This window comes from Micromonospora sp. NPDC048839 (assembly GCF_040649915.1).
Classification (GTDB): domain Bacteria; phylum Actinomycetota; class Actinomycetes; order Mycobacteriales; family Micromonosporaceae; genus Micromonospora.
The window spans coordinates 78,565-135,904 of sequence record NZ_JBEZGL010000020.1 but is presented as its reverse complement, the minus strand read 5'-3'; the positions used below and the strand labels follow the sequence as shown (position 1 = coordinate 135,904).

48 protein-coding genes and 1 tRNA gene (1 of these 49 cut by a window edge) are annotated in these 57,340 nt (G+C 70.3%); 23 read left to right on the top strand and 26 right to left on the bottom strand.

Annotation, left to right across the window (positions count from 1 at the left end; all coding sequences use genetic code 11):
- A protein-coding gene (locus AB0C25_RS29620; protein ID WP_357377369.1) for an N-acetylmuramoyl-L-alanine amidase crosses the window boundary here: on the top strand, nt 1–1,233 show its 3' portion. Its footprint begins 744 nt before the window's first position; only the last 1,233 of its 1,977 coding nucleotides appear in the window; the start codon falls outside the window, past its left edge; its stop codon occupies nt 1,231–1,233.
- A 55-nt stretch (nt 1,234–1,288) separates the two neighbouring features.
- Here AB0C25_RS29620 and AB0C25_RS29615 read toward each other — a convergent pair whose 3' ends face one another.
- The 5 genes from AB0C25_RS29615 to AB0C25_RS29595 form a co-directional block, all read right to left on the bottom strand.
- Nucleotides 1,289–2,302, bottom strand: a complete 1,014-nt coding sequence (locus AB0C25_RS29615; RefSeq protein ID WP_357377367.1) for an NlpC/P60 family protein — start codon at nt 2,300–2,302, stop codon at nt 1,289–1,291.
- Nucleotides 2,303–2,469: 167 nt separating this feature from the next.
- Nucleotides 2,470–3,471, bottom strand: a complete 1,002-nt coding sequence (locus AB0C25_RS29610; protein ID WP_357377365.1) for a hemolysin family protein — start codon at nt 3,469–3,471, stop codon at nt 2,470–2,472.
- Nucleotides 3,464–4,786 (bottom strand): hemolysin family protein, encoded by a 1,323-nt coding sequence (locus AB0C25_RS29605; protein WP_357377363.1) that lies wholly within the window; start codon nt 4,784–4,786, stop codon nt 3,464–3,466. The genes AB0C25_RS29610 and AB0C25_RS29605 overlap by 8 nt, the downstream gene beginning before the upstream one ends.
- Before the next feature lie 106 nt (nt 4,787–4,892).
- The gene (locus AB0C25_RS29600; RefSeq protein WP_357377391.1) at nt 4,893–7,091 is read right to left on the bottom strand and encodes a (Fe-S)-binding protein; all 2,199 of its coding nucleotides are present in this window, start codon (nt 7,089–7,091) and stop codon (nt 4,893–4,895) included.
- A gap of 208 nt (nt 7,092–7,299) precedes the next feature.
- Nucleotides 7,300–7,563, bottom strand: coding sequence for a cell division protein CrgA (locus AB0C25_RS29595; protein ID WP_357377361.1), 264 nt, complete (start codon nt 7,561–7,563; stop codon nt 7,300–7,302).
- 221 nt (nt 7,564–7,784) lie between these two features.
- Between AB0C25_RS29595 and AB0C25_RS29590 the strand changes: the two genes are divergently transcribed.
- The 4 genes from AB0C25_RS29590 to AB0C25_RS29575 are packed head-to-tail and all read left to right on the top strand — an operon-like array spanning nt 7,785 to nt 11,092.
- Entirely contained in the window at nt 7,785–8,585 is an 801-nt protein-coding gene (locus tag AB0C25_RS29590; RefSeq protein ID WP_357377360.1) for a DUF881 domain-containing protein, read from the top strand.
- On the top strand, nt 8,582–10,162 hold the full coding sequence (locus tag AB0C25_RS29585) for a class E sortase (RefSeq protein WP_357377359.1): 1,581 nt from the start codon (nt 8,582–8,584) through the stop codon (nt 10,160–10,162). The genes AB0C25_RS29590 and AB0C25_RS29585 overlap by 4 nt, the downstream gene beginning before the upstream one ends.
- 4 nt (nt 10,163–10,166) lie before the next feature.
- A complete protein-coding gene (locus tag AB0C25_RS29580) occupies nt 10,167–10,439 on the top strand; it encodes a hypothetical protein (RefSeq protein ID WP_357243216.1) in 273 nt (90 codons plus the stop codon).
- Between the two features lie 2 nt (nt 10,440–10,441).
- On the top strand, nt 10,442–11,092 hold the full coding sequence (locus AB0C25_RS29575; protein WP_357377358.1) for an aminodeoxychorismate/anthranilate synthase component II: 651 nt from the start codon (nt 10,442–10,444) through the stop codon (nt 11,090–11,092).
- 47 nt (nt 11,093–11,139) lie between these two features.
- On the opposite strand, the gene AB0C25_RS29570 is transcribed toward AB0C25_RS29575, so the two are convergent.
- From AB0C25_RS29570 to AB0C25_RS29535, 8 genes are all read right to left on the bottom strand, one after another.
- On the bottom strand, nt 11,140–11,838 hold the full coding sequence (locus AB0C25_RS29570) for an ElyC/SanA/YdcF family protein (RefSeq protein WP_357377357.1): 699 nt from the start codon (nt 11,836–11,838) through the stop codon (nt 11,140–11,142).
- Nucleotides 11,839–11,904: 66 nt separating this feature from the next.
- The gene (gene pknB / locus AB0C25_RS29565) at nt 11,905–13,722 is read right to left on the bottom strand and encodes a Stk1 family PASTA domain-containing Ser/Thr kinase (protein ID WP_357377356.1); all 1,818 of its coding nucleotides are present in this window, start codon (nt 13,720–13,722) and stop codon (nt 11,905–11,907) included.
- The gene (locus AB0C25_RS29560) at nt 13,719–15,125 is read right to left on the bottom strand and encodes a protein kinase (protein ID WP_357377355.1); all 1,407 of its coding nucleotides are present in this window, start codon (nt 15,123–15,125) and stop codon (nt 13,719–13,721) included. The genes pknB and AB0C25_RS29560 overlap by 4 nt, the downstream gene beginning before the upstream one ends.
- A 1-nt stretch (nt 15,126) precedes the next feature.
- Nucleotides 15,127–16,632, bottom strand: coding sequence for a penicillin-binding protein 2 (locus tag AB0C25_RS29555; RefSeq protein ID WP_357377354.1), 1,506 nt, complete (start codon nt 16,630–16,632; stop codon nt 15,127–15,129).
- The gene (locus AB0C25_RS29550) at nt 16,629–18,119 is read right to left on the bottom strand and encodes an FtsW/RodA/SpoVE family cell cycle protein (RefSeq protein WP_357377353.1); all 1,491 of its coding nucleotides are present in this window, start codon (nt 18,117–18,119) and stop codon (nt 16,629–16,631) included. The genes AB0C25_RS29555 and AB0C25_RS29550 overlap by 4 nt, the downstream gene beginning before the upstream one ends.
- A 30-nt stretch (nt 18,120–18,149) precedes the next feature.
- A complete protein-coding gene (locus AB0C25_RS29545) occupies nt 18,150–19,613 on the bottom strand; it encodes a PP2C family serine/threonine-protein phosphatase (RefSeq protein ID WP_357377352.1) in 1,464 nt (487 codons plus the stop codon).
- A complete protein-coding gene (locus AB0C25_RS29540) occupies nt 19,610–20,095 on the bottom strand; it encodes an FHA domain-containing protein (RefSeq protein ID WP_357377351.1) in 486 nt (161 codons plus the stop codon). Before AB0C25_RS29540 ends, AB0C25_RS29545 begins: the two co-directional genes overlap by 4 nt.
- A 6-nt stretch (nt 20,096–20,101) precedes the next feature.
- Complete coding sequence (locus AB0C25_RS29535) at nt 20,102–20,890, bottom strand: DUF3662 and FHA domain-containing protein (RefSeq protein WP_007454122.1); 789 nt, start codon at nt 20,888–20,890, stop codon at nt 20,102–20,104.
- 206 nt (nt 20,891–21,096) lie between these two features.
- Between AB0C25_RS29535 and AB0C25_RS29530 the strand changes: the two genes are divergently transcribed.
- From AB0C25_RS29530 to AB0C25_RS29520, 3 genes are all read left to right on the top strand, one after another.
- Nucleotides 21,097–21,182 (top strand) — tRNA-Leu (locus tag AB0C25_RS29530).
- A 64-nt stretch (nt 21,183–21,246) separates the two neighbouring features.
- Entirely contained in the window at nt 21,247–22,362 is a 1,116-nt protein-coding gene (locus AB0C25_RS29525; protein WP_357377350.1) for an NAD-dependent epimerase/dehydratase family protein, read from the top strand.
- A complete protein-coding gene (locus tag AB0C25_RS29520; RefSeq protein ID WP_357243186.1) occupies nt 22,359–23,165 on the top strand; it encodes a WecB/TagA/CpsF family glycosyltransferase in 807 nt (268 codons plus the stop codon). Before AB0C25_RS29525 ends, AB0C25_RS29520 begins: the two co-directional genes overlap by 4 nt.
- Before the next feature lie 66 nt (nt 23,166–23,231).
- On the opposite strand, the gene AB0C25_RS29515 is transcribed toward AB0C25_RS29520, so the two are convergent.
- Complete coding sequence (locus AB0C25_RS29515; protein WP_357377349.1) at nt 23,232–24,788, bottom strand: S8 family serine peptidase; 1,557 nt, start codon at nt 24,786–24,788, stop codon at nt 23,232–23,234.
- A gap of 215 nt (nt 24,789–25,003) precedes the next feature.
- Between AB0C25_RS29515 and AB0C25_RS29510 the strand changes: the two genes are divergently transcribed.
- A complete protein-coding gene (locus AB0C25_RS29510) occupies nt 25,004–25,603 on the top strand; it encodes a hypothetical protein (protein WP_357377348.1) in 600 nt (199 codons plus the stop codon).
- Here AB0C25_RS29510 and AB0C25_RS29505 read toward each other — a convergent pair.
- The 3 genes from AB0C25_RS29505 to AB0C25_RS29495 all read right to left on the bottom strand — a co-directional run bounded on the left by AB0C25_RS29505 (nt 25,571) and on the right by AB0C25_RS29495 (nt 27,253).
- Nucleotides 25,571–25,972, bottom strand: a complete 402-nt coding sequence (locus AB0C25_RS29505) for a hypothetical protein (RefSeq protein ID WP_357377347.1) — start codon at nt 25,970–25,972, stop codon at nt 25,571–25,573. The genes AB0C25_RS29510 and AB0C25_RS29505 overlap by 33 nt on opposite strands.
- 208 nt (nt 25,973–26,180) lie before the next feature.
- The gene (locus AB0C25_RS29500; RefSeq protein ID WP_357377346.1) at nt 26,181–26,402 is read right to left on the bottom strand and encodes a DUF397 domain-containing protein; all 222 of its coding nucleotides are present in this window, start codon (nt 26,400–26,402) and stop codon (nt 26,181–26,183) included.
- Nucleotides 26,372–27,253: a helix-turn-helix transcriptional regulator gene (locus tag AB0C25_RS29495; protein ID WP_357243174.1), complete on the bottom strand. Its 882-nt coding sequence runs from the start codon at nt 27,251–27,253 to the stop codon at nt 26,372–26,374. Before AB0C25_RS29495 ends, AB0C25_RS29500 begins: the two co-directional genes overlap by 31 nt.
- 627 nt (nt 27,254–27,880) lie before the next feature.
- Here AB0C25_RS29495 and AB0C25_RS29490 point away from each other — a divergent pair.
- On the top strand, nt 27,881–28,165 hold the full coding sequence (locus tag AB0C25_RS29490; protein ID WP_357377345.1) for a hypothetical protein: 285 nt from the start codon (nt 27,881–27,883) through the stop codon (nt 28,163–28,165).
- A 104-nt stretch (nt 28,166–28,269) separates the two neighbouring features.
- Nucleotides 28,270–28,725 carry a hypothetical protein gene (locus tag AB0C25_RS29485; protein ID WP_357377344.1) on the top strand — a complete coding sequence of 152 codons (456 nt, stop codon included), beginning with the start codon at nt 28,270–28,272 and terminating at the stop codon, nt 28,723–28,725.
- A 7-nt stretch (nt 28,726–28,732) separates the two neighbouring features.
- On the opposite strand, the gene AB0C25_RS29480 is transcribed toward AB0C25_RS29485, so the two are convergent.
- Both AB0C25_RS29480 and AB0C25_RS29475 read right to left on the bottom strand, forming a co-directional pair.
- Nucleotides 28,733–29,668, bottom strand: coding sequence for a PASTA domain-containing protein (locus AB0C25_RS29480; RefSeq protein ID WP_357377343.1), 936 nt, complete (start codon nt 29,666–29,668; stop codon nt 28,733–28,735).
- Between the two features lie 157 nt (nt 29,669–29,825).
- On the bottom strand, nt 29,826–30,512 hold the full coding sequence (locus AB0C25_RS29475; protein ID WP_357377342.1) for a PASTA domain-containing protein: 687 nt from the start codon (nt 30,510–30,512) through the stop codon (nt 29,826–29,828).
- Nucleotides 30,513–30,638: 126 nt separating this feature from the next.
- Here AB0C25_RS29475 and AB0C25_RS29470 point away from each other — a divergent pair, with 126 nt between their 5' ends.
- Complete coding sequence (locus tag AB0C25_RS29470; RefSeq protein ID WP_357377341.1) at nt 30,639–32,054, top strand: hypothetical protein; 1,416 nt, start codon at nt 30,639–30,641, stop codon at nt 32,052–32,054.
- Between the two features lie 145 nt (nt 32,055–32,199).
- On the opposite strand, the gene AB0C25_RS29465 is transcribed toward AB0C25_RS29470, so the two are convergent.
- Nucleotides 32,200–33,678 (bottom strand): glutamate--cysteine ligase, encoded by a 1,479-nt coding sequence (locus AB0C25_RS29465; RefSeq protein WP_357377340.1) that lies wholly within the window; start codon nt 33,676–33,678, stop codon nt 32,200–32,202.
- A gap of 296 nt (nt 33,679–33,974) precedes the next feature.
- The gene (locus AB0C25_RS29460) at nt 33,975–34,556 is read right to left on the bottom strand and encodes a YceI family protein (protein ID WP_357377339.1); all 582 of its coding nucleotides are present in this window, start codon (nt 34,554–34,556) and stop codon (nt 33,975–33,977) included.
- 99 nt (nt 34,557–34,655) lie between these two features.
- On the opposite strand from AB0C25_RS29460, the gene AB0C25_RS29455 reads away from it, so the two are divergent.
- The gene (locus AB0C25_RS29455; protein WP_357243149.1) at nt 34,656–35,162 is read left to right on the top strand and encodes a MarR family transcriptional regulator; all 507 of its coding nucleotides are present in this window, start codon (nt 34,656–34,658) and stop codon (nt 35,160–35,162) included.
- Between the two features lie 207 nt (nt 35,163–35,369).
- Here the strand turns inward: AB0C25_RS29455 and AB0C25_RS29450 are convergent, their stop codons facing one another.
- The 4 genes from AB0C25_RS29450 to AB0C25_RS29435 all read right to left on the bottom strand — a co-directional run bounded on the left by AB0C25_RS29450 (nt 35,370) and on the right by AB0C25_RS29435 (nt 41,882).
- Complete coding sequence (locus AB0C25_RS29450) at nt 35,370–38,012, bottom strand: helix-turn-helix domain-containing protein (protein ID WP_357377338.1); 2,643 nt, start codon at nt 38,010–38,012, stop codon at nt 35,370–35,372.
- Between the two features lie 132 nt (nt 38,013–38,144).
- Entirely contained in the window at nt 38,145–39,293 is a 1,149-nt protein-coding gene (locus AB0C25_RS29445) for an acyl-CoA dehydrogenase family protein (RefSeq protein ID WP_357377337.1), read from the bottom strand.
- A 69-nt stretch (nt 39,294–39,362) separates the two neighbouring features.
- Complete coding sequence (locus AB0C25_RS29440; protein WP_357377336.1) at nt 39,363–40,895, bottom strand: acyl-CoA carboxylase subunit beta; 1,533 nt, start codon at nt 40,893–40,895, stop codon at nt 39,363–39,365.
- A 168-nt stretch (nt 40,896–41,063) separates the two neighbouring features.
- Complete coding sequence (locus tag AB0C25_RS29435; RefSeq protein WP_357377335.1) at nt 41,064–41,882, bottom strand: basic amino acid ABC transporter substrate-binding protein; 819 nt, start codon at nt 41,880–41,882, stop codon at nt 41,064–41,066.
- Nucleotides 41,883–42,344: 462 nt separating this feature from the next.
- Between AB0C25_RS29435 and AB0C25_RS29430 the strand changes: the two genes are divergently transcribed.
- The 10 genes from AB0C25_RS29430 (at nt 42,345) to AB0C25_RS29385 (ending at nt 56,354) form a co-directional block, all read left to right on the top strand.
- Nucleotides 42,345–45,404, top strand: a complete 3,060-nt coding sequence (locus AB0C25_RS29430) for an amino acid adenylation domain-containing protein (RefSeq protein ID WP_357377334.1) — start codon at nt 42,345–42,347, stop codon at nt 45,402–45,404.
- A gap of 28 nt (nt 45,405–45,432) precedes the next feature.
- Nucleotides 45,433–46,986, top strand: coding sequence for a cobalamin-dependent protein (locus tag AB0C25_RS29425; RefSeq protein ID WP_357377333.1), 1,554 nt, complete (start codon nt 45,433–45,435; stop codon nt 46,984–46,986).
- Nucleotides 46,987–47,002: 16 nt separating this feature from the next.
- Entirely contained in the window at nt 47,003–48,577 is a 1,575-nt protein-coding gene (locus AB0C25_RS29420) for a cobalamin-dependent protein (protein WP_357377332.1), read from the top strand.
- A gap of 11 nt (nt 48,578–48,588) precedes the next feature.
- On the top strand, nt 48,589–49,851 hold the full coding sequence (locus AB0C25_RS29415) for an MFS transporter (protein WP_357377331.1): 1,263 nt from the start codon (nt 48,589–48,591) through the stop codon (nt 49,849–49,851).
- Between the two features lie 59 nt (nt 49,852–49,910).
- A complete protein-coding gene (locus tag AB0C25_RS29410) occupies nt 49,911–50,837 on the top strand; it encodes a GNAT family N-acetyltransferase (protein WP_357377330.1) in 927 nt (308 codons plus the stop codon).
- Complete coding sequence (locus AB0C25_RS29405; protein ID WP_357377329.1) at nt 50,834–52,111, top strand: ATP-grasp domain-containing protein; 1,278 nt, start codon at nt 50,834–50,836, stop codon at nt 52,109–52,111. Before AB0C25_RS29410 ends, AB0C25_RS29405 begins: the two co-directional genes overlap by 4 nt.
- 60 nt (nt 52,112–52,171) lie before the next feature.
- Nucleotides 52,172–53,488 carry a diaminopimelate decarboxylase gene (gene lysA / locus AB0C25_RS29400; RefSeq protein ID WP_357377328.1) on the top strand — a complete coding sequence of 439 codons (1,317 nt, stop codon included), beginning with the start codon at nt 52,172–52,174 and terminating at the stop codon, nt 53,486–53,488.
- Nucleotides 53,488–54,729 (top strand): GNAT family N-acetyltransferase, encoded by a 1,242-nt coding sequence (locus AB0C25_RS29395; protein WP_357377327.1) that lies wholly within the window; start codon nt 53,488–53,490, stop codon nt 54,727–54,729. The genes lysA and AB0C25_RS29395 overlap by 1 nt, the downstream gene beginning before the upstream one ends.
- Nucleotides 54,686–55,669: an aldo/keto reductase gene (locus AB0C25_RS29390; RefSeq protein WP_357377326.1), complete on the top strand. Its 984-nt coding sequence runs from the start codon at nt 54,686–54,688 to the stop codon at nt 55,667–55,669. The genes AB0C25_RS29395 and AB0C25_RS29390 overlap by 44 nt, the downstream gene beginning before the upstream one ends.
- A 109-nt stretch (nt 55,670–55,778) precedes the next feature.
- Nucleotides 55,779–56,354: a snapalysin family zinc-dependent metalloprotease gene (locus AB0C25_RS29385; RefSeq protein ID WP_357377325.1), complete on the top strand. Its 576-nt coding sequence runs from the start codon at nt 55,779–55,781 to the stop codon at nt 56,352–56,354.
- Nucleotides 56,355–56,415: 61 nt separating this feature from the next.
- Here the strand turns inward: AB0C25_RS29385 and AB0C25_RS29380 are convergent, their stop codons facing one another.
- Nucleotides 56,416–57,336 carry a hydroxymethylglutaryl-CoA lyase gene (locus AB0C25_RS29380; protein ID WP_357377324.1) on the bottom strand — a complete coding sequence of 307 codons (921 nt, stop codon included), beginning with the start codon at nt 57,334–57,336 and terminating at the stop codon, nt 56,416–56,418.
- Nucleotides 57,337–57,340: the final 4 nt, after the last annotated feature.

Below are 57,340 nucleotides of genomic sequence, written 5' to 3'. Positions count from 1 at the left end.
CGCCCGGACGGACTGGAATGCCCCCGGACCATCTCCTGCGAGTGGATCCCGGCTCCCTACGCGGCGTTCGGCGACGGGGACTACGGCAACCACGACCTGTCCGACCGGCCCGCCCGGCAGAAGATCGAGTACATCGTCATCCACGACACCGAGGGAAGCTGGGCCACCACCCTGCGACTCGTCTCGGACCCGACCTACGTGAGCTGGCACTACACGCTGCGCTCGGTGGACGGGCACATCGCCCAGCACGTCAAGACCAAGGACGTCGCCTGGCACGCCGGCAACTGGTACGTCAACGCCAAGGCGGTCGGGCTGGAGCACGAGGGCTTCGCGGCGCAGGGCACCTGGTACACCGAGGCGATGTACCGGACCTCGGCGAAGCTGGTCCGACACCTCGCGCTGCGGCTGGGCGTCCCGCTGGATCGCCAGCACATCATCGGCCACGACAACGTGCCCGGCACCATCGCCGCGAACGTCCGAGGAATGCACTGGGACACCGGCCCGTACTGGGACTGGAACCACTACTTCGAGCTGCTGCACGCGCCCCGGTTGGACACCGGTACCCCGGCCACCGGTCTGGTCCGGATCGACCCGGACTTCGCCACCAACCAGCCGGCGTTCGTCGGCTGCGTCACCGCCGGCATGCCGTGCGCGCCACGCGGCTCCTCGGCGGTGGTGCTGCGCTCCGCGCCGGCCGCGGACGCGCCACTGGTGAACGACATCGCGCTCCGCCCCGACGGCACCCCGAACACCATGGAGGTGTCGGATCACGGCGCCCGCGCCTCCGCCGGGCAGACGTACGCGCTGGCCGGTCGGCAGGGCGACTGGACGGCGATCTGGTATCTCGGGCAACGGGCCTGGTTCCACAACCCGGCGTCCGCGCCCACCGCCAGCTGGACGGTCGGACTGGTGGCCACCCCGAAGCCCGGCCGAGCCACCATCCCGGTGTACGGACGGGCCTACCCGGAACAGGCGGCCTACCCGACCGGCGTGCCCTACCAGACGATCTCGCCACTGCAGTACACCCTTGCCGCCGGGCAGCGGTACGCCGTCGGCGCGGTGCTGCCGGGCGAGTACTACCGGGCCAGCACTGTCGACGGCTCCTCGCCCGGTGACTGGACGGTGATCCGCGGCAAGAACAGGTACGCGCAGATCCAGTTCGGCCACCGCATCATGTACGTCGACCTGGCCGACGTGCAGCTCCTGCCGTCCCCGGTGGGCGCACCCCGCTGACCACGACGACGGCCCCCGGTCGGTGACCGGGGGCCGTCGTGTCGCACGGGGTGGATCAGCCAGGTCTGCGGAACCCGGCGACGGGCATGGTGTTGATGCTGGACACCTGCACCGGTTTACCGGCACGTGGCGCGTGCACCATCTGGTTGTTACCCAGATACAACCCGACATGACTCAGGCCCGAGTAGAAGAAGACCAGGTCACCGGGGCGGGCCTCGGCTCGCGCCACGGCCTTGCCCTCGTTCCACTGGTCTCCCGTGTGGTGGGTGAGGGAGATCCCGGCCGACCTGTAGGCGTACTGGGTCAGCCCCGAGCAGTCGAACGAGTTCGGGCCGGTGGCACCCCAGACGTACGGATCGCCGACCTGCTGGCAGGCGGTCTTGATCGCCTTCTGGGCGGCCACGGCAAGCACACCGTTGATGGTCGGGCAGCCGGCGGTCTTGACCGTCGTCTTCGGCATCGACGCCTCAAGCTGCTTGATCTCGGCGTCGATCTGCTTCTTCTTGGCCGCCAACTCGTTCTGCTGCTTGGTCTGAGTGGCGATCAGGGAGTCCAGCTTCTGCTTCTCGCCGTCGTACTTGGCCCGCACGGCGAGGACGCCCTCGACCTCCTTGCGCTCCTGCGCGGCCAGCCGGTCGAGGATGGTGAGCTGCTCGGTGAGCGTGTCCGGCTTGGCGCTGACCAGTAGTGCGCCGATGTCGTGCGACGGACCCGAGATGTAGTAGCGGGAGGCGAGATCGCCCACCCGGTTGAGCGCCAACTCGCTCTGCAACGCCAGCGGCTCGATCTTCTTCTGCAGGTCCGCCGACTTCTGCCGATTGACCTTCAGCTGCGCCCTGACCTTGTTGTACTGCTCGATAGTGGGCTCCAACTGCTCCCACTTCTTGTCGATCTGCGCCTCAATCTCGTCGACCGTGGGCGCGGCGTGCACCGGGGCGGCAAGCAGGCCCGCGCCGACCACCGCGGCGGCGACCAGGACGAGCAGACGATGACCGGCCCGGCGCAGACCACCCGGCCGAGCAGACGCAGACAGGTCGTGACGATGAGGGGGCATGGTTGCCACCGGCACCGACTCCTTTGCAACCGACCGCCGGGCGCCTCGCGTGAGGGAAGGGCCGAGGCAGACGACCCACAGCGGTCGGTGCCCCACATTAGGGAAGCGCGAGGCGGTAATCAAGGCGAGTGGAGTAACTGTCACTGTCGTGCAACCGCTTGCACACCAAGGGTATTGGCCCGTCAGCCAACGATTGCCGTCAATACATCATCGAGGGTGACGACACCGAGCGGGCGCCGGCCGTCGCTGACCAGCACCATGTGCCGCCGCTCGCGGCGCATGGCCAGCAGCAGGTCCGCCAGCGTACGCTCCGGCGGCACCACCGCCAGCGGCCGGTAGACCTGGGCCGGCACCGGCGACCGGCGGCCCTGCCCGGCGTACCCGAGCACGTCCTTGACGTGCACGAAGCCGAGCACCCGCCGGGTCGACCGCTGCACCACCGGGAACCGGGACCGGCCGGTCCGGGTCGCCAACACCTCCAACGACGCCGGCGAGACGTCCTCGGCCACCGTCACCACCGTCGACCACGGCTGCAGGGCGTCCGCCGCCGTACGGCTGTGCAGGGCCAGGGCACCGGTGATGCGGGCGTGCTGCTCCTCGTCGAGCAACCCCTCGGTGCGGGCCTGCGAGACGAGCCCGGCCAACTCCTCGGCGGTGAACACCGTCTTCACCGCCTCGGACGCCTCGATCCGCCAGATCGCGAGCACCCGGCGGGCCGCCCACTTCATCGCCAGCAACAGCGGCTTGGTGGCCACACAGAACGCCAGCATCGCCGGGCCGAGCCACAGCGCGGAGACCTCCGGACCGGCCAGCGTGATGTTCTTCGGCACCATCTCACCGACGACCGTGTGCAGGAAGACCACCACACCCAGGGCCAGCACGAAGGCCACCGGGTGCACCGCCCGCTCGGGCAGGCCGGCCGCGTGGAACGGTGGCTCCAGCAGGTGCGCCAACGCCGGCTCGGCGATCGCGCCCAGCCCCAGCGAACAGACCGTGATGCCGAGCTGCGCGCCGGCGATCATCAACGGGATCTGGTTCATCGCCGACAACGCCCACCGGGCGCGTTTCGACCCGGCGGCCAGCGGCTCGATCACCGTCCGGCGGGACGCGATGAGCGCGAACTCACTGCCCACGAAGAACCCGTTGCCGAGAAGCAGCACGACGGTCACCAGCAGCTCAGTCATCGTCGTCCGGTTCCGCCGGGCGCAACACCCGGACCTGCTCGATCCGGTGCCGCTCCACCTCGACCACGGTGAACTCCCAGCCGTCCGCCTCGACCGTCTCGCCGGCCAGCGGGATGTGCCCGAGCTGGGCCATCAGGAACCCGGCCAACGTCTCGTAGGGGCCCTCGGGCAGCCGGAAGCCGGTCTGCTCGGCCACCTCGTCGGAGCGGAGCACCCCGTCGACGAGCACGGTGCGCTCACCGCCGGGAACGGTCAACTCGACCGGGTCGGCGTCGTCCACACTCGCCGGGTCGAACTCGTCGGCGATCTCCCCGACCAACTCCTCGACGAGGTCCTCGATCGTCACCACGCCGTCCGTGCCGCCGTACTCGTCGACCACGATGGCCAGGTCGGCCCCGGCCGCCTTCAACGCGGCCAGCACGCCGTCCAGGTTGAGGCTCTCCGGCACGTACACCGGCTCCCGGGCCACCGAGCCGACCATGGTCGACGCCCGGTCGGCCAGTGGCACGCCCAGCGCGTCGGGCACCCCGGCCACACCGGTCACCAGGTCCAGGGTCTCCTCGTACACGGGGAACCGGGTCCGCCCGGTCTGCCGGGACTGTTCGAGCAGCTCGGCCACGGTGGCCGTGGCGCGCAGCGCGACCACGTCCACCCGGGGGGTCATCGCCTCGGCGGCCCGCTTGTCGCCGAACCGGATGGTGCGGCGCAGCAGCATCGCGGTGTCGGTCGGCAGCGCGCCGGCCCGAGCCGAGATGGCCGCCAGCAGCCCCAGTTCCTCCGGTGAGCGGGCGCTGGCCAGCTCCTCCTGCGGTTCCACGCCGAGCGCCCGGACCAGCCGGTTCGCGGAGCCGTTCAAGCCCCGGATCAGCCAGCCGAACGTCCGGGAGAAGGTGTGCATCGGACCGGCCGTGGCCAGCGCCGCCGGCATGGGCCGGGCCAGCGCCGCGTTCTTCGGCACCAGCTCACCGAAGAGCATGGAGAGCAGCGTGGCCAGTGCCAACGCCAGGAACGGGGTGTAGCGCCCGGTGCTCTCCCCGGCCAGCGGACGCAGCAGCGGGGTGAAGAGCCGCGCCAGGGCCGGCTCGGCCAGGTAGCCGGTGAGCAGCGCGGTGATGGTGATGCCGAGCTGTGCGCCGGAGAGCTGGAAGGAGAGTTCGCGCAGCGCGGTGCGTACCGTCAGGGCGGCCTGGTCCCCCGCGGCGGCCCGCCTGTCGATCTCCGCGCGGTCGACCGTGACCAGGGCGAACTCGGCCGCGACGAAGAACGCGTTGCCCGCGGTCAGCGCAACGAAGCCAACCAGGGGCAACAGCGTCATCAAGAGCAGGCCGTCGATGTCGCCTCACCTCGGCGAGATTCTTGCACGACGGCGGCGGACCCTGAGGGCCGCCGCCGTCGATCTGCGACAACGCGGGGGTACGGCCTCAGCTGCCGACCGGTGCCGTCTCCTTGCCGCCCTGCGGCTGCTCCGGCTTGACCGCCCGGAGCAGCACACTCGCCACGTCGATCACCTCGACCTGCTCGCCGGCGCCCTTGCCGTTGACGCCGTCGCTGAGCATCGTCGAGCAGAACGGACAGCCGACCGCGACCGTCTTCGCCCCGGTGGCCATGGCCTCCTCGACCCGGTCCACGTTGATCCGCTTGCCGATCTTCTCTTCCATCCACATCCGGGCACCGCCGGCACCGCAGCAGAAGGAACGCTCACTGTTGCGCGGCATCTCGGTCAGCTCGCCCTCGATGGCGTCGCCGAGCACCTCGCGAGGGGCCGCGAAGACCCGGTTGTGCCGGCCCAGGTAGCAGGGGTCGTGGTAGGTGACCCCACCGTCGACCGGCTGCACCGGGGTGAGCTTGCCGGTGGAGACGAGGTGGGCCAGCAACTGGGTGTGGTGGACCACCTCGAACTCGCCGCCGAGCTGGCCGTACTCGTTGCCCAGGGTGTTGAAGCAGTGCGGGCAGGTCGCCACGATCTTGCGCTTGGCCTTGTCCCGACCCTCGAACGCCTCGTTCAGCGTCTCCACGTTCTGCTGGGCGAGCATCTGGAAGACGAACTCGTTGCCGATCCGTCGTGCCGGGTCACCGGAGCAGGTCTCGCCCTCGCCCAGGATCGCGAACGACACCCCGGCCTCGTTGAGCAGGGTGGCCACGGCGCGGGTGGTCTTCTTGGCCCGGTCCTCGAAGGCGCCGGCGCAGCCGACCCAGAACAGGTACTCGAAGTCGTCCACCTCGCCGACCCGGGGCACCTCGAAGTCGAGACCCTTCGTCCAGTCCTCGCGGGTGTTCTGCGGGGCGCCCCACGGGTTGCCCTTGTTCTCCAGGTTGCGCAGCATCACGCCGGCCTCGGAGGGGAAACTCGACTCGATCAGCACCTGGTAGCGGCGCATGTCGACGATGTGGTCCACGTGCTCGATGTCCACCGGGCACTGCTCGACGCAGGCGCCGCAGGTGGTGCAGGACCAGAGCACGTCCGGGTCGATGACGCCGCCCTCCTCGGCGGTGCCGATCAACGGCTTGTCCGCCTCGGCGAGGGCCAGCACGTCCAGGTGCGCGAGCTGCGCCTGGGTGGCCTTCTCCTCGCCGGTCAGGTCCTTGCCGCCGCCGGCCAGCAGGTAGGGCGCCTTGGCGTATGCGTGGTCGCGCAGGCTCAGGATGAGCAGCTTGGGCGACAGTGGCTTGCCGGTGTTCCAGGCCGGGCACTGCGACTGGCAGCGGCCACACTCGGTGCAGGTGCTGAAGTCCAGCAGGCCCTTCCAGCTGAACTGCTCTACCTGGGCGACGCCGAACTGGTCCTTCTCCGGGTCGGCCTCCTCGAAGTCGAGCGGCTTGCCCTGGCTCGTCATCGGGCGCAGCGCGCCGAGGCCGGAGCCGGCCGGCCGGGCCGGCTCACGCTTGAAGAAGATGTTGGGGAACGCCAGGAAGCGGTGCCAGGCGACACCCATGGTGACGTTCAGCGAGATGACGATCAGCCAGGTCATCGAAATGATGATCTTGATGGCGGCGGCGACGCTGACCCCGTCCGCCCAGTTGGGGAGCACCGCGCCGACCGCGTGACTGACCGGGGTGGCCCAGAACGGGAACTCGAAGTGGTCGGTGGCGACCTTGAAGCCCCGGATCACGAACCCGAAGATCAGGACCAGCAGCACGATCCACTCGACGAAGTAGCCCTGCCACATGGTCGAGCCGGTGAACCGGGACCGCCCGCCCGGCCGGGTCGGCCGGTTGCGCAGCCGGATCGCCATCAGCACCAGGATGCCGACCAGGCCCAGCACCCCGATGATCTCGGTGACCAGGCCGAAGATCGTCCAGTGCCCGATGATCGGCAGACCACCGTCGGTGGTTACCACCTCGAAGTACGCCTCGAGCACCAGCAGCGACAGCACGACGAAGCCGACCATCACGAACCAGTGCGCGGCACCCACCACGCCCCACTTGAGCATCCGGGTGTGGCCGGCCGTCTCGACCAGCATGGTCCTGGCGCGGGTGACCTTGTCGGTGAACCGTTCCGGTGCCGGCTGCCCGAGCCGGATGACTGCCACCATCTTCAGGACCGCACGCACCGCAAGCCACACCGCTACGGCGGTGATGGCGGCCGCGAGGATCGTGGTGACGATCTGGACGCTGCCCATCGAGTTGGCCTCCCCGGTCTGCTGCCTGATGACCTCGCTTCGCTCGGTCATGCAGTGCAGCCTACGCGAAGGTTACCCAGCGGTAACGTGAGTCATCTCGCAGTAGGCCACGCTGCCTGCGGACACCATAGGGGTCCCCACCCGTGCCTGCTTGGCAGGGGCGCGGTGGGTTGACGTGGGACCGTCGACGCGACGGCCCCGAGCCGGCTCAGCGCCAGCGGGAGAGCAGCCCCAGCGAGGCGACCATCGCGCCGAAGCCGACCGCGAGGTTCCAATAACCCCACGCGGCGACCGGGTACTCCTGCTCGGACAGGTAGTAGAGCACCAGCCAGCCGATGCCGACGACGATCAGGGCGACCGCGGTGACCGGCAGCCACACCGGGCTAGGCTTGCGCGTCGACGCCGCCGTCGTCGGACGAACGTCCGTCGGCGGGGTGTACACCTTCTTCTTGCGGACCTGAGACTTGGGCACGACGCTCTCCAGAGGGGTGACGACCTCGTCCGGCCTGACAACCGGGCGCGGGGGCGACGGTCCATGGCCAATAATGTTCGACAGCTAGCGTAGTCCCGATTGCCCGTCCGGACCATGAATGGGGTCAGGCCGGTGCACGGAGTGACCGAAAAAGGCGGGACTGTTCGCATCACCGGCCCGGCCGGGGCGGACCGATCCCCGACACGCGGAAGGAACGCTCGGTGGAGTACACATCCGGCGCAACCTCCTGGCAGAAGGTCCTCCGACGGGCCGCCGCCGGGCTACTGCCCCGGCGACCGCGTCAACGCCGACCGGGCTGGTCGGTCGGGGTGCCCCTGATCGCCGCCGCGGCGGGGCTGCTCTTCACCACCACCGCGACCACCGCGGGCGGCACCGCGCTGCGTGAGGACCGTCGGCCCCAGCTCAACCAGTTCATCGAGGACCGGCGCGAGCAGGTGGCGGCGAGCGAACGCCGGGCCGCCACGCTGCGCGACGAGGTCCAGCAACGCACAAACATGCTGGCCGGCTCGGACGCCCCGATCAAGGATCAGCAGGATCGCGCCCAGGGCAGCCTCCAGGCCGCCGGATTCACCGCCCTCGGCGGACCCGGGGTCACGGTCGAGCTGAACGACGCGCCGCAGCTCGACCAGACCCAGTCGAACGCCGACAACGACGACCTGGTGGTGCACCAGGCGGATGTGCAGGCCGTGGTCAACGCGCTCTGGGCCGGCGGAGCGGAGGCCATGTCAATCATGAACGTCCGCGTCCTCGCAACCAGCGCGGTACGCTGCGTTGGTAACACCCTGCTGCTCCACGGCCGGGTGTACTCCCCACCGTTCAAGATCGTAGCGATCGGCGATCCCGCTGCCCTCCAGCAGGCCCTCGCCAGCTCTGAGGGAGTCCAGTGGTTCAAGGACGCGGTCGACGACTACCAGCTCGGCTACAACGAAACGGCTTCCACGGTGCGAGTCCCGGCATTCGAAGATTCGACCTCCCTACGCTCGGCCACGGTGCCTAAGTGAGCGCGCCGGACGAGCGTCGGGACGGGCGACACCGGAACCAGACCGACGATCCGACCGCCTTCCTGCCCAAGGTCGACCGGCCCGAGCCGGCGCCGGTCCGCCCGACCCCGGCCGGCAACTGGCCCGAGCCGATGCTGCCGGCCCGGCCCGGCACGTCACGCCCGCCGGCCCCGCCGGAGCCCTCCCGCCCGGCCGACCCGACCCCCGGCCCCCGGGGTGTCGACGCCCCCCCGCCGTGGCCAGGCAGCACCGCCCCCCGATCCGGCCCGCACCCAGGGTCCGACGGTCCGACCGCGCCCGGCCAGCCGGCCGCGACCAATCCGGGCCCGATACGGCCCGCTGCCCCGGGCGACGCCCCGACCCGGCCGACGACCTCCGGCACACCGGGTCAGCAGGCCCCGTCCGGCCCGCCCACCCCACCGGTGGCCGACTCACCGACCGCGTTCATCCCCCAGATCGCCGCCCGGCCCACGCGCCCGACCGGCTCCCCGGTCGCTCCATCCACGCCCGGCCCTGGCCCGGATGCCCCCACGTCCGCCGGGCCGGGCCGTGTCCCGCCCGCCGGGCCGGGCCGTGTTCCGCCCGCCGGGCCGGGCCGTGTTCCGCCCGCCGGGCCGGGCCGTGTTCCGCCCGCCGGGCCGGATCGCGTCGCCGACCCGGCCGCCACCGCGTTGATTCCCGCCGTGCCCTCCACCCCCGCCACCCGGCCACCAACCCTGGACTCGACCGCGCTGATGGGTGCCGTCCCCCGCACGGCGGGCTCCCAGGAGCCGACCGGTGGCGGCGACAACCCCGGCGAGCCGCCCCGGCCCCGGCGCGGCGAGCGGGTGGTCCAACTCCGACCCCACCAGACCGGCGAGGGCTACAAGAGCGTCTACTCCGAGCTCACCCGCCCGTCGCTCGGCTCCCGAATCCGCACCGGTGTCCGCGTCACCGGCGAAGTCCTGATCACCTTCGGCCTGGTGGTGCTGCTCTTCGCCGGCTACGAGGTGTGGGGCAAGTCGGCCATCGTCGACGCCCACCAGAACGACCTCAACAAGGCCCTGGCCCAGGAGTGGGGCCCGTCCGACGACCCGACGGTCGCTCCGTCGGCCGGCCCGAGCGTCAAACCGACGCCCCCGGTACGCGGCAAGCCGCTCGCCGGCCTCTACATCCCCAAGCTCGACAAGAACTGGGTCGTGGTCGAAGGCGTCACCCAGCAGGACATCCGCTTCGCCCCGGGCCACTACCCGGCTAGCGCCCTGCCCGGCCAGGTGGGCAACTTCTCCGTCGCCGGCCACCGCAACCGGGCGACCTTCTGGCGGCTGGACGAGCTCGACGAGGGCGACGCGATCGTGGTCGAGAGCAAGACCGACTGGTACGTCTACCTGGTGTCGCGGTCACAGATCGTCCGGCCCACCCAGGTCGAGGTGGTGGCACCGGTGCCCGGCGAGCCGAACAAGAAGCCGACCAAGCGGATGCTCACCCTGACCACGTGCAACCCGAAGTTCGACAACTACCAACGCCTGATCATCCACGCCGAGCTGGAACGCACCCAACCCAAGACGGCGGGCCGCCCGGCGGAGCTGGGAGGCTGACCCGATGTACTCGTTCATCTGGCGCAAGCTTCCCTTCGGCCTGGCCGGAAAGCTGATCGGCTCGGTGCTGCTGGTGGCCGCCACGGTGGCCCTGCTCTGGTATGTCGCCTTTCCCTGGGCCGAGCCCCTGCTGCCCTTCGACGACGTGCAGGTCGAGTCCCCCGCGGAATCGGGCGGCGGCGGCCCGGCGACCGGCGACGCCCCGGCTGGTGACGAGCACGAACTTCCGTACGACACCGATCAGAACAACCCCGCGCCACCCTCCCCAAGCAGGTGACAATGCGCATCCTGGTGATCGACAACTACGACTCGTTCGTCTTCAACCTCGTGCAGTATCTGGGTCAGCTCGGCGTGACCTGCGAGGTCCGCCGCAACGACGAGATCGACGTCGACGCGGTGGGCAGGGTGGGCGCGGCCGGCATCCTGCTCTCCCCGGGGCCGGGCAGCCCGGACCGGGCCGGAATCTGCCTGGACGTCATCCGGCAGTACGCGGGCCAGCTGCCGATCTTCGGTGTCTGCCTGGGTCACCAGGCGATCGGTGAGGCGTTCGGGGCGACCGTGACGCGAGCGCCCGAGCTGCTGCACGGCAAGACCTCCGAGGTACGGCACCAGTCGGTGGGCGTACTCGCCGGCCTGCCCGACCCGTTCACCGCCACCCGGTACCACTCCCTCGCCGTGCTGCCCGACACGCTCCCGGACGAGCTGGAGGTCACCGGCTGGACCGGCTCCGGCGTCGTGATGGCGATGCGGCACCGGACCCTCCCCATCGAGGGCGTCCAGTTCCACCCGGAGTCGGTGCTCACCGAGGGCGGTCACCTGATGCTGGCCAACTGGCTGGCCGGCTGCGGTCACCAGGAGGCGTTGGAGCGCGCGCCCGCACTGGCCGCCGAGGTCGACGCCCGCCGCCGGTCGGCCTTCGTCACCACCTGAGGCCGCGCCACCCGATCAGCGGGCCGGTGGACGGCACGCTGGCCGGATCAGCCGCGCAGCGCGTCCCGCACCGCCGGATCCGCGGGCGAGCGGACCGCGGGCGGGCGACCACGGACCGCGTCCCACGCCGCTTTGCCGCTGGCGAAGTAGTCCCGGACCGACTTCCCGGCCAGCAGGAACGGCCCGCAGTCGCCGCACCGTGCGGTGACCCCGTCGACGTCGAGGCCGAGATGCCGGCACAGCGTCACCGCCCGGGACAGATGGTAGGACTGGGTCACGATCAGGGCTCGCTGGACGCCGTACACCTCGCGCGCTCGGGCGCAGCTGTCGTACGTGTCCAGGCCGAACGGGTCGGCCACCACGCGACGCGCATCGACACCGAGCCCGGTGAGATACGCCGTCATCACCGCGGGTTCGTCACCCGACGTGCCGCCCCCGTCACCCGACACGAGCACGACCTTGGCCCGCCCGCTGGTCACCAACTCGGCAGCGGTCTCCAGGCGTCCGGCGAGCCGTTCACCGGGCCGCTGCCGATCGGCCGCCACGGCGGTACCGAGGACGATCACCACGTCGGCGGCCGGCGCGTCGGCCTCGGTGTACACGTGGCCGCGGGCGGCGAGCGTCGTCCACAGCCACGGAAGACTGGCGAGCAGCAGCGCGGCGACCCCGAGGATGACCAGACGTCTGCGGCGTCGAGGACGTCGACGCACCACCGACCCGCCGCCGGCCACCTCGGCGTCACTCACACCGCCGCCTGAGGCGGCCACCGGCCGGCCAGGGGCTTGGACACGCCTAGGGCGTGTGTCAAAGCCCTAGTCCTCGGGAAGCCGGCTCGGCGGGGGCGGGAACGGCAGACCGACGCCGCCCCCGGAGCCGGGCGTGGTCGGCGTGGCCGACGGCGTGCTGGTCGGCGTGCCGCTGGGCGGCGGTTCGACGACCTTCTCCGGTACGCCGATCTCGATGGTCACGGTCCTGTCCTTGGCCAGTGCGGTGCCCGCGCTCGGACTCTGCTTCTCGACCCGACCGGCCCGATCCGCCGGCACCTCGTCACCGTCGCGGAAGTCGACGTTGTAACCCGCCTCGCGAAGCTCCGCGGCGGCCTCGTCGCGCGTCGAGTTGAGCACGTTCGGCACCTTGCTGACGTTGCCCCTGGAGACGTCGACGACCACCGTGCTGCCCTGCGCGAGGATGGTCCCCGACGGCGGATTCAACTTGAGCACGGTGCCCTTCGGCGCGGCATTTTCCACCTGCTTGTCCTGGACCTCCAACCCCTGGGCCTCAAGCTGGGACTTGACCAGCTCGTACTGGGAGTTGACCAGATTGGGGGGGACCTTCACGTCGGGTTTGCCGTCGCAGAGCTGAATGGTCACCGTTCCGGACTTCGCCAGCCGAGTACCCGGCGGCGGATCCTGCCTGGCGACCGTGCCCTTCGTGCAGTCGTTGTCCCGGACCGGGTCACCAACCTTCGGCTGCAGGTTGGCTTTCTGGATCTCGGCGATCGCGACCGCCTGGGCCTTGCCCGTGAGGTTCGGTACCGCCTTGTTGGCCTTCTCCTGCTGCTGGTTCCAGAGGAGGGCGACGACCAGGGCGATCACCGCCAGCACGCCGACCGCGCTGAACGTCGCGATCAGCCAGGAGGACGCCTTGCGCTGGCGCGGATCGCCCACCCGGGCCATCTGACCGGTCTGCTGCCCACCGGCGGGAGCCGGGTATCCGCCCCGGCCGCCGGCCGGGGCCATCGCCACCGTCTCCGCCTCACGCAGCACCGGGGTGGCCAACACGGGCCGGCCGGCGGCGGCGCGCAGCAGGTCGGCACGCATCTCGCCGGCGCTCTGGTAGCGGTTGAGCGGATTCTTCGACAACGCCTTCAACACGATCGCGTCGACCGCCGGGGTGACGTCCGGGTTGATGTCGCTCGGCGTCGGCGGCGTCTCCCGTACGTGCTGGTAGGCGACGCTCACCGGGCTGTCCCCGACGAACGGCGGGTGCCCACACACCAGCTCGAAGAGCACGCAGCCTGCCGCGTACACATCGGAGCGGGCGTCGACGGCCTCGCCGCGCGCCTGCTCCGGGGACAGGTACTGCGCCGTGCCGATCACCGCGCTGGTCTGCGTCATGGTGGTCGCGCCGCTGGCCAACGCGCGGGCGATACCGAAGTCCATCACCTTGACCTGGCCGGTCTGGGTGAGCATCACGTTGCCGGGCTTGATGTCCCGGTGGATGATGCCGTGCCGGTGGCTGAACTCCAGCGCGGCGCACATGTCGGCGCAGATCTCCAGCGCCCGGCGCGGCTGCAGCCGACCCTCGGCGCCGAGGACCTCCTTCAAGGTCCGACCGTTGACGAACTCCATCACGATGAACGGCAGTGTCTCACCGGTCGGCGCGGTCTCCTCGCCGGTGTCGTAGACCGCCACGATGGCCGGGTGGTTGAGCGAGGCGGCGTTCTGTGCCTCCCGGCGGAACCGCATCTGGAACGTCGCGTCCCGGGCCAGGTCGGTCCGAAGCATCTTGATCGCGACATCCCGACCGAGCCGGAGATCGCGACCGCGGTGCACCTCGGCCATGCCGCCGTAGCCGAGCAGCTCGCCGACCTGATACCTGCCACCGAGCAGGCGGGCCTGCGCTGTCATCGCGTCTGTCGTCCTTCGCTCGTCGTCGTCCCGCCGTCGCCCGGCTGGAGTCGTATCTCCCGACGGTACGACGTCTGGGTCGGATCGTCGCGTCCGTCGAGTCGCAGCGCGCCGGCCGGCGTGGTGCCCGCACTCGTCCCGACGGGTTCACCGGCCTGCGACTGCTTCAGCTTGTAGGAAATCACGCCGGAGCAGAGCAGGACCAGCGCGGCCAGCAAGATGGCGAGGAGCACCAGGCCAGGCCGGGACCGCCGCGGCTCGGGGGACGGCGCCGACGGAACGGCCTGCCGGGCGTACGCCGCCGGTTGCTGCTGTCGGGGCGGTGCCGACGGCACCGCCGCGGCACCGCGCGGGTACCCGTTCGGTGCGGCCGGCGGCCGGGCGGACTGGACGGACGGCGCGACGGCGGTAGGGCGTGGCTGTTGGACGGGCGCGATCGCTGTCGGCCTCGGCCCGGCCACCGGCGGGCGGGCAGTCGGCGGACGCATCTGGTGCGCCTGCGGCACCTGCGCCCGGCCAGGCGCGGCCGGCGAGGCGGGCGCCGCGGAGACCGGCGCGGAGTTGGCGCCGGCCCGAGCCTGCTGGGAGAGCGCGGCCTTGAGCTGACGGGCGACCCCGGCGAGAGCGGCGGCGCTCGGCCAGCGGGCGGCCGGATCCTTGGCCAACGCCCGTTCCACCACCGAGCGAACCTGCGGGGGGATGTCGGCGGGCAGCGGCCGCGGCGTCTCCCGCACGTGCCGCATCGCGATGTCGAGCGGGTTGTCACCCTCGAACGGGCGCCGCCCGGCGAGACACTGGTAGGCGACCACGCCGAGCGCGTACACATCCGAGGCCGGGGTGGCCACGCCTCCGGTGGCCTGCTCGGGTGAGATGTACGAGGCGGTGCCGAGCACCGAACCGGCGGCGGTGAGCTGGCCGACCAGGTCGGAGCGGGCGATGCCGAAGTCGGTGAGCACCAGCGTGCCGTTCGGCCGGACGAGCAGGTTGCCCGGCTTCACGTCGCGATGCACGATGCCCTTCTCGTGCGCCGCGTGCAACGCGTCCGCGGCCTGCGCGACGAGGGCCATCGTCCGGGCCGGGGTGAGCCGGCCGACCCGGCTCAGCGTGGACGACAGGGCGTCGCCCTCGACGTACTCCATGACCAGGAACGCGATCTGCTGGTCGTTGCCGAAGTCGTAGACGTCCACCACGCCCGGGTGGTTGATCGTGGCCATGGTGCGGGCCTCACCACGGAACCGCTCGGCGAAGTCCGGGTCGTCGAGCAGGGCGGGGAGCAGGCTCTTGACCGCGACCGTCCGGCCGAGCACCTGGTCGGTGCCGCGCCAGACATCGCCCATGCCGCCGCTGGCGATCCGCTCGTCGAGACGATAGCGGTTGCCGAGCTGGACGCCGGGGCTGAGCATGTCAGCGGCCCCCGGGGTCGGCGATGGCGGCCTTCATGATCTGGCCGGCGATCCGGGCTGCCTCGCCGCTGCCGCCGGGACCGGCCTGCTCGAGCATCACGCAGACCGCGGAGATCGGGGTGCCGTTCTTGTCCAGCGCGAAGCCGATGAACCAGCCGTGGTCGGGCCGGTCCGGCGCGGACTGCGCGGTGCCGGTCTTGCCACCGACCGTGTAGCCGCTGATCGCGGCCTTCCGTCCGGTGCCGTTCTGGACGACGCTGACCATCATCTCGCGCAGGTCGGCGGCGACCTGCGGCTCGACGGGCTGACGCAGCTCCTGCGGCTTCGCGGTGTAGTAACTGGTGGTCCGGTCCGGGGCCAGCAACTGCTGGACCAGGTACGGCCGCATCTGCCTGCCGCTGTTGGCGATCGCGCTGACGATCATGGCACCTTCGAGCGGAGTCATCCGGACGTTGTTCTGGCCGATCGAGGACTGGGCCAGTGCGGCCTCATCGGTGGTGCCGTCCGGGTTCTGGATGTCTCCGGTCCGGCTGGCCGCCGTGGGCAGACCGTTCTTGCCGAGGTGACCGACGGTGAGGTCCTCCTGCTCGAAACCGAACTGGCGGGCCTTCTCCTTGATCGTGTCGGCGCCGAGCCGTACGCCGAGCTGGGCGAAGCCCGTGTTGCACGAGTCGGTGACCGCGGTCAGCAGGGTGACCTTCGGCTGCGGGCAGATCGACTGCTCGGCGTTGCTGATCGGGGTGCCGGAGGTGGGCGGAGTCCAACTGGGGCCGGCCGGGATCTGGGTGGTCTTGGTGACGCCGTTCTCCAGCGCCGCCGCGGCGACCACGATCTTGAACGTGGAGCCCGGCGGCAGAGTCTCGGCCAGCGCGCGGTTCTTCAGGGGTTCCGCCGGGTCCTGGTCCAGCTTGTTGAACGCCGCGGCCGCCTCGCTGCCGGTGTGGCTGGCCAGGGGGTTCGGGTCGAAGCTGGGCATGGAGACAAGCGCCTGGACCGCCCCGGTACGCGGATCGATGGCGATGGCCGCGCCCCGCTTCGCCCCCACCTGGTTGTTGCGGAGCTGGTTGTACGCCGCGTTTTGGGCCTTCTTGGAGAGGCTGAGCAGCACGTTGCCGCCACCGCTCTCGTCGCCGGTGAACATGTCCTTGATCCGGTCGCCGATCAGCTGGTCGCTGTTGCCGGCCAGGAAGTCGTCCTCCACCTGCTCGATGCCCTTGTCGGCCAGGTTGACCGGCTTGTAGCCGAGCACGTGGGCGTACTCCGCGCCGCCCGGATAGGTGCGCAGGAACTTCAGCTTGCCGGTGGTCTCCTTGCTGGTCGCCACGGCGGTGCCGCCGGCCTCGATGTTGCCGCGCTTGCGCTTGTAGTCGGCAACCTGGACCCGACCGTTGTAGTCGCTCGTGCGGTACTCGTCGGCCTTCTGGAACTGCACCCAGTTGAGGTTGGCGAAGAGCAGGCCGAACAGGACCATGACGACGACGCCGACGCGGCGCAGTGGTGCGTTCACGGCTTGATCACCTCCGTGGGAGCACCGTGCAGCTGTTCCGGGGCACCACCGGTGGGTCGGGCGGCCTTGCTGGCGCTCCCGCCGACCGGGCGGCGGGCGCCGTCGGAGACCCGCAGCAGCACCGCGATGAGCAACCAGTTGGCCATCAACGACGAGCCACCGGCGGACAGGAACGGGGTGGTCTGACCGGTCAGCGGAATGAGCTTGCTGATCCCGCCGACGATCACGAAGACCTGGAGGCCGAGAGTGAACGCGAGACCGCCGGCGAGGAGCTTGCCGAACGAGTCCCTCACCGCGAGCGCGGCCCGCAGCCCCCGCTCCACGATCAACAGGTAGACGACGAGCAGGGCGGAGAGACCGAAGAGACCGAGCTCCTCGCCCATGCCGGCGAAGATGAAGTCGTTCTGCACCTCGGGCAGGATGTCCGGCTGACCGCCGCCCGGCCCGGCGCCGAAGAGCCCGCCCGTGCCCAGGGCGAGCAGGCCCTGGACGAGCTGGTAGCCCTTGTCGGTCGGGTCGGCGAACGGGTCGAGCCAGATCTCCGCCCGGACGTAGAAGTTGGCGAACGGGCCGCCGACCGTCGAGCCGAGGACGTAGGCGAGGTAGGCGCCGCCGAAGAAGAGGACGAGGCCGATCAGCAGCCAACTGACGCGTTCGGTGGCGATGTAGAGCGTCACCACGAACATGCCGAAGTACAGCAGCGAGGTGCCCAGGTCCTTCTCGAACACGAGCACCAGGAGGCTGACCAGCCAGACGCCGACCACCGGGCCGAGGTCGCGCCCGCGTGGGAAGTCGATGCCGAGGAAGCGTCGGCTCGCCAGCGAGAGCACCTCGCGCTTGCGCACCAGGTAGTAGGCGAAGAAGACGAGCAGCGCCAGCTTGGCGAACTCACCCGGCTGGATGGAGAAGGTGCCGAGATCGATCCACAGCTTCGCGCCGTTTCTCTCGGAGATGCTCGCCGGCAGTACCGCCGGGAGCATCACCAACACGATGCCGGCCAACCCCAGGGTGTACGCGTATCGCGAGATCGACCGGTGGTCGCGCATGATGGCGAGCAGGCTGGCGGCGAGAATCACCGCACCGAGCGTCCAGGCCAACTGACGCCCGCCCTGCCCCGCGAAGACGGCCAGGCTCTCCCGCTCGGCCACCGGGGCGTCGCCCAGGTCGATCCGGCGGAGGAAACCCACCCCGAGCCCGTTGAGCAGGGCCACCGCCGGCAACAGCGCCGGATCGGCGAACGGGGCGAGGAATCGGATGACCAGATGCAGACCGAGGAAGACCGCGCCGAGCACTGCCGCGGGTATCCAGAAGTCCGGGGTGACGGTGTCCAGCAGGTTCGCCTCGACGGTCGCCCCGTACGCGGCCACCAACGCCATGGCGAGCAGCAGCAGGGACAGCTCGGCGTTGCGGCGCGACCGCGCCAGGCGTACGCCGGACTGCTCGCCCGCGGTGGCGGGCGAGGGTGCCGGTGTGGCCGCTACGGTCACAGGTGGAGTCCTTGGGATCTCAGCCGACGCTCACTCAGGAGACCGGCAGGTGGCCGGGTCGAGCGCCGGCGTGGCCGAGTCGGAGGGCGTGTTGTCGGGCGTGGTGGAGGAACCGGTCGCACCGACAGCGGCGGTGGCACCGACGGTCGGGCTCGCGCTGGCAACCCCGTTGGAGGTTGGCGACGCGATGGTGCTCGGACTGCCGTTCGGGCTCGGCGACGGATCGGCCGGTGTCGGCGTACCGCTCGCCGCGGCGGTCGGATCGAGCGCGCAGAGCGGCTTCAGGTTGGGGTTGCTCGGGGTGTCGCTGGTCAGCTCGGCGAGCTGGCGTTCGGCGTCCGGCTCGCTCTTGGCCCGGATGCCGACCTTGACGGTGTCCTGCGCCGCGACCGTGAGGTCGTCCAACCGGGTGCCGCTGCGGCGGTGCACGGTGGAGAGGTCCATTCCGGCGATCTGACCCTGGACGCCACGGAAGACGGCGACCTGGCCCTCCTCGGTGGCTCCCACGTAGTACTGCCGCTGGGTGTACGTCCAGCCCCCGAACGCCGCGCCGCCGATGATCACCAGCAGGGCAACCGCCATGGCGGCGGTCCGCACCGGGCGGCGCTTCGGCCGGTCCGGCTCGTCGTCCGACGCCGCCGGCTCCTCCGGCGCGGCCGGACGCGGCGCGGCGAGCGCCGAGGCTCGGGCGGCCGGAGTTGAGTCGTCCGCCGAGGTCGCCATACCCCGGTCCCGGGCGGCGGCACCGCCGACGATCGGGCTCGCCTCGACGATGTCCTGATCCGTGGCATCCGCGATGATCACGGTGATGTTGTCCGGTCCGCCGCCGCGCAGCGCGAGCTGCACCAGCCGCTCGACGCACTTCTGCGGGTCGGTGTACTCCCGCAGGGTCTCGCCGATGGTCTCGGCGCTGACCACACCCGACAGGCCGTCGCTGCAGATCAGGTAACGGTCGCCGGGCAGCACCTGGCGCACCGAGTATTCCGGGTCGATGTCCCGGCCGTCGAGGGCCCGGGTGAGCAGCGATCGCTGCGGGTGGCTGCTCGCCTCCTCGGCGCTGATCCGACCCTCGTCGACGAGCATCTGGACGTACGTGTCGTCCTTGGTGATCTGCGCGAACTCACCGTTGCGCAGCAGGTAGGCCCGCGAGTCACCGATGTGGACCATCCCCAGCTTGCTGCCGGTGAAGAGGGTCGCCGTCAGTGTGGTGCCCATCCCCTCCAACTGCGGGTTGGCGTCCACCGTGTCGCGGAGTTGTTGGTTGGCGGTGCCGACGGCCGAACGCAACGCGTCGACGAGAGCGTCCCCGGGGACGTCCTCGTCGAGCGGCGCCATGGCACCGATGACGATGTTGCTGGCGACGTCACCGGCGGCCATGCCGCCCATGCCGTCGGCAACGGCGAGTAGCCGCGGTCCGGCGTAGACGGAGTCTTGATTGCCGTCTCGGATCAGACCGCGGTCGCTGTGGGCCGCATAGCGCAGGGTCAGAGTCATGGCCGTAATTCGAGGGAAGTGCGGCCGATCCGGATCGGCACGCCGAGGGGGACGGGGGTTGGTCCGGTGACCTTAGCGCGATCGAGGTACGTGCCGTTAGTCGAGCCGAGGTCCTCGACGAACCACTGCCCGTCACGCGCCACGAGCCGGGCGTGTCGCGCGGAGGCGTAGTCGTCGGTGATGACCAGGGTGGAGTCCTCAGCTCGGCCAATGGTGATCTGCGCGTCACCGAGAGTGATCCTGGTGCCGGCCAGCTGACCGGCTGTCACTACCAGCTGGTGCGCCGCCCTGCCCCGTTTCACCTTCGCCGGCTTCGCCGCCTGCCCCGTCGAGGCGCCGACCGCGCGTGGCGCGGCCACCAGACGACCGGAGCGGGCGCCCGCGAAGAGATCCCTTCGGATCACGCCCACCACGGTGAACACGAAGATCCACAGCAGGATCAGGAACCCGAACCGGGCAACGGTGATGACCAGTTCCGGCAAGGCGGGTCAGCCGTCCACGCGGAAGGTCAGCGTCGTCGTGCCGAGCTGGACCATGTCACCAGGGTTCAGTGCGACAGCGGAGACCCGCTGCCCGTTGACCATGGTGCCGTTGGTCGACCCCAGATCGGTCAGCACGACCTGGCCCCCGTCGAAATCCAACCGGGCGTGTCGCCGGGAGATGCCGACGTCGGGCAGACGCAGGTTGGCCTGATCGCCGCGACCGATCACCGTCGACCCCATCTGGAGGGGGTACGTGCGACCGTCACCGGAGACCAGCCGCACGTTGCGACCGCCACCGTGCCCGGGCGGAGGGCCGTAGCCACCACCCTGGTCGTACGCCGGGTAGGCGGGCGGGCCGGCGTCGTAGCCGGGCGCCGACACCGGGGCGACCTCGCCACCGGTGTAGACCTCGGCTGTGACACGGAACATGCCCGTGTCCAGACCCTCGCCTCGCTCGATCTCGACGATCACGTCGCCGTAGACAGTCCAGGCCTGCTCGCCGATGAACTCCGCCTGCGACTGGGCCAACTCCTGGGCCAGCGCAGCGGCGTACGGCGCCAGCCGACTGTGGTCGAACGGCGAGAGATCGATCACGTAGCGGTTGGGCACCAACGTGCGCCCACCGGCCAGGATCGCCTTGTGCGCCTCGGCCTCCCGCTGCATGGCGTTGAGGATCTCCACGGGGTGGACCACCCCTTTGAAGACCTTGGCGAAGGCCCCTTCGACCAGGCCTTCCAGACGCTTCTCGAAGCGTTGCAGCACGCTCACCGGCTCCTCCTCGGGTCCCGAGGACATGATGGTATCCGGCCGGCGCGCGCGCAGCTCACACGCCGCTCGGCCACCTGCTCCCGACCCGTTCGGAAGGGTCGGGACTGCCGTGCTAATCTTTCGTCCGCCACGAACGGTAACCGCTCGTGGCGAGCACCTGGGACAGCGTAGTATTCCCGAGGCCGTTGGAGACAGCGGGGCCGGGGCGGCTACAGTGTTCCGGGTTGTGCCACGGGGATGTGGCGGAATGGCAGACGCGCACGGTTCAGGTCCGTGTGCCCGAAAGGGCGTGGGGGTTCAACTCCCCCCATCCCCACCAGCGACGAGGGCTCCGCTTACCGCGGGGCCCTTCCGTCATATCGGGGCGCGTCGGACGCCAGGCTATGCTGCGATGGATTCTGTCTCCGATGGACCAGGAGTGGCGTGTGAGTGTCGCGTTGGTGACAGGGTCGGGTGGCCTGATCGGCTCCGAGGCGGTCCGGCACTTCGCCGGCCTCGGTCTGGACGTCGTCGGCATCGACAACGACATGCGCCGGTATTTCTTCGGCGAGGACGGCTCCACATCCTGGAGCCTGGAGCGGCTCGCCCGTGACCTGGGCGACGCGTACACCCATTTCGCGGTGGACATCCGGGACCGGGACGGCCTGGAGCAGGTGTTCAAGAAGTACGGCTCGGACATCGCCGTGGTGATCCACAGCGCGGCTCAGCCGAGCCACGACTGGGCGGCCAAGGAGCCGTACACGGACTTCGACGTGAACGCCGGCGGCACGCTCAACATCCTGGAGAACACCCGCCGGCACGCCATCGACGCGCCGTTCATCCACTGCTCGACGAACAAGGTCTACGGCGACCGGCCCAACACCCTGCCGCTCGTCGAGCTGGAAACACGGTACGAGCTGCCCGAGGACCACCGCTGGTACCAGGGCATCACCGAAGAGATGTCGATCGACCACTCGCTACACTCGGTCTTCGGCGCCTCGAAGGTCGCGGCGGACGTGATGGTTCAGGAGTACGGGCGCTACTTCGACATGAAGACCGCCTGCTTCCGGGGTGGCACGCTCACCGGGCCGGCGCACTCGGCGGCCGAGCTGCACGGGTTCCTGGCGTACCTGATGCGCTGCGTGATGGAGGGCCGGACATACAACCTGTTCGGTTACAAGGGCAAGATGGTCCGGGACGCGATCCACTCCCGGGACGTACTGACCGCGTTCGAGGCGTTCTTCCGGGCCCCGCGCTCCGCGGAGGTCTACAACCTCGGCGGCGGCCGGCACTCCAACACCTCCCACATCGAGGCGTTCCGCATCGCGGAGGAGATCACCGGCCGCGAGGCGCGGATCAACTACGTCGAGCAGGCCCGCACCGGCGACCACCAGTGGTATGTCAGCAGCATGGCCCGGTTCGAGGAGCAGTACCCGGACTGGAAGATCACTTACGACGTGCCGATGATCCTGCGGGAGATCTACGAGGCCAACGTGGGTAAGTGGGTATTCAAGGCATGACCGCGCGGACCAAGCGCAACGTACTCGGCGTCCTGGTCGACGCCACCGACTACGCGACGGCGACCGACGCGGTGGTGACCGCGGCACACGAGCGGCGTCCGCTCGCGCTCACCGCGTTGGCCGTGCACGGCGTGATGACCGGGGTGCTCGATCCGGCGCACAACGCGCGGCTCAACTCCTTCGACGTGGTCACCCCGGACGGGCAGCCGGTGCGGTGGGCGCTCAACCTGCTGCACCACGCCGGGCTCTCCGACCGGGTCTACGGGCCGACGTTGACCCTGCACGTGCTGTCGCGCTTCGCCGACGAGGGGCTGCCGATCTACCTGTACGGGTCGACCGAGGAGACCCTCTCCCGGTTGATTCCGGCGCTGGAGCGGATGTTCCCGGCCCTGAAGATCGCCGGGGTGGAGCCGTCCAAGTTCCGGGCCGCCCAGCCGGGTGAGGACGCCGAGATCGCCGACCGCATCCGATCCAGCGGTGCCCGGCTGGTCCTGGTCGGGCTGGGCTGCCCGCGCCAGGAGGTCTTCGCGTACGCCATGCGACCGCTGCTGGACATGCCGTTGATGGCGGTCGGCGCGGCCTTCGACTACCACGCCGGGTTGCTCCGTCAGCCCCCGCGCTGGATGCAGCGTGCCGGTCTGGAGTGGTTCTGGCGTCTCGGTCTGGAGCCGAAGCGGCTCTGGCGGCGCTACGTCATCCTCAACCCGGCCTACCTGAGCCGGCTCGCCGCCCAGAAGCTCGGCCTGTGGAAGGCACGCCCGCCGGCGCCGGCCAGCGAGCGGCCGGCGACCTTCTCGGTCTGATCAAATCCGTACGGCACGAGGCCCCACCCGGTCCACCGGATGGGGCCTCGGCCGTGGGAGAGACCGTCAGACGGTCAGGGTCCAGGTGTTGATGTAGCCGGTGTCGGCCGAGTAGGTGTCCCGCACCTGCAGCCGCCAGATGCCGTCGGCGGCCTCACCGGAGACGTTCACCGTGTACGTGGCGTTCACGTTGTCGGCGCTGTCCGAGGTGCTGCTGTTCTTCAGCCGGTACGCGCTGCCGTCCGGCGCGAGCAGGTCGATGACCAGGTCACCCCGGTAGGTGTGGACGATGTTCACCGCGACGGTGGAGGCCGACGAGGCGTTGCGTCCACAGCCGGAGATGGTGATGGAGCTGGTCACCGCCGAGCCGGCGTCCGGGATCGACACGTCGGAGCCGTTGGTGCCGGTGCAGCCGGTGGGCGGCGGCGGGGTGCTGCCGGTGCCCACGTAGAGCAGCAGGTTCGGCGAGCCCGAACCGGGGTTGCTCACCACGTTGGGTGTCGCGTTGGCCACCAGTTGGTTGCGGACCTGCGCGGGCGTCCAGCTCGGGTTGGCGCTGGCCACCAGGGCCGCCGCCCCGACCACGTGCGGCGTGGCCATCGAGGTGCCGCTGATCGTGTTGGTCGCGGTGTTGCTGTTGTACCAGGCCGAGGTGATGGACGAGCCGGGCGCGAAGATGTCCAGGCAGGTGCCGACGTTGGAGAACGACGAGCGGGCATCCGAGCTGGTCGTCGAGCCCACCGTGATGGCCTCGGTGGTACGTGCCGGCGAGGTGTTGCACGCGTTCGCGCCGTTGTCGTTGCCGGCCGCCAGGCCGTACGTGACGCCCGAGGCGATCGAGTTGCGGACCGCGTTGTCGAGTGAGGTGTTCGCGCCGCCGCCGAGGCTCATGTTCGCCACCGCCGGCTTGATCGCGTTCGCGGTGACCCAGTCGACGCCAGCGATCACACCGGCGTTGGTGCCGCTGCCGGAGCAGTTGAGCACCCGCACGCCGACGAGTTGGACGGCCTTGGCCACCCCGTACGCGGACCCGCCGACGGTGCCGGCGACATGCGTGCCGTGCCCGTTGCAGTCGTCGGCCGCCCCGCCGTCGACCGCGTCGTAGCCGGAGGTGGCCCGGCCGCCGAAGTCGTTGTGGGAGAACCGGATGCCGGTGTCGATGATGTAGGCGTGCACGTTGCTCGCCGTGTTGGGGTAGGTGTAGGAGCTGTCCAGCGGCAGGTTGCGCTGGTCGATCCGGTCCAGGCCCCAGGAGGGCGGGTTGGCCTGCGTGCCGGAGATGGACACGGTGTGGTTCTGCTCGACGTACGCCACCGCCGGGTCTGCCGCGATCCGCGCCGCCGCGCTCGCGCTCACCGTGACCTCGAAACCGCGCAGCGCCGCGCCGTAGGTGCGGGCCACCGTGCCGCCGTGGCGGCCGGAGAGCCGCTTCGCGGTGTCGCCGACCCGGTCGCGGGCCACGGCGCTGTCCTTGAGAACGACGATGTAGCTGTCCGGCACGGCGGTGGGCCCGCCGGCCGCCCTGACCACACCGGCAGGTTCGGCGGCCAGGGCTGGCGTGCCGACGGCCAGCACCGTCGCCGTGGCCACCCCGACCAGTACGGACCTTCGTGGAAGACCCATTTCCTACCTCCCTCTGACCGGCGGCGGAACGTGACCACCGGTCCCAACATCAATCGACGCTTGCCGATCTAGCTGAGGGTAAGTCAGTGAACGGCCTGTTGGACATGCCGGAACGTCCATATCTCCGTGGGATGACCCCTACGGGCCGGCCGTCCGGGGCGAACGGGGGACCGGCCCGGATTCGCCCGACCGCGATTCGGGAAAGACTCTCGAACATGGAGAGTCACCTCACCATCCTGCTTCCGATCGCCGCCGTCTGGCTGGCCGCCGGCGTTGTCGCCGACGGGCTTCCCCGGCTACGTAACACCCGCATGCTGCGCCGGCGTACCGGATGGTTGCTGGTGCTGTCTCTCATCGGCGTGGCGCTCACCGCGGCCGTGGTCGGTGGCGGTCTGCTCAGTGCCGGCACCGCGCCCGTCGACCGGGCCGCCGCCGGGCTCACCCTGGCCGCCGGTCCGGCGCTGGTGGCGACGGTCTGCTCCCTACGGCGGATCCGCCGGCTGCGGGCCGGAGCGGGCGCGTTCGCCAACGCCCCCGGCACGCCCGCACCCCACGGGCTGCGCGCCGCCGCGGCCCACCCACTCGTCGGCCTGCCACTACAGGTGACCGCCCTGGCCACGGTGCCGGCGGTGATCGAGGCGGTCGGCACCGACCTCGGCGCCAACCCGGGGGTCACCGGGCCGGCGATCACCGTGGGCGCGCTCGCGGTGATCGCCATCGGAGTCCGGCACGCGCTGCGGCACAGCCGGTTCGCCGAGCGGGCACAGCCCGCCGTTCCGCGATCAGCGCGGACGGCCGGCCCCCTGCACGTATAGCAACTCCAGGATCGCCCTGGTCGCCTCGAACCAGCGGTCCAGCCACTCCGACGGCGGCAGGCTGCCCTTCGGCGGCAACTCCATCAGCAGGCCGCGAAGCAGCGGATGGTCGGCCAGCGACCCGCGGGGCTCCATCGGCCAGCCGGTGGGCGGAAACGACGGCTCGACGAGTGGGTTCGTGTCCAGCGAGGGCAGCGAGAGCGGCATGTCCGCCGACTCGGAGGCCGACGGGTCCCGCCCACTCATCTCCTGGTCGGTCGACACCACCTCGGTCAGTACGCTGTCCCGACGCGCTCCGCGGTACTTGCCACCGAACCGCTCCGGTTTACCCGGACCGCTGGTGAGATTGTCTGACCCGATCGTCGTCATCCGTCTCGCCTACCTCGCTCGGTTGCCGGTCGGTGCGACGGGTCGTCGACCTGCGCCGTACCGACCAGTTCAACGAGACGGGCGGCCTGTGGCGACGGGAATCCCGGCGGAACCTCGCCGACCGCCCCCACCCGCCCGGCCCTCCCCGGACACGGCAAGGCCCTCGTCCGGATCCGAATCCGGACGAGGGCCTCAGTTGACCACTCGGTCAGACCGCGCCGAACGCACCGCCTCGGGTGCCGCCGACGAAGGCGTGCCAGTCACTCGGTGCGAAAACCAGGGCCGGGCCTGTCTTGTCCTTCGAGTCCCGCACTCCGACCGCCCCCGTCACGTACGCCACCTCCACGCAGTTGTCACAGTTCGGCCCGCTCTTCGAGCTCTTGAACCATGCTGCCTGCGTCAGGTCCACGGGGAACCTTTTGGTCGCCATTTCCACAACGGCTCCTCTGCCAGTTTTGCGATGTGTGCGACGGACTCCTCTGGACGTATGGCCGCAGCGCGGATGTGATCGAAGATGAAGCTGTACTTCTGCAGTTCGTCGCTCTTCTCGAGGAAAAGCCCACCCGTGGCGTTCTCCGCGTACACAACATCAGGATCACCGGGCTCAGGGAAGCTGAGGATCGTGAAGGTGCCGTCCATGCCGGCATGCGCGCCCACCTCGAAGGGGAGGATCTGCAACGTCACGTTCGGCAACTCGGCCACCTCGACCAACCGCTTGAGTTGGCCACGCATCACCTCGTCCCCGCCTACCGGCCGACGTACCACCGCCTCATCGAGTACCACCCACAGATCGACCGGATCGTCCTGGGTCAATAACGACTGACGGCCCAGACGGACACGCACCCTCTGGTGCACCTGATCGGCGGTGAAGTCTGGCCGAGCCGCGCGGATCATCGCTCCGGCGTACTCCTCGGTCTCCAGAAGACCCGGTACGACCTGCTGTTCGTACGCCCGGATCGAACTCGCCGCCGCCTCCAGCCCGACGTACGCGCCGACGAGCACCGTGCTGTACGGATGCCACCAACCTTTTTGTCGGGCCTCCCGGGCGATCTGCACCAGCTCGTCGCTCTCGGCACCGACCACCCCGTAGATCCGCAGCATGTCCCGGACGTCGCGAGGGGTGGCGGTGGTGTGCCCGGTCTCGATCCGGGAGACCTTCGACGCCGAGCACTCCAACTGCTCGGCAACCATCTCGATGGTGATCCCGGCGGACTCCCGCTGGCGCCGCAGCTCGGCACCGAGCCGGCGCCTTCTGATGGTGGGACTGCGCCGCTCACTCATCGCGCAACCCGTGAGTCGCTGATCCCCGCGGCTGGCTGCTCGGCCCCACTCGGGCTACCTCCGGTCGACGCGCCACTGGCTGACACCCGCCGGGGGGCGCGACCTTCGTCCGGCGAACGTTCGCGACGAAGGGGGTGGTGCCGGTCCTCGGCCGGCCGCGACGGGCGAAACCGGCTCCCAGTGTGCCGCCCGTACGCGGAAGGCTTCAATAGGCCTTTCGCGGGACTCGCTCACGTATCGGCAAAAGTCGACGTGCAACTTGCATGCAGCACGTCCCTGATGCACTCTGTCCGTATGGCACGGGTTACTCAGCGTCTCGATCCGCTCCCTCGCAGTGGTGAACCCACCGAGGCGGGGAAGCCCGACGCGGCGCGGACCCGGCCGGCACAACCGAGACGTGCTCCGGGGTAATGACCCCGCCGCTGCAAGCCGGCAAGCTGCGGCGGCGGGCGCGGTTCCCGGAAGCATCCGGGTGATGGTCGGGTGGCGGCACGCCACCAGCGAGGTACGGCCCGGCCACCACCATCCGCACCACCGGTTCACGAGGCACGACCCCGTCACCGGCCGAGACGTCCCCCGACCAGGCACCGCCGGCACAGTTGCCGGCCATCCTCCCCAGGAGCCCATGTGCTTCCCCGCACCGGTGACGTACTGCTCGTGACTCGCGCGGCGAGTGTCCAGTTCCTCAAGCCCATCAAGTTCCGGGTGATCCGGGTGCTGGACTGGCCCACCTACGACGGTTGGCTCTGGCTCGACGGCTATGAGCTGAACGCCGCGGGCGACGCGGTCAACCGACGATCGATCTTCGTCCAGCGCAACGGGCTGGAGCAACTACAGGCCGCCCCCGAGCCCCGCCCGCACACCGTACGGGCCCGGCGACCGGTCACCCGTACCCCGCTCCGGGTCGGCTGACCGACCCGATCCACCGACGGTGGGCGTGCCGTCGCCATAGAATTGGTACGCCCACCCCGGCACCGTTCCACCCGCGCGTCCAGGACCCTGACCCTGGGATGGTCATGGTCAATCAGCCCGCCCTGCGGCGGCACCACCGCTCCCGTATCGCCTATGCATGTGGACTGCTCGTCCTCCTCGGGGCGATGGTCACAGCCCTGGTCCTGGTCCGCGACCCGGCGTTGTCGTCCACCCGGCTGACCGCACCGGTGCCCGCACCGGAGATCACCGTGGTCGACGACCACCCACCGACGGAAGACGGTCCACCGGCAGCCGGGGACTCCGGCCGGACCGGCGCGGATGCCCCGGGCAGCCATGCCGGCGTCACCGGTTCGACCGGGTCGGTGGCCGGCCGTGGGGCCGGCAGCCAGTCCGACGACCGTCCGCAGGTCAACGAAGCGGCTCCGGCCGGGCGCATCGCGGCGGACACCCGCCGCTCCCTGTTCTGGTCCGGGATCTTCGGCCTCGCCATCGCACTGGCCGGCCTCGGCCTGGTCGGCACCCGCCGGCGAATGTGGTGACCATCGGTCAGGGCGTGCTCGTCACCGTCGGGCTCGGCGCAGTCGGGCTCGGCACGGTCGGAGTCACCCCGGTCGAGGGCCGGGCCTGGGAGATGATCAACAGCACCTCGTCGTCGGTCGACACCGGCGTACCCGTTCCCGGCTCGGTGCCCACCACAGTCCCAGGCGGCAGCTCCGAGGACCGGTACACCACCTGGTAGGCAAGGCCGAGCCGGCCCAGTAACCCCTCGGCGGTCGCCTGCGGCAGGCCGGCGAGCGGCGGCACCGGCACCTGCACCGGCGCGCTGGTGGCTGGCGGGCTGCTCGGTGCCTCGCTCGTTGGCGCGGCCGAGGTGGGGGATGCGCTGGTCGGCGCGGCACTTGTGGCACTGGCCGACGGGGTGGGGTCTGGGTCGTCCCGGTCGTCATTCTGCTTGGCGAGCACCAACCAGAGCGCACCGCCGAGCAGGCCGGCGAGCAGCAGCGCGAGAACACCCCACAGGATCGGCAGCCACCACCGCCGGCCGCCCTGCTCCTCGACGTACCACTCCCCGGCGGCCTCATCCGGCCGGGGCGGCCGGACCTCGGCCCGCCCGGCCCACGACGGCGCGGTCGACCGCTCCGCAGGCAGCCGCGTCGTCTGATCGTCCGGCACGCCCGGTCCGTCCGGTATACCGGAAGTAGCCGGCGGGATCGGCATGGTCGGACTGGCCGGCGTGGTCGGACTGGCCGGCGTACCCGGGCTGGGCGGCGCGGTGGCGGCGGCACGGTCGATCGGCATCGTCTGGTCTGGCGACCCGGTGGGACGAGCCGGGACCGTCCGGTCGATAGGCGTCGTCTCGTCCGGCTCGCCGGTCGGCCGGGTCGGTTGCGGTGGCTCCGCCCGATCGGCGGGCGGTGGCAGTGGGCGGGTCCGGTCGTCCTCGTACTCGCCGGCGGGAGGCTCCTGGCGGTCGTCGCTCATCGCACGTCCTTTCCCGAACCGGACGGGCGGCATGGCCCGCGACCGTCAACCTAGTCGCCCAACCTGCCATCGGTGGGGATCAGCGTGCCGTGCCACGCCGTTCGCGGGCACGTCGCTCCGCCTCCGGCTGGTCGACGATCGGCGCACGGGGTCCAGCTCAGGGAGTGGGTTTCGCCGGCGGTTGTTCGGGGGCGCCCGCCCCGCACCAGATGCTGACCTCGTCGTTCCACCGGGCCGAGCCGTCCTCGACCGGCTCCTGCCGGGCGACCTTTCCATTGCGACCGCTGATGTAACGCGGGTAGAGACCCTCGTCGATCAGCTCGTCGACGGCCTTGGCGCAGTCCTTGCCGACCACGTCCGGCACCTCGGCCGCTGGCGCTGGCCCCGTCACCTGAAGTTGCACGGTCGTGCCCCGGGCAACCTCGGTGCCCACGGCGGGTACGGCGCTCTCGACAGTGCCACCGGCTCCGCCGCCGAAGACCAGCCGCCAGCCCAGCCGATGGTCGCGCAGCATGTCCCGGGCCTGCTCGAACTCGACGCCGATCACCGGTGGCACGGTCAGGCCGGTGCCCTTGGTCGCGGCGGCGGAGGTCCGGACAGCCGACGGCGTGGCCCGACCGGTGCTCGGCCGAGCCGAGGTGGCCCGGCTGCTCGGCGGGTTGGTCGTGGTCGCGACGGCCAGCGGGTCCCCCGGGGATTCCTCGCCGTCGCCGGCAAGTAGCCAACCGCCGGTCGCGCCGATCGCGGCGAGCAGCACAACGGCCAACCCACCACCCAGCCACATACTGGCCCGGCTCGCACCGCCGCCTGCGGCATCCTGCGGGTTCGTGCTCGTGTCCGTCATACCGTCCACCGCCTCATCACCGGCGACCGTACCGCCCGCCGCCCAATCCGCCGCACCGACGGTCGGTCCACACCGGCGGGTCGTTGCGACTCGCCGCGCCGACGACGGGACGTTACGCTGCCCGGCATGGCCAGACAGGGCTGGGGAGTGTCGATCGCGACCGCGATCGGGGTCGCTGCCGGCGCGGGTGCCGCGCAACTGGGCTTCGGCTACGGTCTCGGCGTCATCACCTGGACGCCAAGCGATGCCGGCGCCAGCGACACGGCCTGGGCCGACGGCCTCGCCTGGGCCACATGGCTCGCCGCCAGCTCGACGGTCCTCGGTGCGGTCTGCGCGCAGCGGCTCCACCAGCGAGGCGGCGCACCGGTGACAGCCACGCCGCCGGTGACAGCCACGCCGCCGGTGACCGGCCCGGCAGCGGCCGAGGATTCCGATCCGGCGACCGCCGTGGATGCACCTGCCGCCGACCGGCCCGACCCGGAGTCGACGGGCACCCGATCGCCGCAGGTGGCCGAGGTGCCGCCCGCCGACCGGGCCGGCCTGCTGCGGCGGGTGGTCCTGGCGCTCGGCGCCGGGATCGGCGGGCTGGTCACCGTGCTGCTGATCGCCGTTCCCGCGCGGGTCGCCACCGGCGCCGACACCGGGGCACCGCAACGGACCGCCGCCGTGCAGGCGATGCTGGGCATCCTGATCGGCGTGGTCGTCGCCGGCTGGGCGCTTCGCTCCCGGGCCGCCGCGATCAACGTGACCGCGACGGCCGCCTGGCTCTGGCTGCTCGCGGTGGTCTCGGTGATCGACGGGGTACGCGTCGGACGAGGGCTGACCGGAGCCCAACTCGGCACCTGGCAGCTGGATCCAGACCACCCGCGGTACTGGATCTCCGACCAGCTCTACTGGCCCGGCGCGCTGTTGGCTCTCGTGCCGGCGCTGCTGATCGGCGTGCTGGCCGCTCGGCGGACGGCCCGGTCGGCCGGGCACCGCGTCGGGGCCGCAGCCTCCGGGGCCGCTGGTCCGGTGCTCGTCGCGCTCGCCTACCTGACCACCCTGCCGCACTGGTCGACGCTGGGTCCCGCGCAGCTCTCCACCCAACTGATCGCCCCGTACGCGGTGATCGCCGGGATCGGCGGCTCCGTACTCGCCGCTGTCCTCGCCGATCGCGCCGAGCGGAGTCGCGCGGCCCACCGGAGCACCTCAGCCGCAGCCCCGGAACCCGAGCCGCACCCGGCAGTTCAGGCCGACTCGACGCAGATCACCGTCGACGGGCCGACCCCTCGGACCGATCCGGCTCCGAACGCCGAACCCGACTCCGAGCTGTCGACTTCCCGCTCGTCCATCGCCACGGCGGGCCGACGTGGCAGGACCGACGCCGCCGCACCGGGTGCGGATGCAGCGCCAGGTGCGGATGCCACGCCGAGGGTGCCCGCGCCGAGGGTGCCCGCGCCGCGCACCGAACCATCCGTCTCCGCCCCGGCAGAGGATCCAACACCAAGCGCCCGCCGCACCCGCGCAACTCGCCGCTCCACCCGCCCCACCTCCGACTAACCCACCCACCCCCGCTCGCCCGCGCCCGGCCTCCCACCCCTCGCCGCCGCGTTGACCATGAGGTTGTTGCCGTCCGGCACGGCGTGTCGCGCCAATAACCTCATGATCGATGGGGCTCTGGGGTGGTGGGGGCGGCGGTGGGGGGTTAGGGGACCGGCCAGGTGTGGACGGGTTCGTTGGCGCGCTGGAGTTCCGCGTAGCGCTGGACCATGTGGTGCAGCGCGGCCGCCCGGTCCATGCCGTGCCGCCGCTCCGCCGCCCACACCGCCTCGGTCTGCCAGACGGCACCGTTGCGGCCGGTGCGGCAGCGTTGCTCGATGATGCCGAGCAGCCGGTCCCGCTGCGCCGGGGAGACGCCGAAGCCGTCCAGGCCGGCCGCGGCGGTGGGCAGCAACTGCTCCAGCACCAACTTGGTGACCGGTACGTCGCCGAGCCCGGGCCAGTGCAGCACGGCGTCGAGGCCACGTCGGGCGGCGGCTTGGAAGTTCTCCTCGGCGGAGCTGAAGGTGAGTTGGCTCCAGATCGGGCGGTCCGCCTCGGCCAGACCCCGCGCCAGCCCGAAGTAGAAGGCCGCGTTGGCGAGCATGTCCACCACCGACGGGCCGGCCGGCAACACCCGGTTCTCCACCCGTAGGTGCGGCCGGCCGTTCATGATGTCGTAGACCGGGCGGTTCCACCGGTAGACCGTGCCGTTGTGCAGCCTCAACTCCCCGAGTTGCGGGACGCCACCGGCGTGCAGCACCTCCACCGGGTCCTCGTCCTCGCAGATCGGCAGCAGCGGCGGGAAGTACCTGACGTTCTCCTCGAAGAGATCGAAGATCGAGGTGATCCACCGTTCGCCGAACCACACCCGGGGCCGTACGCCCTGGGCCTTGAGCTCGTCGGGACGTGTGTCGGTGGCCTGCTGGAACAGGGCGATCCGGGTTTCGGCCCACAGTTGGCGCCCGTACAGGTAGGGGCTGTTCGCTCCGATCGCCACCTGGACCCCGGCGATGGCCTGGGAGGCGTTCCAGTAGTCGGCGAAGCTGTCCGGTGCGACCTGGAGGTGGAACTGGAGGCTGGTGCAGGCAGCCTCGGGGGCGATCGAGTCGGTGTGCGTCCGTAGCTGCTCGACGCCGCGGATGTCCAGCTCGATGTCCTCGCCTCGGGCACCGACGATCTGGTCGTTGAGCACCCGATAGCGCTCGTTTGTGGAGAGATTGTCCTCGACCAGGTGCCCCTCGGTGAGGGTGGGCAGGATGCCGACCAGGACGATCTTCGCGTCGGACTTGGCCGCGCGTTCGTCGGCCCTGGAGAGGCTGCCGCGCAGGTCGTGCTCGTAGTCGGCGAAGCCGGTGCCCTCGATCAGTCGGGGTTCGGCGTTGAGTTCCAGGTTGAACTGCCCCAGCTCGGTCTGGAACAGCGGGTCGGCGATGTCGGCGAGGATCTCCTCGTTGCGCATCGCCGGCTCGGCCGCCGAGTCGACCAGGTTGAGCTCGATCTCCAGGCCGGTCATCGGCCGGTCGGCGTCGAACCCGAAGTCGTCCAGCATGAGGGCGAAGACGTCCAGGCAGCGCCGTACCTTCTGCCGGTAGCGGACGCGATCATCCCGGGTGAAGGCGCCCTGTGCGACGTCCCTGCCCATGTGTCCTCCCGACAGCCGGCGCGGTCGGGATTCGTCCGTCCCGGAAAGCGCATTGTGAACCCTCCACGGTAAGAGCGCCCACCTGACCGGAGCCAGAGGCCGATGGCGGTGATCCGACATCGACCGGAGCGGGCGCGCTCGTGGCGCCATCTGTACCCCGTTCGCGAGCGACCGGACGCGATGGCGGCGCGAGCCGCTCGTGACAAATACCACGACATCGGCGTCGGAGGTGGAGACGACACCGGGCCCACGCCGACGTGCGGCGTGGGCCCGGTGTACCGGTGCTGCGGGGACGATCAGGCCTGGCGGACGGCCTCGCCCTCGATCTCAATCTTGATCTTGCGGCTGACCAGCACGCCCCCGGTCTCCAGGGCGACGTTCCAGGTCAGGCCGAATTCCTCGCGGTCGATCTCGGTGCTCGCGGAGAAACCGAAGATGTCCTGACCGAACGGGCTACGGCCGACACCCTCGAACTCCACCTCCAGCTCGACCGGCCGGGTGACGCCCTTGATGCTCAGCTCACCGGTGAGCACGAACTCGCTGCCACTGCGGGACTTGACCCCGGTGCTGCGGAACTCGAGCGTCGGGAACTTCTCGGCGTCCAGGAACTCGGGGCTGCGCAGGTGTGCGTCCCGGTCGGTCTGGGTGGTGTCGATGCTGGCCGCCTGGATGGTCGCGACGACCGAGGTCTGCAGCGGGTCCTCGGCGATGGTGATGGTGGCGGTCGCGTCCTTGAACTCACCGCGAACCTTGCTCACCATCATGTGCCGGGCCACGAAGCCCACCCGCTTGTGCGCCACGTCGAGGACGTAGGTGCCAGCCGCCGGGATGGTGAGGCCGTCCCATTCGCGGGTAACGGCATCGATGCTGCTGGTCATGCTGCTGTCCTCCAGGAGATTGTTTAGTAGCCCAACGACTGCTGGAGCAAATATAACCCCAACAATATTCCTCCTGTCAAGTACTGCTAGGATTAACGAGTGACCAACGTCTTCGACGATCCCCGGATCACCGCCGTCGGCCTGCTCTTCGAGGCACACGCCGGGCTGTCAGCCCGGTTCAACGCTCAACTGGAGGAGCACGGCCTGTCCTCGGTCGAGTTCGAGGTCATCACCCGACTGGCCCGCTCGCCGGGCAACCAACTACGCATGACCGACCTCGCCGCGCAGACCTCGTTGTCGACGAGCGGCGTGACCCGTGTGGTGGACCGGATGGAACGTGACGGGTTGCTCACCCGGCGGGCCTGCCCGAACGACAGGCGCAGCTCGTACGCGGTGGTCACCGCCGCCGGGATGCAACGGCTGAACGAAACGCTACCCGGGCATCTGCAGATGATCGAGCAGTGGTTCACCGGCCAACTCGACCCGGAGGCGCTGACGGCCCTGCTCGACGGGCTGCGCCGGGTACGCGACGCCGCGCACCCGTGCGCCACCGCCGGCAGCGACGACGTCAGCCCCGAGCAGGAGTCCGCCGCCACCCAGCCCTGAGCACCGGTTTTCCGCACCGGCAGAAAGACCGGCAGAACTGAGCCAGCCAAGCCGAAGAATTCCAGCTAATCCGACTTTTCGCGCTGCTGGCGGTGGCAGGCTTCCTGCACCGGGGATCACCGGGGGGTGAGGGCGCGGGCGAACAGCGAGGGGTAGCACCAAGGGGGCTCTTCGTCCGCGCCACTCTCCCCGCCCGCGCACGGGCACCTACGGTGCTTCCGGCCCACTACGGGCGGCCGTCAGCGCGTAGAGCAGTCCCGACTCCTGCGGCAGCAGCCGAATGCCACTCTCCTCACAGACCCGTCCGAGCCGCTCCAGGACCGCCGGGTCCGCGGTGCTCGCAGCCAGTCCCACAAGCGCCTCCACCACGTCTCGGCGCTCCTGACCTTTGGCGTCGGCGGCCGCGGCGAACCACTCGGCGGCCAGCTCCCGGTCACCGCGGTGCAGCGCCAGGTTCCCTTCGATCAACGCACCGAGCCCCACCTCCGGCCCGCCCGCGGACAGCGCCGCCTCCCCCGAGCGTTGCCTCGGCACCACGACCCGGCGGGCCGGCGCTCGCGGCGATTCGGCCGCCACCGCCTCGGCGGCCCCCGCGCGCAGCTCGGTGAGCACCTCTGTCGCTTCCGCGGCACGCCCGTCCTGAGCGAGCGCCAACCCGATCTTTCCGAGCACCCGGCGACGGCGTCTCGGATCACCCAGCTCGGACAACGCCGCGAGCGCCCGCCGGCCCTGGTCGACGGCGTCCGCGTACCAGCCCTCCAGGCGGGCGACCTCGGCTCGATTGGCCCAGGCCAGCACCCGAAGGCGCTGCTCCCCACTCTCCGCGGCGAGCCGGTCCACCGCGGCGAGCCTGCGACGGGCGGCGGCCAGGTCGCCGGCCCGGATCTCGTGCCAGGCGAGACTGTTCTGGGCCACCGCCAGATCCCGGGTACGTCCATTACGGGCGGCCAACCGCAGCGCCGTCTCGGCCTGCTGGCGAGCTTCGTCCTGCCCGCCGACGGAGATCAGCAAGGTGCCGAGGATGTTTCGCGCCTCCAGCTCCCCGGTGACGTCGCCGGCCTGTCGGAAGATGTCCAACGCCGTACGCGCCGTCGACAGTTCCTCGGCGCCCGCGCCGTGCTCGGCCGCGAGCTGGGCAACCCCGAGCGCGGCCCAGCCACGCAGGATCGGATCGGCATCGGCGGTCCGAGGGTCCGCCAGCAACCGCCGCAGCCACTGCCGCCCGGCGACGTCGCGCCCACGGAACCGCCACCAGCGGGTCAGGCACGCCGCCAGCCGCAGCGCGGTGAGCGGGTCGTCCGTGGTCGCGTGGGCCAGCGACGAGTTGATGTCACTGCTCATCTCGTCCAGCCGGTGCACCGCGTCGGGCAGTCGGGGACCGATCAGGTCGCCCGCGATCCGCGCCACCAGGCGCGCGATCACCTCGGCGTGCCGACGTCGGATGCAGGTCAGCTCACCCGCGCCGGCCGCCTGCTCGATGGCGTAGTCGCGGACCGCGTCGAGCAGCCGGAACCGGAACGGCCCGGTGCCGCGGACGCCCAGCAACCCCAGCTCGACGAGCCGGTCCAGCAGTGGAACCGGGTCGATCGCCACCGTGCCGTCCCGGTCGGCCTTGTCGCCGAGCATCTCCTCGGCCAACTCCACCGACCAGCGGTCGCCGAACACGGCGAGCTGCCGCAGCGCTGCCCGCTCGTCGGGTGCCAGCAATCGGTAGCTGGTCGCCACCGCGTCGCGCAGGGTGACCGACACCGCCGCCGCCGAGCCGAGGTGGACCACCGGATCGGCGGGAGTGGCGAGGTCGAGCACGCGGTCGCCGTACCGGTCCAGCAGCTCGGTGAGGTCGAGCAGTCGCCCTCGGGCGGCCATCAGCTCGATGGCCAGCGGCAGCCCTCCCAGCCGGCGGACCAGCGCGACAAGGGCGGGCAACTCGTCCGGAGTGGGCGGCTCCCGGCGCACCTGAGCCAGTCGGGTGGTGAACAACGCGACCGCCGGCCACGATTCGAGCGTGGCCGCTCCAGCGCGTCCGGCGCCCGGTGGCGGCACGTCGAGCGGCGCGACCGGCCAGACCCTCTCGCCGGGCAGTCCGACCGGATGCCGCCCGGTGACCAGCACCCGCAGTGACGGCACCGCACCGATCAGCCGGTGCAGCGTCGTGGCCACCGGGTCCGGCGCATGCTCCACCGCGTCCAGCACCAGCAGCGCCGGCTGTCCGGCGAGCCGGGCCACAAGCTCCGGCAGCCGTGCCGCGCCCAGTACGGCCATCGCGGCGGCGAACACGTCCGGCCCGTCCGAGCCCTCAGCGACAAGCACTCCGGCCACACCGCCCGGGTGGGCGACGGCCACCAGATGCGCCACCGCCGTTGCCAGCGCGGTCTTGCCGACCCCGGCCAACCCGACCAGGCTCACCAACCGAGGCCCGCGCTCCGCGGTCAGCATCTCGGCCAGCTCGGTGAGGTCGCGATCCCGGCCGACAAGCGCGACCGGCGGCGGGAGGATGGCCGGCGGGTTGGTGGAGAGCGACTGGGACGTCGTCCGGTCGCCGGTCCCGAGCGCCGTCGGGGTGGCGTCTGGCCGGGGTGACTCGGCACCGGAGTGCCCGCGGGCGGCGGCCAGGAACGCCGCCCGGCTGGCGCCGGTCAGCGCCAACGCCGTGGCGAGCAACTCGACAGTGGTGCGTTGCGGCCGGACCGACCGGCCACGCTCCAGGTCGCGCACCGTCCGCACGCCCACCCCGGCCCGGGAGGCCAGCTCGGCCTGGGTCAGGCCGGCGGCGCGTCGATGCCCGCGGAGCAGCTCCGGCAGGGGGGTACGACCAGCCGGGCTCCGTGACCCTTCATGATCCGGAGTCATGGCCACGAAGAGTACGGATGAACTACGACCGTCGGCAGCCGAACGTCGGGCTGCCGACGCCCGTTCGCCGATAATCCGACAGCCCTACGGGCACCCTTGCCGGGCCGATCGGTAGGGCTACGCGGCGGACCCTCAGAGACCCAGGTCGCGAGCGATGATCATTCGTTGCACCTCGCTGGTGCCCTCGCCGATTTCCAGGATCTTGGAGTCCCGCCAGAAGCGGGCCACCGGGTACTCGTTCATGAAGCCGTAGCCGCCGTGGATCTGGGTGGCCTCCCGGGCGTTGTCCACGGCGATCGTGCTGGCGTGCAGCTTGGCGATGGCGGCCTGCCGCTTGAACGGCTCGCCGGCGAGCATCCGCGCGGCGGCGTCGTAGTACGCCAGGCGAGCGGTGTGCGCCTTCAGCTCCATGTCGGCGATCTTGAACTGGATCGCCTGGTTGGCGCCGATCGGCTGACCGAAGGCGTGCCGCTCCTTCGCATACTTGATCGACTCGTCGACGCAGCCCTGCGCGAGGCCGACGGCCAGCGCGGCGATGGCGATCCGGCCCTCGTCGAGGATTCGCAGGAACTGGGCGAAGCCCCGGCCCCGCTCGCCGAGCAGGTTGGCGGCCGGTACCCGGCAGTCGTCGAACGTCAGCTCGTGGGTGTCCGAGGCCGTCCAACCCACCTTCGAGTAGCCCGGCGCCACGGTGAACCCGGGCGTGCCGGTCGGCACGATGATCGTCGACAGCTCCTTGGAGCCGTCCGGGTTCGTGCCGGTCACCGCGGTGACGGTCACCATGGCCGTGATGTCGGTGCCCGAGTTGGTGATGAACGCCTTCGAGCCGTTGATCACCCACTCGTCGCCGTCCAGCACGGCCCGCGTCTGGGTGCCGGCGGCGTCCGAGCCGGTGCCCGGTTCGGTGAGCCCGAACCCGGCCAACGCCTCGCCGCTGAGTAGCTTGGGCAGCCAGGTCGCCTTCTGCTCCGCGGTGCCGAAGCGGTAGATCGGCATCGCACCCAGCGAGACCGCAGCCTCCAGCGTGATGGCGACACTGGAGTCGATCCGGGCCAACTCCTCCAGGGCCAGGCAGAGCGCGAAGTAGTCGCCGCCCATGCCGCCGTGCTCCTCGCCGAAGGGCAGGCCGAACAGGCCCATCTTGCCCATCTGCCGGACCACCTCGTACGGGAACGTGTGCTGCTCGTAGTGCTCGGCGATGACCGGGGCGACCACCTGGCGCGCGAAGTCCCGCACGCTCTCGCGCAGCGCCGCTTGTTCGTCGGTGAGCCGGAAGTCCATCTCATCCTCCTGTAAGGACGGTCCGCCTCGGCGCTCGTGACGCCGAAAAGCGGGTCGCTGTGCGGGTGATCAGATCGGGGTGACGCCGTGCCGACGGCGGGAGAAGTGCCGATCCTTCGTACGCGCCGCCGCGAAGCGACGGACCAGCTCGGTGCGCAGGTCGTGTGGTTCGACGATGGCGTCCACCACCAGCTCGCTGGCGAGCCGGACGACGTCGATGTCCTGCTCGTACTCGGCGCGCTTGGCCGCGACGAAGGCGGCCCGCTCGGCCTCGTCCTCGATCGCCGCGATCTTGTTGGCGTAGACCGCGTTCACGGCGGCCTCGGCGCCCATGACCGCGATCTTCGCGCTGGGGAGCGCGATGGTGGCATCCGGCTCGAACCCGGGGCCGGCCATCGCGTAGAGGCCGGCGCCGTACGCCTTGCGCACCACCACGCAGATCTTCGGCACCGTCGCCTCGGAGATCGCGGTGATCATCTTTGCGCCGTGCCGGATGATGCCCTGCTTCTCGACCACGCTGCCGACCATGAACCCGGGTACGTCGCTGAGGAACAGCAGCGGCACGTTGAACGCGTCGCAGAGCTGCACGAACCGGGTGGCCTTGTCGGCCGAGTCGACGAAGAGCACGCCGCCCTTGAACATCGAGTTGTTGCCGACCACACCGACGACCTCGCCGTCGAGGCGACCGAACCCGATGGTCAGCTCCTTGGCCCAGAGCGCCTGGATCTCGAAGAAGGAGCCCTCGTCGAGCAGGCCCTTGACGTACCGCCGCATGTCGAACGCCTGCCGCTCGCTGGCCGGCACCAGCGCGGCCAGGTCGGCCCTGGCGGGGGCGGCGACGGCCGGCGCGGCCGGCGGTGCCTGCGTCCAGTTCGGCGGCAGGTACGACAGGTAGGTCTTCACCACGTCCAGCGCGTCCGCCTCGGTCTTGCAGAGGAAGTGCCCGACGCCGGACTCGGTGGTGTGCACCTTGGCCCCACCCATCGCCTCCAGGGTGGTCTTCTCCCCGGTGACCATCTCGACCATCCGGTCGGAGCCGAGATACATGCTGGCGTTGCCGTCGACCAGGGCGACCACGTCGCAGAACGCCGGAATGTACGCCCCTCCGGCGGCGCTCGGGCCGAACAGCGCGCAGACCTGCGGGATCGAGCCGGAGGCGCGGACCTGGTTCCAGAAGATCTTGCCGGCGCCGCGGCGGCCGGGGAAGAGATCGACCTGGTCGGTGATCCGGGCGCCGGCCGAGTCGACCAGGTAGACCATCGGCACACCGGCGCCGTACGCCCGCTCGATGATCCGGATGATCTTCTCGACGGTGCGGGCGCCCCAGCTGCCGGCCTTGACGGTGGAGTCGTTGGCCATCAGGCAGACCTGTCGGCCGTCGATGGTGGCCGTGCCGGTGACCACGCCGTCGGCGGGCAACCCCTCGGCGAGCGCGTTGGCGTAGAGGCCGTCCTCGACGAACGAGCCCTCGTCGACCAGGAGCGCGACCCGCTCCCGAGCGAAGAGTTTGCCCTTGGCCGCGTTGGCCGCGTGGTACTTGTCCGCACCACCGGACCGGGCCCGCTTGCGCAGCTGCTCCAGTGCCTCACCGTCGAGCGTCACGCCGACCCCCTACTGCCGCCACCCCGGCCGGCTGCCCGTCCGGGCACGCCTACCGACCTAAACGATCGTTAGGCTAACGTACCCGGACGGGTCGCGGCGACCCAACCGCCGGGTACGACAGGCCGGAGGTGGAGCGCCAAGCAGGGGGCCGGAGCGGACGGGATCGGGTCAGACGCGCGGCTTCTTTCCGATCCACTTCTCGTAGAGCGCGTCGTACGCGCCGTCCTGCTTCGCCTTGGCCAGTTCCTCGTTGATCGTCTTGAGCAGTTCCGGGTTGCCGTCCTTCTTCACCGAGATCCCGTACTGCTCGCCGGTGTCGAACTCGGCCGCCACCTCGAAGCCGCCCGGGTTCTCCTTGATGTACTCGGCCCAGACCGGCAGGTCGTTGATGGCGGCCTCGATCTGCCCGGTGGCGAGGGCCTGCTGCTCGGCGGCGAGGTCCTCGAACTCGACGAGCTGGAGGCTCTTCTCCTTCTCGAACTTGCGGGCGTAGTCACGGCCCGTGGTCGCCGCCTGCACGCCGACCTTCCGGCCCTTCAGGTCATCCAGCGACTTGTACGACTTGCCGGTCTTGACCAGCATCGCCTGCGTCGCATCGAAGTAGGGAGCGGAGAAGTCCATCACCTTCTGCCGCTCCTCGGTGATCGTCATGCCCGCGGCGGCGGCGTCACACTTGCCCGTGTTGAGATCCTGACCGGACTTGATCCCCTCGAACGGCGTGTCGACGATCGCCTGCTCGACGCCCAACTTCCTGGCGACCAGATCCATCACGTCGACGTCGAACCCCACCACCTTGCCGCTGGCGTCCTTGGACTGGAACGGCGGGTACGGCAGATGGGTGCAGATGGTCAGGGTGCCCGCCTTGATCAGCTTGACCCCGCTGGTCTGGACCTCACCCTGATCCTTTTTGGCACATCCGGCACTGAGGACAAGCGCACCGACAGTAACAACAAGACCGATGGTTCGGACCGGCTTATAGATATTCACGGCTATGCCCCTTTGTTTCCCTGAAGTAACGGCAGGACAGGGTGATGGCAGAGGGACCGTACCTGATTACCCGGATTGCCGACTAGATCCAAAGGCATTGAGCAGTGGGTCCGCTCAGACGAGGCGGTGACACCCCGAGGTCGTCGATCCCGAGTCGTGAGAATCGTTGACGGCGCTGGGATTTCCCTGCTAGCTGCCGGACTTCAGCGGGTCGGCCCGCACCCCGGCTCGCGCACCCACCGTCGCGGCCGACCAGAGATCATTTCGATGCTGACCGATTTCGACGCTTCGCCCTGTTCGTCGGTGGTAAATTACCACTGTCGATGCATAGACAATTTCAAAAGTTCGCAGTTACGATGCGATGCAGTCAACGGGGACTATCCACCCTGTCCACGGTGCCGCCGCAACGGCATATTGTGAACTGCTCGGGAGAGGTGCCTCCGTGGTGTCCTCAGAAACACCTTGACCGTCACCAGAACAGAGCGCCTGCGCCCCAGTGCTGCCCAGGTCGGCGCTCTCCTCAACGGGCCGGTCCGGCCACGTCCGATCCACCAGACAGTCGCCGACCTCATCGACGAGACGATCCGCCGGCATCCCGACGCCACCGCGATCGTCCATCCCACCGGCACGCTCACCTATCGGGACGTGGATCGGCTGGCCGACGCGGTCACCACCGATCTGCTCGCCGTCGGCGCCCGGCGGGGTGACTTCGTCGCGCTCCTGCTCGACGACCGGGTCGGGCTCCTCGTCGCCATGCTCGGCACCATGCGGTCGGGCGCCGCGTTCGTGCCGTTCGACCGCGCCTGGCCGGCGCTGCGCCAGGTCCGGATGCTCGACGGCCTCAGCCCGGTCGCCACGGTCGGGTCGCCGCCGGAAGGCGCACCCGCCCTGCCGGTGATCGACGTGCGGACGGGGCCGACCACACACCGGAGCCCCGCGCCCGCTACCGACCGTCCCCGGCCGGAAGACCCCATCTACGCCTTCTTCACAAGTGGTTCCACCGGTCTGCCCAAGTGCGCGGTCAACCTGCACCACGGGCTGGTCAACCGCTTCCTGTCCATGACCGAACGATTCGCCGCCGACGGCGCGGTGGTGCTCCAGAACTCCGCGCACACGTTCGACTCGTCGATCTGGCAACTGCTCTGGCCGCTGACCCGCGGGGGCACCGTGGTCATCCCGGACCGCACCGGCATCCTCGACTTCGACGCGACGCTGGCCCAGATCCACCGGCACGGCGTCACCATGACGGACTTCGTCCCCAGCATCTTCGACCTGCTCGTCGAACGCCTCGAGCACCGGCCACAGGACCGGCACCTGCTGGCGTCGATGCGCCAGGTCTTCATCGGTGGCGAAGCCGCGAAACCGCACACGGTCCAGGCCTTCCGACGGATGTTCGCCGACATCCGGGTAACCAACACCTACGGTCCGACCGAGGCGTCGATCGGCTCGGTCTTCCACGCCGTGCACGACGACGACCGCCAGGTCATCCCCCTCGGTCTGCCCCTGCCCAACACCTCGGTGCTGCTCCTCGACGAGGACGGTCAGCCGACACCCCGGGGCGAGATCGGCGAGATTCACCTCGCCGGCGTCTGCCTGGGCGCGGGATACCACGGCGACGCGGAGCGCACCCGACAGGCGTTCGTCCCGAACCCGTACGACGAGGTCGCCGGCGACCTGCTCTACCGCACCGGGGACTTCGGCTGGGTGCGCGAGGACGGCCTGCTGATGTTCAGCGGCCGCCGGGACGCCCAGGTCCAGATCGCCGGGATACGTGTCGACCTGGGCGAGATCGAGCACGCGCTCACCACGCTGCCCGACGTGCACCAGGTGAAGGTGATCGTCGACGAGGCCGGCGCGGCGGCCACGATGGTCTGCTTCTACTCGGCCGAGCGGGCCGTGACCGAGGAGGCACTGCGCGAGCACGCCCGGACCGCGCTGCCCGCCGCGCTGGTACCCGGCAGATTCGTCCGCCTCGCCACCCTGCCGCTGCTCTCCAACGGCAAGGTCGACCAGGAGCGACTGCGCCGCCGACTGGCCGGCGCCGCACCGAGGGCCGCCGACACCGACGCCGCCTACCCGGCGGACAGCGTCGAGGCGCGGATCGCCGAGATCTGGACGCGGGTGCTGGGCTTCAACGCCAACGACGACGACTTCTACTGCCTCGGCGGAACGTCACTCGGCGCCGCCCGGCTCGCGGTGGAGTTCGAACGCGCCTTCGCGATCCGGTTGGACGTACGCGACCTGATCCGTTCCACCACCATCGCGGCACAGGCCGAACTTGTCCGCCGGGGCAGCCCGCTTCCCCCGCCCGTTGTCACGCCACACGAACTGGCCGACGACCTGCGCCTCGGTGAGCTGGGCCGGGTGCGGGTCCGGCGGCCCGACGACCCGGGGGCGATCCTGCTGCTCGGCGCGACCGGCTTCATCGGTTCGCACGTGCTGGCCGCCCTCACCGCGCAGGGTGGTCGACCGGTCGTCTGCCTGGTCCGCGCCACCGACGACGAGGCGGCCCGGCACCGGGTCAGGTCCGCACTGTCGGCCGCCGGCTACGGGCCGGCGGAGCTGACCGGGTGGTCGGCCCGCGCTGGTGACCTCGACAAACCCCACCTCGGACTGGTGGCCGCCGACTGGCGGCGGCTCTGTCGACAGGTCGGCACCATCGTCGACGCCGGCGGTCGGGTCGACACCCTCCGCGACTACGTCGACCTACGGGCCACAAACGTGCACGGCCTGCGTACCCTCATCCACCTCGCCGGCACCCACGTCCGCAAGCGGATCATCTCGCTGTCGACGACCACCGTGCGGCACGCCCCCGGTACACCACTCGCCGAGTCGTTCCTGCCGCCCTGGTCGACGTTGCCACCCGACGGTTACAGCCAGTCCAAGTGGGTCGGTGAGCAACTGCTGCGGGCGGCCAGCGAGCAGGGTGTCCCCGCCGCCGTCGTCCGGCTCGGGGAGGTCGCCGCCCACTCCCGGACCGGCCACGCCAACCCCCGGTCCTCGGTCACCATGATCATGCGGCTCTGCCTACGGCTCGGCGTGCGGCCGCCGACCCGCCTGCACGTGGACTGGACCCCGGTCGACCTGGTCGCCCGGGTGGCCGCCGCGCTGACCGACCCACACCACCCGGTGCCGCCGGGCACCGTGCTGAACGTGGTGGCGCCGACGTCGGTGCCGGTGACCGAACTGCTGTCCCTGCTCCGCGCCGAGGCGGGCGCGCTGCCGGAGGTCCCGTACGACCGGTTCCTCGACCGGGCCGCCGACCTGGTCGGCGATGACGAGACAGCCCGCTGTCTCGCTGTTCTTCGGCCCCGCAGCGCCGCGGCGACCGACGCACTGGCCGGGGTGTGCCACGACGCCCTGGTCGGCACCGACACGGTCCGCGCCGCCCGGCTGGCTCGGGATCTCGGCCTCAACTGGGGCACGAGTCGGGACGTGGGGGTCGACACGATGGTCGACCGCCTCGCGAGGACCTTCCTGTCAGTGAACCGTCCGCACCTGTCCACCGCGACAGTCCAGTGAACCGCGACCTAACGGCCCAGGAGACGCCATGAAGGTGAACCTCTACTACGCCCCGTTCCCCTCGCAGATCTTCCAGGGGGAGGGCGAGCCGATCAACACCGAGCGGCCACTCAACCCGAAGAGCGCACTGACCACCATCGCCGCCGGGCTGCGGGCGTACGCACCGCACTTTGGCTACTCCTGCGACATCGAGATCATCGACCTCCAACTCGGTGGGCAGCGGGTCAAGTACAAGTCCCTGCCGTACGGCCCTCGGATCATGGACTGTTACCGGTACGGCACCCCGTTCGAGGAGGCCGACGAGAAGATCCGCTCGGCCGAGGTGCACGGGATCACCTGCAACTTCACCAACAGCGCGCACATCGTCAGCGACCTCGCGCAGCACATCAAGCGGGTCAACCCGAAGGCCGTCGTCGTCGTGGGCGGTGTCGACTGCACCGCCCGTCCGCAGTACTACCTGTCCCGGGGCGCGGACGTGGTGGTGCGTGGTGAGGGCGAGCTGACCTTCGCCCGGATCATCGACGCGCTCAACCGCAAGCAGGACCTGGGCACCGTGCCGAACATCTCGCTGCAGGGCCGGCTGATCCCCACGAAGGTCGACACCGGCGAGACCATTCCGATGGATTCGATCGAGCCGATGGCCCTCGACCTGATCCCCGACCTGTCGGTCTACACGGACACGGCGGAAGGGCCGCCGCCGGAGGGCGTGCAGGGCAGCTTCATCTGCTGGGAGACGTCCCGCGGCTGCGCGTGGCGGTGCTCGTTCTGCACGGCCCCGTCCCGCGGCGGGTACCGCTACATGAGCCTGCCGACGATGGAGAAGCACCTCAAGACGTTCCAGGAGTACGGCATCAAGACGATCGTGTGGCAGGAGGACAACCCGCTGTCCCGGATCCAACAGAACGGCACCGGCCGCTACCTGTACGACTCCGGGCGCGAAGACGTGCTCGCGATGTTCCACATGTTCCGGGACTACGGCTTCGCCTGGGAGTTCGCCAACGGCATCGAGTTCGGCAAGTTCATGCAGAACGGCAGATTCGACCACGAGCTCGCCGACGCGCTGCTCGGCAGCAAGATGGTCGACGGCCAGTGGGTCGGCTGCTACCGGGTGCAGATCCCGCTGGACAACATGAACGTCAAGAAGCGCCGGTTCCCCAAGCTGCTCGGCTTCGACGAGCAGGTGGACGTCCTGGCCACGATGCTCACCGACCACGGCGTCGGCCACCAGACGTACGACCTGTTCATCGGCTATCCCGAGCACGACCGCGAGGGCATCGACATGTTCACCGACTACTGCCTGCGGTTGAAGGAGGAGCTGACGGCCGTCGGGCAGGGGAAGTACAAGCCGTACTTCAACGTGTTCAACCTGTCGTTGCTGCCGGGAGCCCGGGACTGGACCACCCTGCACTCCCTGCTCCAGTTCGACATCGACGAGAACCCGGAAGTCATCGGGATCTTCCTGTCGGCGATCAACACCGACCACTTCACCTACTGGGACATCTACCAGAAGCGTCTCGAGATGACGACCATGCTCAACGATCGCGAGATGCACCGTCTCTACGACGGCATCTACGCGGGCTGACCAGGAGGTTAGGGCCATGCGTGTCACCCTGTTGTACGCCCCGTACCCCGGGCAGTCGTTCCGCGACGAGGACACCACCATCAGCCCGGTGCGGGTCCGCAACCCCAAGAGCGCACTCGTCACGTTGGCGGCCGGTGCTCGCGCCTACCTGCGCGAGTGGGGGGTCGACGCGGAGTTCAAGATCGTCGACACCCAGGTGGACGACGGCGAACCGCTGCACTACGCCTCGTTCCAGTACGGGCCGCGCACCATCGACTGTCATCGCTACGGCGGCCCGTTCGAGGCGTACGCGGACGAGGCGCGTGCCGCCGACATCATCGGGATCTCCAACAACTTCACCAACTCGGCCCGGGTGGTGGCCGAGTTCGCCACGTTCCTCAAGCAGGTGAACCCGAACGCGCTGATCGTCGGCGGGGGGATGGACGTCACCGCCCGACCGGACTGGTATCTGGCCAACGGCTTCGACGTGGTGATCCAGCTCGAGGGTGAGCTCACCTTCGCCAAGCTGATCCAGGCCCGGGCGACCGGCCAGCCCATCGAGGGGATGGTGATGACGCGGCGGGTCGGCGACGGGCTCGTCATCATGGGTGGCGCCCAGCTCAACCTGGCCGAGCTGCCGCCGATGGCGCTCGACCTGATCGACGACCTGTCGGTGTACGACGACACCGGCGAGGGCCAGCCGCCGATGACCGTGCGGGCCCCGTTCACCTGTTTCGAGACCTCGCGCGGCTGCTACCGGACCTGCTCGTTCTGCGCGACCCCGATGCGTGGGCACTACCGCTACATGAAGCCGGACGTGGTGCGTCGCCACTTCGAGTACCTGAAGTCGATGGGGATCTCGAACATCCTGTTCCAGGAGGACAACACGCTGTCCCGGATCCAGCGCTCGGGGCGGGGGACGCTGCTGCACGACAGCGGGCGGGAGGACACTCTGGAGATCTTCCGGATCGCCCGCGAGATGGAATTCTCCTGGGAGTTCGCCAACGGGCTGGAGTTCGGCAAGTTCCTCGACCTGGGTGAGGTCGACCGGGAGCTGATGGAGACCCTGTTCTGGAACGACACCAGCGGGGACCGCTGGGTCGGCTGCTACCGGGTGCAGATCCCGCTCGAGTACCTCGGTGACGAGCCCACCAAGAAGTTCAACAAGCTGCGCCCCTTCCAGGAGCAGCTCCAGATCGTCACGTCGATGCTGGACCTCGGCGTCCGCTATCTGACCTTCAACATGCTGATCGGGCATGACGACGACGACCAGGCGATGATCGACATGTACCTCGACCGGTGCCTGCAGTTGAAGGCCCGGCTCAACGAGGCGAGCACCGAGGCCACCAACTACTTCAATGTCTTCAACCGGACTCTGCTCCCCGGCACCGCGGACTTCCGGAAGAAGGCGGACCGACTATCGTTCAACATCGAGGAGACGCCGGAAGTGATCAGCGTCTACCTTTCGCCGATGCCGTCGAACCACCTCTCCTACTACGAGCTGTTCGAGCAACGCCTGCGACTCACCGAGGCGTTGAACGGCTCGCTGATCGACCAGTACGACGGCATCTACCGGCCGCGCACGCAGAAGGAGTCCGTCCCCGTTGTCTGAACTGGTGACTGATGTCGCTGGGTGAGGCCGTCGGGCGTTACGCCGCACTATGGCGTACGCCCGGCGTTCCCCGGGTGATGTTGCCCGCGATGCTCGCCCGGCTACCGGTGGCCATCGAACCGCTCGCGATATTCCTGCACATCAGTGCCAAAACCGGTTCCTACACGTCCGGCGCGACGGCCCTCGGCGTCTTCTCGGCGGCGTTGGCCGTCGCCTGGCCGCTGCACGGCCGGCTGATCGACCGACGCGGGCTGCGGGTCGTGCTGCTGACACTGGCGGCGCTGCACGCGGTGGCGCTGGTCGTCTTCCTCGTCGCGAGCAGCGGCCCGACCTGGTTGCTGGTGGCCTCGGTCGCGCCCGTCGCGCTCACCATGGCACCGGTGGGCTCGACCGTCCGCGCGGCCTGGGCGCTGATCCTGCCGCCCGGACCGGCACTGAACACCGCCAACGCCCTGGAGGCGGTGCTGATCGAGGTCTTCTTCGTCATCGGCCCCGCCCTGACCGGCCTGCTGACCGGCGTGTTCAGCGCCCTCACCACGACGCTGCTGGCCGGCGGAATGCTCGTCGTCGGCTCCCTCCTGTACGGCACCGCACCGGCCGTCTCGACGATGCGCAGGGAGGCCGACGACACCGAGCCGGCCGCACCCGACGCTGGACGCAGCGCCGCCCGGGGCGGGCGGAGGCCGTGGCGCATTCCCGGCGTGGTGGCGATCCTGGTGGCCGCCGGCGGGGCGGCCGCGGCGTTCGCCGTACTCGAGGTCACCGTGCCGGCGACCGTGTCGGCGCACGGCGACGCCGCGGCGACCGGCGTGGCACTGCTGTCCCTGCCCCCGGCAGCCAGTGTCCTCGGCGGGCTGGTCTACGGCGCGCGGCACCACACCCGGCTACCGGTCAACCGCTACCTCGTGCTGCTGGCGGTGGCGTTCGCGTGCATGGTGCCGCTGGTCTTCGCCACGTCGGTCCCGGTGCTCGCGGTGTGCCTGTTCCTCGCGGGTCTTCCCCTGGCGGCGCTCAGCTCGGAGGAGTTCGGGCTGCTCGGCAGCCTGGTGCCCAAGACAGTGATCAACGAGTCGTTCGCCCTGGCGGCCACGATGATGGCGGTGGGCAGCGCGGCGGGGACGCTTGCGGCGGGCGCGGTCCTGGGCTGGCTCGGCCCCACCGAGGCGCGGCTGCTGTCCCCGATGGCGGCCCTGATCGCGTTGGCGGCCGTCTTGTCGATGCGGGCTACGCTGAGCGGCGTCGATTCAATGGTCACTGCCGACAGCGGAGCGTGACGGGACAGCGAGGTCGAAGAACGCCCGGGGGGTGGGGATCGCAAAAAGCTGGGGGACACGTGTCCGGAAACGGCGCGGAAGATTACTACGGCCTGCGCAGATGCATCGTGACGGCGCAGGAGGCACTGGACCGACGGTGGGCGGACGACGCGGACGTGGTCGTCGTGCCCGACCCACCCCGGGAGCAATGGGCGAGCCTTCAGGCCGCCGGCTTCCGGATCAAGCCAGGGTGGGTGACCTGGGGGCGACCCACCCCGGCCCGCGCGGAGGACTTCCTCGCCGGGCTCTCCAAGGCGGAGCGCCGCAACTTCCGGGACGTGCGGCGGTACGTCGACACGCAGGGGCTCACCATCGAGGTGCACGCCCGGCTCACCCCGGAGCTGTTCGCCGAGTTCCTCGTCGTGTACGACGCGCAGATCGCCGCCATGCCGCACGGTCTGCCGGCGGCGCACGGGGTCGACGCCACCGAGGCCGGGCTCGCCGACTTCTTCCTCGTCGCGGCGCGCGCCGGTGACGAGTTGATCGCCGGTGTCGTCTGCCGCGTCGCCGCGTCCGACCTGGCCATGCGGATCGCCTTCTCCGCCGCGCGGCCGCAGGTCCGCCAGGCGATGATCAGTCGGGCGCTCTACCTGGCCGCGTTCGAGGAGGCCCGCCGGCGTGACTTCGCCTGGATCTCGCTCGGCACCGACCCCACCCTGTACGGCCACATCGCCCAGGCCGGACTGTTCACCTTCAAGAGCCGACTCGGGTTCGTGCCGGTGCCGCTGCACCACCTCGACCCCAACGACAACGGCTGCGACGAGGCCGAGTTGGTGCTCAACACCGAACGGCTCAGCGAGCCGGCGTTGAGCCTCTGCTACGCCCGGCCACCGGATCGGCGGGGCACCTGGGCGGATCCGCTGCCGATGCGGCTCGACGTACTCAGCCCGGCGCACGGCCTCGACCTGCGCCCGTACCGGGCTTCCTTCGTCACGGAGGCGTCGTGACTCCACCGGGCGTCGGGGCGGCCGCGGGCGAGGTGGTCGTGATCGTCGACCCGTTCTCGACCGGCGCGCTGCTGGCACCCGCCTTCAACAGGCAGGGTCGGCGCTGCGTCGCGGTCCTCACCGGCACCATCAACGAGCGGTACGCCGCCGGTCTGCGGCGCGACGACTTCCTGACCGTGCTGACCGTGCGCGGCGAGTCCCCGCAGGCCCTCGGGGCGGCCGCCGAGATGCTCGCACCGATGCGTCCGGTCGAGGTGATCGCGGGCAGCGAGTGGGGCGTCAACGTGGCCGACGACCTCGCGGAGCTGCTGGGGCTGCCCGGCAACGTCCGCTCGGCCGACCGTCCCCGGCGGGAGAAGCCCGCGATGATGAACGCGGTCTCCGGCGCGGGGTTGCGGGTGCCGCTCGGCGCGAAGGTGGGCAGCGTCGAGGAGCTGGACGACTGGCTCGCGACCAGCCGGGTGTTGCCGGTGGTGGTCAAGCCGGCCGCCAGCGCCGGCTCGGAAGGGGTGTACTTCTGCACGGACGAGGCCCAGGCGCGGGCGGCGACCGCGAAGCTGCTCGGCGCGACGAACGCCATGGGCCAGCCGAACGACTCGTTGCTGGTGCAGGAGCAGCTCGTCGGCCAGCAGTACTTCGTCAACAGCGTGAGCCTCGACGGCCGCCACCACATCCATGAGATCTGGCGCGACGACCGCTTCTTCATCGACGGCCGCCCGGTGTACGACAGGCAGGTCCTGCTGGACGGGACCGGTGCGATCGAAGGTGTGCTCCGCCCGTTCGTCGAGGGGGTGCTGGACGCGCTCGGTGTGCGTACCGGCCCTGCGCACACGGAACTCCTGGTCGACGACCGGGGGCCGGTCCTGATCGAGTCCGGGGCGCGGCTGGAGGGAGGCGTCACCCCGGCCGGGCCTGAGCGGGCGACCGGGGTGAGTCAGTTGTCGCTGACCGTCGAGCGGTACACCGACCCGGACCGCTTCGCCCGGCGGATCGGCGCCGGCTACCAGCGGCAGCGGGCCCTGATGGTCATCTGTCTGGTGGCGCCCCACGACGGCACGGTCGGCGAGGGCGCGGCGCAGCGACTGGCCGAGATTCCCTCGGTCTTCTGCGGGTCGGCGTTGGATCTGCTGCCCGGGACCCCGGTGCACCGGACCATCGACCTGTTCACCTCGCCCGGCCATCTCTACCTGATCGCGGATGACCCGGGCCGGCTGGAGGACGACTACCAGCGGATTCGTGCCCTCGAACAGAAGGACCTGTACGAGTACAGATAAGGGGTAGATCTTCGTTGGGTGGGCGATATCCTGAGCGCTGATCTCCCGAATGAGGATTTTATGGATGAGTTCACCTATCGCGACGGTTCCCTCTGGTGTGAAGGAGTGTCGCTGACCTCGGTGGCCGAGCGGTACGGCACACCCACATACGTCTACTCCGCGAGCACCCTGATTGATCACTACCGCCGATTCGCCAAGGCCTTCGACGCGGTCAGCCCATTGGTCTGCTTCTCCGCGAAAGCGCTGGGCAACGTCCACCTGCTCAGGCTGCTGGGCCGGGAGGGCGCCGGCATCGACGCGGTCAGCGGGGGCGAGCTGCACCGGGCGGTGGTGGCGGGGATCGACCCCGAGCGGACGGTGCTCGCCGGGGTGGGCAAGTCCGAGGCCGAGCTTCGGGAGGCGGTCCGCCGCAACATCCGCTGCATCAACGTCGAGTCCGAGGCGGAGGTCGAGCTGCTGTCACGGATCGCCCGTGCGGAGGGCGTGCGTCCTCGGCTGGCGATCCGGGTCAACCCCGATGTCGCGCCTGACCAGCGCACCCCGGCCCGGACGACCACCGGCACCCGGGGCGGCAAGTTCGGTGTCGACATCGAGCGGGCCGGTGCGCTGTTCGCGCGTGCCGCCGCCGACGAGGCGCTGCGGATCGAGGGCTTCCACATCCATCTGGGCAGCCCGATCTTCGACCCGCAGGTCTACGCCATCGCCCTGGACCGGCTGCTCGCCCTGGTCGCCCGGCTGGAGGCGGCCGGGCACCGGATCACGACGCTCAACCTGGGTGGCGGTTTTCCGGCCGAATACATCGATCGCACGGCACCGAGCTGGGACGATTTCGCCGAAGTGATCGTGCACCGGCTCACCGCGTTCACCCGGCAGGGCGGTCAGGTCATATTCGAGCCGGGCCGCACCATCGCCGCCAATGCCGGAATTCTGCTCAGCACGGTCCGCTATCTCAAGCAGGCCGGTGACCAGCAACTCGCCGTGATCGACGCCGGCATGACGCACATCGCCCGCGCGGCGATGTACGACAGCTACCACTTCATGTGGCCGGTGCAGCCATCCGCGGAGGCGATCCCCAGTTCCCGCGACGTGTCCGGCATCGAGGGTCTGACGACGTACGACGTGGTGGGCCCGATCTGCGAGTCGAGCGACTACCTGGCCCGGGGCCGGTCGTTGCCGGCGTTGAAGGCCGGCGACCACTTCGCGATCTTCACGGCTGGCGCCTACGGCATGTCGATGACCAGCAACTACAACAGCCAGTTGCGCCCCGCCGAGGTGCTGGTACACGGCGACCAGGTCTCGTTGATCCGGCGACGGGAGACATACGACGACCTGGTGGCGCTGGAGTTGCTCGACGACGGTAGCGACCGGGACGGCTGATGAGGGACGACGTGTCGGTCACGGCCCTGCGGTCAGTCCGCGAGATCGGCGAGCAGGTGTGGAACGGCCTCGCCGAGGGTGAGGGGTTCTACCTCGGTTACCCGTGGATGGCCTGGGCCGAGACCGACCCGTCGTTCGTCACCACCTATCTGGTGGCCCGGGACGCCACGGGTGCCACCGTGGCGGCGGTGGCGACCTATCTCTGGGCCGGCGCGAGCGTGCCGTCGATGAACCTGGCGTACAGCCCGGGTCACATCGCCGAGGAAAATCTGGAGCGGCCGCTGTCGCCCGAGGAGCACGCGGCCTTCCTGCCCGCGTTGCTCGTGGGTTCGCGGGCCGGCTATCACGGCGCTGTCGCGATCTCCAAGGAGTTGACCGGCGACCGGCGGGACGCCGTGCTGACCGCGCTCTTCACCGAGGTGGAGGCGCTCGCCGTGCGGCTCGGGGCGGCCAGTGTCGCGCTGCTCTACACCCCTGCGGAGCACGTGGCCGCGTACCAGGCGGCCTGGCACCGGGCGGTCGGCCCGGCCGGCCGCGGTCCGGTGGCGGCGATGCTGTCGGCCGAGGCGGTGTTGCCCGCCCCGGGCGGCGAGGTTTCCGACCGGGCCGCCGAGGCGGCGGACCGGCGGGAGTGGCGACGCGAACGCCGGCGGTACGACGACGCCGTGGACCGGATGGAGACGGTCCGGCTCTCCGAGTGCGTGGACGTGATCGCGCCGCTGCTCGGCGCGACCCAGCGCAAGTACGGCGGCCCGGACACAGACGCCGACATGCACCGCTACTTCGCGTCCCAGGTGCCGGCGCTGGACGCGTACAGCCTGGTGCTCCTGGAATTCGCCGGCGACGACGTGGTCGGGTTCAGCCTCAACTACCTGTGGCCCGACGGGGTGTACGTCCGCGCGGCCGGCTTCGACCAGCTGGCGGCCGCGTACTCGTACTTCAACCTGACCATGTACCGCCCGCGGGGTCTGGCGGCGGAGCGCGGCCTGCCCCTGGTGCACCTCGGTGCCGGTACCTACGGCGCCAAGCGCGCCCGGGGTGCCGAGCCGAGGTGGACGGCAAGCCTGGTCCGACCTCCGGTGGACATCCCCGACGAGCTGGCGCGCGCCTTCGCGATCGACGGTTCGGACTACCGGCAGGCGGTGCGCACCTGGGGCGGTCCCGTCCCCACCATCCCCTCACAGCAGGAAGGTGACCATGCACTATCGCAGGTTCGGTCGGCTGGGCTGGCAGGTCAGTGAGATCTCGTACGGCATGTGGGGGGTCGGCGGCGGCCTCCACGGCTGGACCGGTGTCGAGGACGACGAGAAGTTCGCCGCCCTCCAGCGGGCCGTCGACCTGGGCTGCAACTTCTTCGACACGGCCTGGGTGTACGGGCGCGGGCACAGCGAGCAGGTGCTCGGCGACCTGGTGCGGGCCAACCCCGGCACCCGCCTGTACGTGACCACGAAGGTGCCGCCGAAGGACATGCGGTGGCCGTCGACCCGGGACTCCACCCTCGATGACGTCTTCCCTCCGGAGCACATCGAGGAGTACGTGCACAAGAGCCTGGACAATCTCGGGCTGGAGTCGATCGACCTGCTGCAACTGCACGTCTGGGAGGATTCCTGGACGGACGACCCGCGCTGGCGGGACACGCTCACCGGGCTGCGGGACGCGGGCCTGATCGGCGGAATCGGCATCTCGGTCAACCGTTGGGAGGCGTGGAACGGCGTACGGGCGATCGAGACCGGGCTGATCGATGCCGTCCAGGTCATCTACAACATCTTCGACCAGGATCCCGAGGACGAGTTGTTTCCGGTGGCCACGGCACACGACGTCGCGGTCATCGCCCGGGTTCCGTTCGACGAGGGCACCCTGACCGGCACGTTGACCCTGGAGTCGACGTGGCCGGAGGGGGACTGGCGCAACTCGTACTTCGTGCCGGAGAACCTGGCCGAGAGTGTCGCCCGGGCCCAGGCGCTGAGCGAGGATTTGCCGCCCGGGATGCCCATGCCGGAGGCGGCGCTGCGCTTCATCCTGGCGGACCCCCGGGTCTGCACCACCATCCCCGGGATGCGACGGATCGCGCACGTCGAGAGCAACATCGCGGTGAGCGACGGGAAACCGCTGGAGCCGGAGGTGCTGGCGACGCTGCGTCGGCACCGCTGGTCCCGTCAGCCGACCTGGTGGTCGCAGTAGCGGCACTGATCCGGATGGGCGCTGACCAGGGGTCGGCGAAACAGGGCATTGATATTTACAGATGTCTATGGCTAGGCTCCTGGCACCCCCTTCCAGATCGGAGTCAGCGATGACCTCACGACTCAGCCGAATCGCGGTAGCGATGCTCGCGACCGTAGGCGCCACCCTCGCCGTCACGGTCGCCAACCCGGCACCCGCGTCGGCCGCGATGACCATCTGCTACAACACCAGCCAGGCAGGCAGCTACGCCGGCACCGCCAACCAGGCCGCGTCGATCTGGAACAACGCCACAGTCAACCTGACGCTCTCCGCTAACTGCGGCTCCAACCTGCGGATCTACCGAATCACCGGCGGCGGCTCCTACGCCGTGCGGACCAGCCTCGGCAACGGCCGGGTCTACATCGACACCCAGCAGGCCGCGCAGTACAGCGTGCTGCGGATCATGACCCACGAGATCGGGCACATCCTCGGCCTGCCGGACAACTACAACGGCAACTGCGCCCTCCTGATGTCCGGCGGCAGCGCCGGCACCGGCTGCACCAACCCGTACCCGAGCAGCGCCGAGGCGAACCGGGTCAGCAACCTCTTCGCCGGCACCCGCATCGCCACCGAGCGCAGCACGGACAGCGCCGGGGCGGACATCTTCCGGGACAGCTGGCCGAGCGTGCTCACCCCGGTGAGCTGATCGACCAGGCACGTCAGAGGGGCCGGCCTCGGGGCCGGCCCCCTCTCCTGTTTCCGGACGGTCAGCTCGGCAGCGGCGTCAGCCGGGTACGCGGACCGGCCCGCAGCACGCCGGACGGCAGCTTCTTGCCGAGCAACTCCTCGGCCAACTCCGCCACCTCGATCAGGGCGGCCAGGTCGATGCCGGTGTCGATGCCCATGTCGTGCAGCATGTGCACGGCCTCCTCGGTGGCCAGGTTGCCGCTCGCCCCCGGCGCGTACGGGCAACCACCGAGGCCACCGACGCTGGCGTCGAACTCGGTCACCCCCAGCTCCAGGGCGGTCAGCAGGTTGGCCAACGCCGTACCCCGGGTGTTGTGGAAGTGCAGCAGCACCGGCACGTGCGCGTTGCGGTCGCGTACCGCGGTGAGCAGCTCGCGAACCCGACGCGGAGTGCCCATTCCGGTGGTGTCACCGAACGCCACCCGGTCCGCGCCGTCGCGGACCACCCGGTCGACGATGCCGGCCACCCGCCGCGGGTCGATGTCCCCCTCGTACGGGCAGCCGAAGCTGGTCGCCACGATCACCTCGACCCGCGCGGACGCCCCGTGCAGCAGGTCGATCAACTCGGCGATGTCGTCGAGCGACTCGTCGGTGGATCGGTTGACGTTGCGCCGGTTGTGCGTGTCACTGGCCGAGACCACCACCTCGATCTCGGTGAAGCCGGCCGCGAGAGCCCGCTGGGCGCCCCGGGTGTTCGGCACCAGCGCGGAGTAACGCACCCCGTCGGCCTTCACCGCCCGCTGCCACACCTGGTCGGCGTCGGCCATCTGCGGGATCGCCTTGGGGTGCACGAACGACACCGCCTCGATCCGGCGGACGCCGGTGGCGGAGAGCGCGTCGAGCAGCCGCACCTTGGCGTCGGTCGGGATCGGGTCCTCGTTCTGCAACCCGTCCCGTGGCCCGACCTCACGAATGGAGACGGAATCTGGCAGTTGACTCATCGGT

What these genes read in the sequence shown, in the direction of transcription:
- AB0C25_RS29385 (WP_357377325.1), top strand. Translation starts at nt 55,779, where the DNA reads ATGACCTCACGACTCAGCCGAATCGCGGTAGCGATGCTCGCGACCGTA.
- AB0C25_RS29610 (WP_357377365.1), bottom strand. Translation starts at nt 3,471, where the DNA reads ATGACTGAGCTGCTGGTGACCGTCGTGCTGCTTCTCGGCAACGGGTTC.
- AB0C25_RS29460 (WP_357377339.1), bottom strand. Translation starts at nt 34,556, where the DNA reads ATGACCAGCAGCATCGATGCCGTTACCCGCGAATGGGACGGCCTCACC.
- AB0C25_RS29395 (WP_357377327.1), top strand. Translation starts at nt 53,488, where the DNA reads ATGAGGGACGACGTGTCGGTCACGGCCCTGCGGTCAGTCCGCGAGATC.
- AB0C25_RS29535 (WP_007454122.1), bottom strand. Translation starts at nt 20,890, where the DNA reads ATGTCCTCGGGACCCGAGGAGGAGCCGGTGAGCGTGCTGCAACGCTTC.
- AB0C25_RS29450 (WP_357377338.1), bottom strand. Translation starts at nt 38,012, where the DNA reads ATGACTCCGGATCATGAAGGGTCACGGAGCCCGGCTGGTCGTACCCCC.
- AB0C25_RS29485 (WP_357377344.1), top strand. Translation starts at nt 28,270, where the DNA reads ATGGTCAATCAGCCCGCCCTGCGGCGGCACCACCGCTCCCGTATCGCC.
- AB0C25_RS29515 (WP_357377349.1), bottom strand. Translation starts at nt 24,788, where the DNA reads ATGGGTCTTCCACGAAGGTCCGTACTGGTCGGGGTGGCCACGGCGACG.
- AB0C25_RS29380 (WP_357377324.1), bottom strand. Translation starts at nt 57,336, where the DNA reads ATGAGTCAACTGCCAGATTCCGTCTCCATTCGTGAGGTCGGGCCACGG.
- AB0C25_RS29465 (WP_357377340.1), bottom strand. Translation starts at nt 33,678, where the DNA reads ATGGGCAGGGACGTCGCACAGGGCGCCTTCACCCGGGATGATCGCGTC.
- AB0C25_RS29445 (WP_357377337.1), bottom strand. Translation starts at nt 39,293, where the DNA reads ATGGACTTCCGGCTCACCGACGAACAAGCGGCGCTGCGCGAGAGCGTG.
- AB0C25_RS29525 (WP_357377350.1), top strand. Translation starts at nt 21,247, where the DNA reads ATGCTGCGATGGATTCTGTCTCCGATGGACCAGGAGTGGCGTGTGAGT.
- AB0C25_RS29470 (WP_357377341.1), top strand. Translation starts at nt 30,639, where the DNA reads ATGGCCAGACAGGGCTGGGGAGTGTCGATCGCGACCGCGATCGGGGTC.
- AB0C25_RS29420 (WP_357377332.1), top strand. Translation starts at nt 47,003, where the DNA reads ATGCGTGTCACCCTGTTGTACGCCCCGTACCCCGGGCAGTCGTTCCGC.
- AB0C25_RS29580 (WP_357243216.1), top strand. Translation starts at nt 10,167, where the DNA reads ATGTACTCGTTCATCTGGCGCAAGCTTCCCTTCGGCCTGGCCGGAAAG.
- AB0C25_RS29520 (WP_357243186.1), top strand. Translation starts at nt 22,359, where the DNA reads ATGACCGCGCGGACCAAGCGCAACGTACTCGGCGTCCTGGTCGACGCC.
- AB0C25_RS29505 (WP_357377347.1), bottom strand. Translation starts at nt 25,972, where the DNA reads ATGACGACGATCGGGTCAGACAATCTCACCAGCGGTCCGGGTAAACCG.
- AB0C25_RS29390 (WP_357377326.1), top strand. Translation starts at nt 54,686, where the DNA reads ATGCACTATCGCAGGTTCGGTCGGCTGGGCTGGCAGGTCAGTGAGATC.
- AB0C25_RS29510 (WP_357377348.1), top strand. Translation starts at nt 25,004, where the DNA reads ATGGAGAGTCACCTCACCATCCTGCTTCCGATCGCCGCCGTCTGGCTG.
- pknB (WP_357377356.1), bottom strand. Translation starts at nt 13,722, where the DNA reads ATGACAGCGCAGGCCCGCCTGCTCGGTGGCAGGTATCAGGTCGGCGAG.
- AB0C25_RS29500 (WP_357377346.1), bottom strand. Translation starts at nt 26,402, where the DNA reads ATGGCGACCAAAAGGTTCCCCGTGGACCTGACGCAGGCAGCATGGTTC.
- AB0C25_RS29545 (WP_357377352.1), bottom strand. Translation starts at nt 19,613, where the DNA reads ATGACTCTGACCCTGCGCTATGCGGCCCACAGCGACCGCGGTCTGATC.
- AB0C25_RS29495 (WP_357243174.1), bottom strand. Translation starts at nt 27,253, where the DNA reads ATGAGTGAGCGGCGCAGTCCCACCATCAGAAGGCGCCGGCTCGGTGCC.
- AB0C25_RS29560 (WP_357377355.1), bottom strand. Translation starts at nt 15,125, where the DNA reads ATGCTCAGCCCCGGCGTCCAGCTCGGCAACCGCTATCGTCTCGACGAG.
- AB0C25_RS29480 (WP_357377343.1), bottom strand. Translation starts at nt 29,668, where the DNA reads ATGAGCGACGACCGCCAGGAGCCTCCCGCCGGCGAGTACGAGGACGAC.
- AB0C25_RS29425 (WP_357377333.1), top strand. Translation starts at nt 45,433, where the DNA reads ATGAAGGTGAACCTCTACTACGCCCCGTTCCCCTCGCAGATCTTCCAG.
- AB0C25_RS29415 (WP_357377331.1), top strand. Translation starts at nt 48,589, where the DNA reads ATGTCGCTGGGTGAGGCCGTCGGGCGTTACGCCGCACTATGGCGTACG.
- AB0C25_RS29605 (WP_357377363.1), bottom strand. Translation starts at nt 4,786, where the DNA reads ATGACGCTGTTGCCCCTGGTTGGCTTCGTTGCGCTGACCGCGGGCAAC.
- lysA (WP_357377328.1), top strand. Translation starts at nt 52,172, where the DNA reads ATGGATGAGTTCACCTATCGCGACGGTTCCCTCTGGTGTGAAGGAGTG.
- AB0C25_RS29575 (WP_357377358.1), top strand. Translation starts at nt 10,442, where the DNA reads ATGCGCATCCTGGTGATCGACAACTACGACTCGTTCGTCTTCAACCTC.
- AB0C25_RS29600 (WP_357377391.1), bottom strand. Translation starts at nt 7,091, where the DNA reads ATGGGCAGCGTCCAGATCGTCACCACGATCCTCGCGGCCGCCATCACC.
- AB0C25_RS29475 (WP_357377342.1), bottom strand. Translation starts at nt 30,512, where the DNA reads ATGACGGACACGAGCACGAACCCGCAGGATGCCGCAGGCGGCGGTGCG.